The sequence below is a fragment of the Halomonas sp. PBN3 genome (assembly GCF_000475415.1).
Lineage (GTDB): Bacteria > Pseudomonadota > Gammaproteobacteria > Pseudomonadales > Halomonadaceae > Halomonas > Halomonas shengliensis.
Genome location: NZ_AXCA01000002.1, coordinates 1 through 55,123, shown reverse-complemented (window position 1 = coordinate 55,123; position 55,123 = coordinate 1). Strand labels below are relative to the sequence as shown.

General features: G+C 69.8%; 54 protein-coding genes and 2 pseudogenes (1 of these 56 cut by a window edge). 29 read left to right on the top strand and 27 right to left on the bottom strand.

Annotated features, from left to right (window positions below; genetic code table 11):
* The 8 genes from Q673_RS19575 to Q673_RS19540 form a co-directional block, all read left to right on the top strand.
* On the top strand, positions 1-557 hold the final stretch of the coding sequence (locus Q673_RS19575) for a V-type ATP synthase subunit B (RefSeq protein WP_023004306.1). It extends 844 nt beyond the left edge of the window; only the last 557 of its 1,401 coding nucleotides appear in the window; its start codon lies beyond the left edge, outside the window; its stop codon occupies positions 555-557.
* Positions 558-616: 59 nt separating this feature from the next.
* Positions 617-1,222, top strand: coding sequence for a V-type ATP synthase subunit D (locus Q673_RS19570; protein ID WP_023004305.1), 606 nt, complete (start codon positions 617-619; stop codon positions 1,220-1,222).
* Positions 1,219-3,000 carry a V-type ATP synthase subunit I gene (locus tag Q673_RS19565; protein WP_023004304.1) on the top strand — a complete coding sequence of 594 codons (1,782 nt, stop codon included), beginning with the start codon at positions 1,219-1,221 and terminating at the stop codon, positions 2,998-3,000. The genes Q673_RS19570 and Q673_RS19565 overlap by 4 nt, the downstream gene beginning before the upstream one ends.
* Entirely contained in the window at positions 2,988-3,437 is a 450-nt protein-coding gene (locus Q673_RS19560) for an ATP synthase subunit C (RefSeq protein ID WP_023004303.1), read from the top strand. The genes Q673_RS19565 and Q673_RS19560 overlap by 13 nt, the downstream gene beginning before the upstream one ends.
* Before the next feature lie 15 nt (positions 3,438-3,452).
* Complete coding sequence (locus Q673_RS19555) at positions 3,453-4,145, top strand: hypothetical protein (RefSeq protein WP_023004302.1); 693 nt, start codon at positions 3,453-3,455, stop codon at positions 4,143-4,145.
* Between the two features lie 2 nt (positions 4,146-4,147).
* On the top strand, positions 4,148-4,834 hold the full coding sequence (locus Q673_RS19550) for a hypothetical protein (protein ID WP_023004301.1): 687 nt from the start codon (positions 4,148-4,150) through the stop codon (positions 4,832-4,834).
* A gap of 36 nt (positions 4,835-4,870) precedes the next feature.
* Positions 4,871-6,730: a V-type ATP synthase subunit A gene (locus Q673_RS19545; protein ID WP_043523937.1), complete on the top strand. Its 1,860-nt coding sequence runs from the start codon at positions 4,871-4,873 to the stop codon at positions 6,728-6,730.
* Between the two features lie 89 nt (positions 6,731-6,819).
* A complete protein-coding gene (locus Q673_RS19540; RefSeq protein WP_023004299.1) occupies positions 6,820-8,577 on the top strand; it encodes a PHA/PHB synthase family protein in 1,758 nt (585 codons plus the stop codon).
* A gap of 86 nt (positions 8,578-8,663) precedes the next feature.
* Here the strand turns inward: Q673_RS19540 and Q673_RS19535 are convergent.
* From Q673_RS19535 to Q673_RS19525, 3 genes and pseudogenes are all read right to left on the bottom strand, one after another.
* A pseudogene (locus Q673_RS19535) lies at positions 8,664-11,784 on the bottom strand (efflux RND transporter permease subunit).
* Positions 11,781-13,184, bottom strand: coding sequence for an efflux RND transporter periplasmic adaptor subunit (locus Q673_RS19530; protein WP_031217471.1), 1,404 nt, complete (start codon positions 13,182-13,184; stop codon positions 11,781-11,783). Before Q673_RS19530 ends, Q673_RS19535 begins: the two are co-directional and overlap by 4 nt.
* Positions 13,181-13,798: a TetR/AcrR family transcriptional regulator gene (locus tag Q673_RS19525; protein ID WP_023004295.1), complete on the bottom strand. Its 618-nt coding sequence runs from the start codon at positions 13,796-13,798 to the stop codon at positions 13,181-13,183. The genes Q673_RS19530 and Q673_RS19525 overlap by 4 nt, the downstream gene beginning before the upstream one ends.
* Before the next feature lie 219 nt (positions 13,799-14,017).
* Here Q673_RS19525 and Q673_RS19520 point away from each other — a divergent pair, with 219 nt between their 5' ends.
* The 4 genes from Q673_RS19520 (at position 14,018) to Q673_RS19505 (ending at position 17,685) form a co-directional block, all read left to right on the top strand.
* A complete protein-coding gene (locus Q673_RS19520; protein WP_023004294.1) occupies positions 14,018-15,235 on the top strand; it encodes a trans-sulfuration enzyme family protein in 1,218 nt (405 codons plus the stop codon).
* Positions 15,236-15,366: 131 nt separating this feature from the next.
* Positions 15,367-16,362: a ubiquinone anaerobic biosynthesis protein UbiU gene (gene ubiU / locus Q673_RS19515; protein ID WP_023004293.1), complete on the top strand. Its 996-nt coding sequence runs from the start codon at positions 15,367-15,369 to the stop codon at positions 16,360-16,362.
* 10 nt (positions 16,363-16,372) lie between these two features.
* A complete protein-coding gene (locus Q673_RS19510) occupies positions 16,373-17,293 on the top strand; it encodes a U32 family peptidase (protein ID WP_023004292.1) in 921 nt (306 codons plus the stop codon).
* Positions 17,294-17,298: 5 nt separating this feature from the next.
* Positions 17,299-17,685, top strand: a complete 387-nt coding sequence (locus tag Q673_RS19505; RefSeq protein WP_023004291.1) for a hypothetical protein — start codon at positions 17,299-17,301, stop codon at positions 17,683-17,685.
* Between the two features lie 81 nt (positions 17,686-17,766).
* Here the strand turns inward: Q673_RS19505 and Q673_RS19500 are convergent, their stop codons facing one another.
* The 4 genes from Q673_RS19500 to trmB form a co-directional block, all read right to left on the bottom strand.
* Positions 17,767-18,519, bottom strand: a complete 753-nt coding sequence (locus Q673_RS19500) for a hypothetical protein (RefSeq protein ID WP_023004290.1) — start codon at positions 18,517-18,519, stop codon at positions 17,767-17,769.
* Positions 18,520-18,693: 174 nt separating this feature from the next.
* Positions 18,694-20,805, bottom strand: coding sequence for an adenosylcobalamin-dependent ribonucleoside-diphosphate reductase (locus Q673_RS19495; protein ID WP_023004289.1), 2,112 nt, complete (start codon positions 20,803-20,805; stop codon positions 18,694-18,696).
* A gap of 38 nt (positions 20,806-20,843) precedes the next feature.
* Complete coding sequence (ubiT, locus tag Q673_RS19490) at positions 20,844-21,338, bottom strand: ubiquinone anaerobic biosynthesis accessory factor UbiT (protein ID WP_023004288.1); 495 nt, start codon at positions 21,336-21,338, stop codon at positions 20,844-20,846.
* Between the two features lie 236 nt (positions 21,339-21,574).
* Positions 21,575-22,315, bottom strand: a complete 741-nt coding sequence (trmB, locus tag Q673_RS19485; protein WP_023004287.1) for a tRNA (guanosine(46)-N7)-methyltransferase TrmB — start codon at positions 22,313-22,315, stop codon at positions 21,575-21,577.
* A gap of 111 nt (positions 22,316-22,426) precedes the next feature.
* Between trmB and Q673_RS19480 the strand changes: the two genes are divergently transcribed.
* Entirely contained in the window at positions 22,427-22,801 is a 375-nt protein-coding gene (locus Q673_RS19480; protein ID WP_023004286.1) for a DUF423 domain-containing protein, read from the top strand.
* A gap of 6 nt (positions 22,802-22,807) precedes the next feature.
* Here the strand turns inward: Q673_RS19480 and Q673_RS19475 are convergent, their stop codons facing one another.
* A complete protein-coding gene (locus Q673_RS19475; protein ID WP_023004285.1) occupies positions 22,808-23,224 on the bottom strand; it encodes a PaaI family thioesterase in 417 nt (138 codons plus the stop codon).
* A 147-nt stretch (positions 23,225-23,371) separates the two neighbouring features.
* Positions 23,372-25,546, bottom strand: a complete 2,175-nt coding sequence (locus Q673_RS19470; protein WP_023004284.1) for a malate synthase G — start codon at positions 25,544-25,546, stop codon at positions 23,372-23,374.
* A 234-nt stretch (positions 25,547-25,780) separates the two neighbouring features.
* Between Q673_RS19470 and Q673_RS19465 the strand changes: the two genes are divergently transcribed.
* Together Q673_RS19465 and Q673_RS19460 are read left to right on the top strand one after the other, a co-directional pair.
* Positions 25,781-26,764, top strand: a complete 984-nt coding sequence (locus Q673_RS19465) for an alpha/beta hydrolase (protein WP_023004283.1) — start codon at positions 25,781-25,783, stop codon at positions 26,762-26,764.
* Entirely contained in the window at positions 26,761-27,258 is a 498-nt protein-coding gene (locus tag Q673_RS19460) for a hypothetical protein (RefSeq protein WP_023004282.1), read from the top strand. The genes Q673_RS19465 and Q673_RS19460 overlap by 4 nt, the downstream gene beginning before the upstream one ends.
* Positions 27,259-27,271: 13 nt before the next feature.
* Here Q673_RS19460 and Q673_RS19455 read toward each other — a convergent pair whose 3' ends face one another.
* Together Q673_RS19455 and Q673_RS19450 are read right to left on the bottom strand one after the other, a co-directional pair.
* The gene (locus tag Q673_RS19455) at positions 27,272-28,774 is read right to left on the bottom strand and encodes a YifB family Mg chelatase-like AAA ATPase (protein ID WP_023004281.1); all 1,503 of its coding nucleotides are present in this window, start codon (positions 28,772-28,774) and stop codon (positions 27,272-27,274) included.
* A gap of 67 nt (positions 28,775-28,841) precedes the next feature.
* Complete coding sequence (locus tag Q673_RS19450) at positions 28,842-29,186, bottom strand: accessory factor UbiK family protein (protein WP_023004280.1); 345 nt, start codon at positions 29,184-29,186, stop codon at positions 28,842-28,844.
* Positions 29,187-29,476: 290 nt separating this feature from the next.
* Here Q673_RS19450 and Q673_RS19445 point away from each other — a divergent pair, with 290 nt between their 5' ends.
* The 3 genes from Q673_RS19445 (at position 29,477) to glnK (ending at position 31,590) form a co-directional block, all read left to right on the top strand.
* Complete coding sequence (locus Q673_RS19445; protein ID WP_023004279.1) at positions 29,477-29,815, top strand: P-II family nitrogen regulator; 339 nt, start codon at positions 29,477-29,479, stop codon at positions 29,813-29,815.
* Positions 29,816-29,855: 40 nt separating this feature from the next.
* On the top strand, positions 29,856-31,106 hold the full coding sequence (locus Q673_RS19440) for an ammonium transporter (protein ID WP_023004278.1): 1,251 nt from the start codon (positions 29,856-29,858) through the stop codon (positions 31,104-31,106).
* A gap of 145 nt (positions 31,107-31,251) precedes the next feature.
* The gene (gene glnK / locus Q673_RS19435) at positions 31,252-31,590 is read left to right on the top strand and encodes a P-II family nitrogen regulator (protein ID WP_023004277.1); all 339 of its coding nucleotides are present in this window, start codon (positions 31,252-31,254) and stop codon (positions 31,588-31,590) included.
* A gap of 133 nt (positions 31,591-31,723) precedes the next feature.
* Here the strand turns inward: glnK and Q673_RS19430 are convergent, their stop codons facing one another.
* Positions 31,724-32,500 (bottom strand): ferredoxin--NADP reductase, encoded by a 777-nt coding sequence (locus Q673_RS19430; protein WP_023004276.1) that lies wholly within the window; start codon positions 32,498-32,500, stop codon positions 31,724-31,726.
* A 174-nt stretch (positions 32,501-32,674) separates the two neighbouring features.
* Between Q673_RS19430 and Q673_RS19425 the strand changes: the two genes are divergently transcribed.
* Positions 32,675-33,601: a LysR family transcriptional regulator gene (locus tag Q673_RS19425; protein WP_023004275.1), complete on the top strand. Its 927-nt coding sequence runs from the start codon at positions 32,675-32,677 to the stop codon at positions 33,599-33,601.
* 75 nt (positions 33,602-33,676) lie between these two features.
* Here Q673_RS19425 and Q673_RS19420 read toward each other — a convergent pair whose 3' ends face one another.
* A complete protein-coding gene (locus Q673_RS19420) occupies positions 33,677-34,105 on the bottom strand; it encodes a host attachment protein (RefSeq protein WP_023004274.1) in 429 nt (142 codons plus the stop codon).
* A 207-nt stretch (positions 34,106-34,312) separates the two neighbouring features.
* On the opposite strand from Q673_RS19420, the gene Q673_RS19415 reads away from it, so the two are divergent.
* The gene (locus Q673_RS19415; protein ID WP_023004273.1) at positions 34,313-34,795 is read left to right on the top strand and encodes a hypothetical protein; all 483 of its coding nucleotides are present in this window, start codon (positions 34,313-34,315) and stop codon (positions 34,793-34,795) included.
* 25 nt (positions 34,796-34,820) lie between these two features.
* Here the strand turns inward: Q673_RS19415 and Q673_RS19410 are convergent, their stop codons facing one another.
* Both Q673_RS19410 and hemE read right to left on the bottom strand, forming a co-directional pair.
* A complete protein-coding gene (locus Q673_RS19410; protein ID WP_023004272.1) occupies positions 34,821-35,219 on the bottom strand; it encodes a VanZ family protein in 399 nt (132 codons plus the stop codon).
* Positions 35,212-36,288, bottom strand: a complete 1,077-nt coding sequence (gene hemE / locus Q673_RS19405; protein WP_023004271.1) for a uroporphyrinogen decarboxylase — start codon at positions 36,286-36,288, stop codon at positions 35,212-35,214. The genes Q673_RS19410 and hemE overlap by 8 nt, the downstream gene beginning before the upstream one ends.
* A gap of 143 nt (positions 36,289-36,431) precedes the next feature.
* Here hemE and ribA point away from each other — a divergent pair, with 143 nt between their 5' ends.
* Positions 36,432-37,067, top strand: a complete 636-nt coding sequence (gene ribA, locus Q673_RS19400; RefSeq protein ID WP_023004270.1) for a GTP cyclohydrolase II — start codon at positions 36,432-36,434, stop codon at positions 37,065-37,067.
* A 1-nt stretch (position 37,068) separates the two neighbouring features.
* Here the strand turns inward: ribA and djlA are convergent, their stop codons facing one another.
* Genes djlA through Q673_RS19380 form a run of 4 tightly spaced genes read right to left on the bottom strand, consistent with a single transcriptional unit; the run spans position 37,069 to position 40,984 of the window.
* Positions 37,069-37,836, bottom strand: a complete 768-nt coding sequence (gene djlA / locus Q673_RS19395) for a co-chaperone DjlA (RefSeq protein ID WP_023004269.1) — start codon at positions 37,834-37,836, stop codon at positions 37,069-37,071.
* Positions 37,836-39,803 carry a 1-deoxy-D-xylulose-5-phosphate synthase gene (gene dxs / locus Q673_RS19390; RefSeq protein ID WP_023004268.1) on the bottom strand — a complete coding sequence of 656 codons (1,968 nt, stop codon included), beginning with the start codon at positions 39,801-39,803 and terminating at the stop codon, positions 37,836-37,838. The genes djlA and dxs overlap by 1 nt, the downstream gene beginning before the upstream one ends.
* Positions 39,804-39,819: 16 nt before the next feature.
* Positions 39,820-40,704 carry a farnesyl diphosphate synthase gene (locus tag Q673_RS19385; protein WP_023004267.1) on the bottom strand — a complete coding sequence of 295 codons (885 nt, stop codon included), beginning with the start codon at positions 40,702-40,704 and terminating at the stop codon, positions 39,820-39,822.
* Positions 40,694-40,984: an exodeoxyribonuclease VII small subunit gene (locus tag Q673_RS19380; RefSeq protein ID WP_023004266.1), complete on the bottom strand. Its 291-nt coding sequence runs from the start codon at positions 40,982-40,984 to the stop codon at positions 40,694-40,696. The genes Q673_RS19385 and Q673_RS19380 overlap by 11 nt, the downstream gene beginning before the upstream one ends.
* A gap of 243 nt (positions 40,985-41,227) precedes the next feature.
* Between Q673_RS19380 and serA the strand changes: the two genes are divergently transcribed.
* The 6 genes and pseudogenes from serA (at position 41,228) to Q673_RS19350 (ending at position 47,108) form a co-directional block, all read left to right on the top strand.
* Positions 41,228-42,478, top strand: a complete 1,251-nt coding sequence (gene serA / locus Q673_RS19375) for a phosphoglycerate dehydrogenase (protein WP_023004265.1) — start codon at positions 41,228-41,230, stop codon at positions 42,476-42,478.
* A gap of 118 nt (positions 42,479-42,596) precedes the next feature.
* Entirely contained in the window at positions 42,597-43,523 is a 927-nt protein-coding gene (locus Q673_RS19370) for a DMT family transporter (RefSeq protein WP_023004264.1), read from the top strand.
* 44 nt (positions 43,524-43,567) lie between these two features.
* Complete coding sequence (locus Q673_RS19365) at positions 43,568-44,356, top strand: enoyl-CoA hydratase (protein ID WP_023004263.1); 789 nt, start codon at positions 43,568-43,570, stop codon at positions 44,354-44,356.
* A 111-nt stretch (positions 44,357-44,467) separates the two neighbouring features.
* Positions 44,468-45,295, top strand: a complete 828-nt coding sequence (locus Q673_RS19360; protein WP_023004262.1) for an IclR family transcriptional regulator domain-containing protein — start codon at positions 44,468-44,470, stop codon at positions 45,293-45,295.
* 64 nt (positions 45,296-45,359) lie between these two features.
* Positions 45,360-46,400: pseudogene (gene pyrB / locus Q673_RS19355) on the top strand (aspartate carbamoyltransferase); the annotation flags it as partial.
* Between the two features lie 75 nt (positions 46,401-46,475).
* Positions 46,476-47,108 carry a hypothetical protein gene (locus tag Q673_RS19350; RefSeq protein WP_023004260.1) on the top strand — a complete coding sequence of 211 codons (633 nt, stop codon included), beginning with the start codon at positions 46,476-46,478 and terminating at the stop codon, positions 47,106-47,108.
* 3 nt (positions 47,109-47,111) lie between these two features.
* On the opposite strand, the gene ruvX is transcribed toward Q673_RS19350, so the two are convergent.
* The 8 genes from ruvX to Q673_RS19310 are packed head-to-tail and all read right to left on the bottom strand — an operon-like array spanning position 47,112 to position 52,615.
* Positions 47,112-47,570, bottom strand: coding sequence for a Holliday junction resolvase RuvX (gene ruvX, locus Q673_RS19345; RefSeq protein ID WP_023004259.1), 459 nt, complete (start codon positions 47,568-47,570; stop codon positions 47,112-47,114).
* Between the two features lie 31 nt (positions 47,571-47,601).
* The gene (locus tag Q673_RS19340) at positions 47,602-48,174 is read right to left on the bottom strand and encodes a YqgE/AlgH family protein (RefSeq protein WP_023004258.1); all 573 of its coding nucleotides are present in this window, start codon (positions 48,172-48,174) and stop codon (positions 47,602-47,604) included.
* Between the two features lie 16 nt (positions 48,175-48,190).
* Positions 48,191-49,105: an energy transducer TonB gene (locus Q673_RS19335; RefSeq protein ID WP_023004257.1), complete on the bottom strand. Its 915-nt coding sequence runs from the start codon at positions 49,103-49,105 to the stop codon at positions 48,191-48,193.
* A gap of 12 nt (positions 49,106-49,117) precedes the next feature.
* Positions 49,118-50,086: a glutathione synthase gene (gshB, locus tag Q673_RS19330; protein ID WP_023004255.1), complete on the bottom strand. Its 969-nt coding sequence runs from the start codon at positions 50,084-50,086 to the stop codon at positions 49,118-49,120.
* Between the two features lie 46 nt (positions 50,087-50,132).
* Entirely contained in the window at positions 50,133-50,846 is a 714-nt protein-coding gene (locus Q673_RS19325; RefSeq protein ID WP_023004253.1) for a CvfB family protein, read from the bottom strand.
* Between the two features lie 51 nt (positions 50,847-50,897).
* Positions 50,898-51,638: a 16S rRNA (uracil(1498)-N(3))-methyltransferase gene (locus tag Q673_RS19320; RefSeq protein WP_023004251.1), complete on the bottom strand. Its 741-nt coding sequence runs from the start codon at positions 51,636-51,638 to the stop codon at positions 50,898-50,900.
* Positions 51,639-51,648: 10 nt separating this feature from the next.
* Positions 51,649-52,161, bottom strand: a complete 513-nt coding sequence (gene secB, locus Q673_RS19315) for a protein-export chaperone SecB (RefSeq protein ID WP_023004249.1) — start codon at positions 52,159-52,161, stop codon at positions 51,649-51,651.
* A gap of 31 nt (positions 52,162-52,192) precedes the next feature.
* Entirely contained in the window at positions 52,193-52,615 is a 423-nt protein-coding gene (locus tag Q673_RS19310; RefSeq protein WP_023004246.1) for a rhodanese-like domain-containing protein, read from the bottom strand.
* Between the two features lie 267 nt (positions 52,616-52,882).
* Here Q673_RS19310 and gpmI point away from each other — a divergent pair, with 267 nt between their 5' ends.
* On the top strand, positions 52,883-54,448 hold the full coding sequence (gpmI, locus tag Q673_RS19305; RefSeq protein ID WP_023004244.1) for a 2,3-bisphosphoglycerate-independent phosphoglycerate mutase: 1,566 nt from the start codon (positions 52,883-52,885) through the stop codon (positions 54,446-54,448).
* 22 nt (positions 54,449-54,470) lie between these two features.
* Positions 54,471-55,123, top strand: a 653-nt coding sequence (locus Q673_RS19300) for a murein hydrolase activator EnvC family protein (protein WP_023004242.1), incomplete at its 3' end; no start/stop codon positions are given.

Sequence of the window (55,123 nt, the reverse complement as noted above, 5' to 3'; positions counted from 1 at the left end):
AGCTGGCGCGGCGCTACGAGAAGGCCTGCGACTTTCACGGCGCCGGCTCGGTGACGGTGCTCAGCGTCACCACCATGCCCGGCGATGACATCACCCACCCGGTGCCGGACAACACCGGCTACATCACCGAGGGCCAGTTCTATCTGCGCGACGGCCGGATCGACCCCTTCGGCTCTCTCTCCCGGCTCAAGCAGCACGTGATCGGCGAGAGCACCCGGGAGGACCACGGCGCGCTGATGAACACCATGATCCGCCTCTATGCCGGCGCCCAGGACGCCCAGCAGAAGCGCGCCATGGCCTTCGAACTCTCCGCCTTCGACGAGCGGCTGCTGCGCTTCGGCGAACTGTTCGAGACGCGCTTCATGGACGTATCGGTCTCCCTGCCCCTGGAACGCGCCCTGGACCTCGCCTGGGAGACCCTCGCCGAATGCTTCGAACCCCGGGAGCTGATCATGAAACAACACCTGATCGACAAGTACTTTCCCGTCAAGAAGCAGGAGCCCGCCGGAGGCACCGGAGCTACTACCTCGCAGGCCGATAGTGCGAGCGCTGGCTGAAGCGCCGGTCCAAGATCAGAACGCCGCAGGATAAGGCAATCAGGGGATAAGGAACCGAGGTGGCACGACTCTCTCTTAACAAGACGGCCCTGCACCGGGAACAGTCCCGGCTCAAGCAGTTTCAGCGCCTGCTGCCGTCCCTGGACCTCAAGCGCCGTCAGCTGATCGCCGAGCGTTTGCACGCCCGGGAGACGCTGCACGCCAGCGAGGCCGAGCTGGACGCCCTGGTGGCCGGGGTGCGCGACCGGCTGCCCATGGCCGGTGACGATACCCTGCAGTTTCAAGGCCTGGCCCGAGTGACGGCCGTGCGGCTGCGCGAGCACAACCTGCTCGGCGTGCACCTGCCGGTCCTCGAGAACGTCGACATCGACGTCGCCGACTATTCGGCGCTGACCACGCCCCACTGGCTGGATCGCTATCGCGAGGCCCTGCACGACGCCCTGGCGCTGACGGTGCGCCTGCAGGTGGAGCAGGAGCGGCTGCGGCGCCTGGAGCGAGCGGTCAAGCGGGTCACCCAGCGGGTCAACCTGTTCGACAAGGTATTGATTCCGCGCACCCGGGAGAACATTCGCCGCATCCGCATTCATCTCGCCGACGGCGAGCGCTCGGCGGTGGTACGCGCCAAGCTCGCCAAGCGCAAGCAGGCCCAGGGAGCGCAATTATGAGCATCGTGGCACTGCGCCGGGTGACGCTGCTGGGCCGTCGCGGCGACAAGCAGGACACGCTGCGCGACTTGCAGCGTCTCGGCGTCATGCACCTGATCGACCTGAGGACGGAAAAGCCGGATGCCCCCGCCGGGGGGACGGCCAGCGACACCCGCAAGGCGCTGGCCTATCTGCTCGACTGTCCGGTCAAGCGTCATCAGGTGCCCAGCGACCCCGACTTCGACCATCAGGCCATCGTCACGCGCGCCCTGGAGAACCAGCGCCAGACCCGGGACCTGGAGGACAGCATCGACTTTACCCGACGGCGTCTCAAGGATCTCGAGCCCTGGGGCGACTTCGAGTTCCCGCCTCTGGAGAGCCTCGCCAACCATCGGCTGTGGTTCTACGAGGTTCCCCACTACAAGGCGCGCCAGCTTGCGGAGGTCACCCTGCCCTGGCAGGAGGTGCATCGTGACAACCGCAACCGCTACATCGCGGTGATCGCTCGGGAGGAGCCCACGGTGGACGCCCTGCCGGTGCCGCGCACCCATACCGGCAGCGTGCCGCGCCGGCGTCTGCAGGAGGAGCTACAGCGCCTGGTGGTGCGCCTCGACGAGCGGGTCGCCGAGCGCGAGGCGCTGACCCGCTGGATCCACCTGCTGCATCGCCATCAGGCCCGGGTGGAGGACGCGGCGAGCCTGAGTGAAGCGCAGCGCCTCACCCGCGACAGCAAGGCGATCTTCGCCGTGCAGGGCTGGGTGCCCGAGCGGGCGATCGAGGACGTTCGAGCCCTCGCCGAGCGGCGCGGGCTCGCCCTGCTCGACGAGCCGGTGGCTCCCGAGGACCAGCCGCCGACCCTGCTCGACAACGACGAGCGCACCGCCGGCGGTGCGGAGATCGTGCGCTTCTACCAGATGCCCGGCTATCGCAACTGGGACCCCTCCCGGGTGATCTTCTTCTCCTTTGCGCTGTTCTTCGCCATGATCCTCGCCGACGCCGGCTACGCGCTGCTGCTGCTCGGCGCGGTGCTGTTCTTCTCGAAGCGTCTCACCCGCAGCCGCGCCGGCACGCGCGTGCGCAACCTGGGCTTCGCCCTGGCGGGCTGTGCCTTCGCCTACGGCGTGCTCGCCGGCAGCTATTTCGGCTGGAGCCCGCCAGCGGACGGCTGGCTCGCGCGACTCAGGCTGCTCGATGTCAACGACTTCGCCCAGATGATGCGGCTGGCGATCGGCATCGGCCTGGCGCACCTGATCGTTGCCAACGCCACCGTCGCCTGGCATCGGCGCGGGCAGGCCGCGATGCTGGCGCCGCTGGGCTGGATCGTCGTCCTGCTGGCCGGGGTGATGCTCTATTACGGTATCACCGGCGGCGGCGTCGCCCTCGCCCTGGGGCTTATCGCCGTCGCCCTCTTCTCCGACACCCGCCCGGTGCGCGGGCCGCTGGATCTGCTCCAACGCGCCGGTGGTGGCCTCTACGCCCTGACCGACGTGACCCGAGCCTTCGGCGACGTGCTGAGCTACCTGCGCCTGTTCGCCCTGGGGCTTGCCAGCGCCTCGCTGGCGGTCACCTTCAACCAGCTTGCCGCAGACGCGGCGGCGGCCTTTCCGGGCCTGGGTATCCTGCTCTACGCGCTGATCCTGATCGTCGGCCACGCGCTGAACTTCGTGCTGGCGGTGGTCAGCGGCGTGGTGCACGGGCTGCGGCTCAATCTTATCGAGTTCTATCACTGGGGCATCTCGGACGAGGGATACCCCTTCACGGCATTCGCGACAACGGAGACCACGCCATGGAGCAACTGATCATCGCCCTGGGCTGGGCGGGCCTGTACGGGCCCATGGCCCTGGGCGCCATCGGCAGCATCATCGGCTGCGCCATCGCCGGCCAGGCGGCCATCGGCGCCCTGCTCGAGACCGAGACCGGCCACGGGCGCTTCATCGGGCTCTCGGCGATGCCCTCCTCCCAGAGCATCTACGGCATCGTGGTAATGTTCAGCCTGCAACGCCCGGTCACCGAGGCCACCTCGGCGGGGCTGTTCTCCGTGGGCCTCCTCGCCGGGGTGGCGCTGCTGTTAAGCGCGGTCTATCAGGGCAGCTGCTGCGCCTCGGCGATCAACAGCGCCAAGAGCAAGCCGGAGATCTTCGGGCTCTCCATCGCGCCGGCGGCCATCGTCGAGGGGTTCGGGGTGTTCGCCTTCATCTTCGCCCTGGTGATCGGCGGCGACATCCCCCTGCAGTAACACGGAGACAAGGTGATGAGCGACCGGGAAACACCCCTTCAGGGCGCCTCCTTCGGCGTCGAGGCGCTGATCGAGCGGCTGCGCAGCGAGGGCGTGGAGCAGGGGCGGGAGGAGGCGCGGCGCATCGTCGCCGATGCGGAGAAGCGCGCCACCTGGATGGTCGAGCAGGCGGAGCGGGACGCCCAGGCGCTGCGCGAGCAGGCCCGGGAGGAGGCCGCGCGCCTGGAGACCTCTGCCAAGGAGGCGCTGCGGGTCGCGGCCCGGGACAGCGTGCTGGAGATGCAGACCACCCTGACCCACCGCTTTCGCGACCATCTGCGCCGGCTGGTGGGTCAGGCCCTGTCCCAGGAAGACCTGCTGCAGCGCCTGATCCTCGAGCTCGCCGCCCGCACCCGCAACGACACGCCGCTGGAGGCGGAGAGTGACGTGGAGGTAATGCTTCCCCGGGACGTACTGGGGCTGGAGGAGCTGCGGCGCCGCCCCGAAGAGCTCGAGGAGGGCACGCTCTCCTGGTTCGTGGTCGCCCAGGCCCGGGAGATGCTGCGCGAGGGGGTGCGCTTCTCCATCGGCGAGCAGGAAAGCGGCCTGCGCATCCGCCTGCACGAGCACGAGATGGAGCTCGACATCAGCGACGAGGCGGTGGCGGAGCTTCTATTGGCACATTTGCAGCCGCGCTTTCGCGCCATGCTCGAAGGCATCATCAAGTAGCCATGTTAGAGCGCCATCGGTACGTCGACCTGCTCGCCAGCCTGCCGGCACTGCCCGCCACGCCCTTCGGGCGCGAGCCCCTGCCGATCTCGGCGATCCGCCTGGCGCATCGTCTCGAGACCCTGAGCGATGCTCATCGCGACAGCCTGCGGTCGCTGGACACCCTGCTCGACTGGCAGCATCTGGGCCTGGACGTCTCCCCCGATACCCTTATCCGGCGCTATCGGCAGGCGGCGCCGCAATTGGCGGAGCACGGCGTGGGCGACCTCATCGAGGCCCTGCTCGAACAGCGCACCCTGGTGGCGGCCCTGCGCCGGCGGGACGATCCCGCCCCGGCCCTGGGCGAGAGCTGGGGATTCGGCCCGCATCTGGCGCATATCAGCGCCCATTGGCAGGCGCCGCTGTTCGGCGTGGGGCCAGTCTTCCCCTGGCTCGCCGAGGCCCGGGAGCATCTGCAGCACGATCGCCCCCGGGAGCTGGAACGGCTGCTGCTCGAGGAGAACTGGCGTCGGCTCGAGCGGGCGCGCCGCCATGATCGCTTCGACTTTCGCGAGGTCGTCATCTACTGGCTGCGCTGGCGCCTAATCGCCGCCTGGCAGCGCTACAACGCCGAGGCGGCAGAGCGTCGCCTACGGGCGGATATCGAGCGTGGGCTCGGCGACTACGGGACGCTTTTTTCAGGAGAGTGACGCGTTATGGCTACCACGACGGGAAAGAACGCCGCTATGTCGCAGGACGCCCCTGTTCCTCAAGGCGCTGGAGGGGAGTGCCGCGTCATCAACGTCCAGGACGATATCGTGGTCATCGAGACCACCGAGCGCTCCCAGGGACTGATGAAGAACGAGGTGGTCTATATCCGCCCCGCTCGCGGCGAGGAGGCGCGCGATATCCGCCTCAAGGGCGAGGTGCTGCGGGTGCAGGGCCAGCGGGCGGATGTCCAGGTCTTCGAGGATACCGGCGGCATCGCCGTGGGCGACGCGGTGGAGCAGACCGGCGAGATGCTTTCCGTCACCCTCGGCCCCGGCCTGCTCGGCCAGATCTACGACGGCCTGCAGAACCCCCTGGAGCAGATCGCCCTGCAGTCGGGTTTCTTTCTGCCCCGGGGGATGCACCTGGCGGCGCTGGACACGACCATCAAGTGGTCCTTCTCGCCCCGGGTGCGCATGGGCGCCAAACTACACGCCGGCGACACCCTCGGCACCGTGCAGGAGGGGCGTTTCACCCATCGCATCATGGTGCCCTTCGACCTCCGGGGCGAGCAGGAGGTCGGCTGGATTCAGGAGGGCAGCTTCGCCGTGGACGTGCCGGTGGCGCGGCTGGTGGATGAAACGGGCGCCGAGCGCCAGGTCACCCTGGCCCAGCGCTGGCCGGTGCGCACGCCGCTGCCGAAACGCCTGCTCGACAGCCACGCCAGCGAGCGGCTCTATCCCGACCGCCCCCTGGACACCAGCATTCGGGTGATCGACACCTTCTTCCCCATCGCCACCGGCGGCACCGCCTGCATTCCCGGCCCCTTCGGCGCCGGCAAGACGGTGCTGCAGAACCTCATCGCCCGCTACTCCACCGTGGATATCGTGATCATCGTCGCCTGTGGCGAGCGGGCCGGCGAGGTGGTGGAGACCATCACCGAGTTCCCGCGACTCAGCGACCCGACCACCGGCGGCTCGCTGATGGACCGCACCGTGATCATCTGCAACACCTCCTCGATGCCGGTGGCCGCCCGGGAAGCCTCCATCTACACCGGCATCACCCTCGGCGAATACTACCGCCAGATGGGGCTTGACGTGCTGCTGATCGCCGACTCCACCTCGCGCTGGGCCCAGGCGATGCGCGAGACCTCCGGACGCATGGAGGAGATTCCCGGCGAGGAGGCCTACCCCGCCTACCTGGACTCGGCGATTCGCAGCGTCTACGAGCGCGCCGGGGTGATTCGCAACAACGCCGGCGACAGCGGCAGCCTGACCCTGATCGGCACCGTCTCCCCTGCCGGCGGCAACTTCGAGGAGCCGGTGACCCAGGCGACCCTGAGCACCGTCAAGGCGTTTCTCGGCCTCTCCTCGGAGCGCGCCTACAAGCGCTTCTATCCGGCGGTGGACCCGCTGCTCTCCTGGTCGCGCTACCGCGCCGAACTCGAGCCCGCCATCGCCGAACGGCTGGGTGCCGAGTGGCCGGGGCGCATCGACGAACTGCTGCAGCTGCTGCACGACGGAGAGGATGTCAACCAGATGATGCAGGTCACCGGCGACGAGGGCATCACCATCGACGACTTCCTCACCTACCACAAGGCCGCCTTCCTCGATCTGGTCTATCTGCAGCAGGACGCCTTCGATGCGGTGGATGGCAGCACCTCCCCGGAACGTCAGCGGCGCAGCCTGGCACTGATCCATTCGCTGCTCGCCGCGGCGTACTCCTTCGACGACAAGGACGCCATTCGCGACTACTTCACCGCCCTCTCCAGCGCGATGAAGAACCTCAACTACGCACCGCTCGATTCGAGCGAGTATCGGCGCCACTACGCCGAGATTGAAGCACTGGCCCGGGGCGTGGGGCTCGACATCGGCACTCCATCTCAAGATTCGAACTAAGGTGGATTATCTGGCAGCATGGAGAAGACATCCGCTTGTGCAAGCGCTGCCTTGCTCCTGAGGCCGGCCAATAAGGAGTATGCATCGCCATGAATCAACCGCTTCGACCAACCTCACGGCCCTCCAGCCACTACGCCCCCGGCATGCTGGACCGCACCTTCAAGGCCCATATGGCCGCCTTGACCCAGGGCATCACCCCCGCCGGCGTGGCCACGGTGATCTACGAGTGGCTCGCCCATCTCGCCATGTCGCCCGGCAAGCAGCTGGCGCTGGCCGAGGAGGCGGGGTTCAAGCTTGAATACCTGTTGCGATATATCCGCCAGGCCAACATGGCCCCGGACACGCCGCCCTGTATCGCGCCAACGCTACAGGACACGCGTTTTGCCGGCGACGCCTGGTCTCGCTGGCCTTACCACGTGATCTACCAATCCTTTCTGCTGCAGCAGGAGTGGTGGGAGAGCGCCACGACCAATATCGACGGCCTGTCGCGAAGCACCGAGAACGTGGTCTCCTTCATCGGCCGGCAGATCCTCGATCGCTGGTCGCCCTCCAACTTCCCCTGGCTCAACCCCGAGGTGATCGATACCACCCTGGAGCAGGGCGGCATGAACTTCGTGCGCGGCTGGGAGAACTTCTGCGAGGATTGGGAGCGGCAGATGACCGGCCAACCCCCGGTGGGCAGCGAGGCGTTCAAGGTCGGCGAGAATCTCGCCACCACCCCGGGCAAGGTGGTCTACCGCAACCACCTGATCGAGCTGATCCAGTACACCCCGACCACCAACAAGGTCTTCGCGGAGCCGGTGCTTATCGTGCCGGCCTGGATCATGAAGTATTACATCCTCGACCTGACCCCGGAAAAATCCCTGGTGCGCTACTTGCTGGATCAGGGCCATACGGTGTTCATGATCTCCTGGCGCAATGTGGATTCGGAGGATCGCGAACTGAGCATGGGCAGCTACCGCCGCCTGGGGCCCGAAGCGGCGATAGACGTGGTCTCCTCGATCCTGCCGGAGCGCAAGATCCATGCGGTGGGCTACTGCCTGGGTGGCACGCTGCTGACGATTCAGGCCGCCACCATGGCTCGGGATGACGACAACCGACTGGCCTCGCTCACCCTGCTGGCCGCCCAGGTCGACTTCACCGAGGCCGGCGAGCTATCGCTGTTCATCAGCGAAAGCGAGGTCGACTACCTCGAGAGCATGATGCAGGAGCGCGGCTACCTGGACGGCTATCAGATGGCCGGCGCCTTCCAGCTGCTGCGCTCCAACGACCTGATCTGGTCGCGTATGGTACGCGAATACATGCTCGGCGAGCGTCAGCCCATGCACCCCCTGATGGCCTGGAACGCCGATGTGACGCGCATGCCCTATCTGATGCACTCGCAGTATCTGCGTCGGCTCTATCTCAACAACGACCTGGCATCCGGGCGCTATATCGTCGGTGACCGCCCCATCGCCATCACCGACATCGCGGTGCCGATCTTCTCCGTGGCCACCAGCAGCGACCACGTCGCGCCGTGGCGCTCGGTCTACAAGATCCATCTGCTCACCGACACCGATGAGGTCACCTTCCTGCTCACCAGCGGCGGCCACAATGCCGGCATCGTCAGCGAAATCGGGCACCCCAGACGCACCTATCAGGTCGAAACCCGCTACGAGAAGCAGAGCTACGTTGATCCGGACACCTGGCAGCAGATGACACCGACCCACCAGGGCTCCTGGTGGCCGGTCTGGCAGGAGTGGCTGGTGGAGCGCTCCTCCAAGGAGCAGGTGGACCCTCCGGCGATGGGCGGCGAGAGCTACGCACCCATCAGCGATGCCCCGGGCACCTATGTCCTGCAGCGATAACCTTTCCTTGTTATCCACCATGTCCACCACCGACCTATCCCTGCCAGTAGCCACGCAGGAGTAGGTCGGCTGGCAGCCCGCCGGCATCAGCCATCACTGCCGTGCTGCGTCCCCCGGGCCCAGCCCCAGTCGTCGAACAGCACGTAGAGCGCCGGGATCACCAGCAGTACCAGCAGGGTAGCGCTGAGCAGGCCGAACACCACGGCGATCACCAGCGGCTTGATGGCATCCGCCTGGCTGCTGGTCTCAGCCAGCAGCGGCGCGAGGCCGGCGATGGTGGTGGTGGAGGAGATCAGGATGGCGCGCAGCCGGTCGCGGCTGGCTTGCCCCGCGGCCGCTGCCGCATCCAGCCCCCCGTTCCCGGTGGGTCTTGATGAAATGGATCAGCAGGATGGCGTTGTTGACCACGATGCCGGCCAGCGACGCCGCGCCGATCAGCGAGGGCATCGAGAGGTAGTAGCCCATGATCACGTGCCCCCAGATGGCGCCGATAAAGGCCAGCGGTATCGAGAGCATGACGATCAGTGGCTCCACGTAACTGCGGAACTGGAAGGAGAGAATCACGAAGATCCCTACCAGGCCGATCAGCAGGCCGCGGGCGATGGAGCCGCCGGTCTCGGCGGAGCTGGCCACCTGCCCCTCGAAGGTGACCGTCACCTCGGGATGGCGCGCCTCGAAGTCGGCCAGCCAGCCGCTGCCGACGAGGTCGTCGACGATGGCCTGGCCACTGGCCTGGCGGGCGTCCACGTTGGCCTCCACGGTGACGGTGCGCCGCCCGTCGATGCGGGTGATGCGCGCCCAGTCGCGGCGTTCCGCCACCTCGGTCACCACCGAGAGCGGCACCCGGCTGCCGTCGGGGAGCAGCAGGGTCTGGTCAGCCAGGTCATCGAGACCGTCGCGGTCGGCCTCGGCCTGGCGCACCAGCACCTCGATCTCCTGCTCGCCGATGCGCTGGGTATCGGCGATCTCACCAAGCAGGCCGGCGCGCAGCTGGCTCGCCACCTCCTCGGCGCTGAGCCCCAGGCCGTGGGCACCCGAGGCCAGCGAGTAGGCGCGTTGGGGCTTGCCCAGGCGCTGATCATCCATGACGTTGTAGACCGCCGAATAGCCCTCGAGGCGCGTGGCAAGCTCCCGTGCCGCCGCCTTCATGGCTGCTAGGTCCTCGCCGGCCAGGCGCACCTCCACGGGCACCCCGGCGGGGCCGAATCCCGGCTCCTGGATGATCAGGCGCTGCACCCCCGCGATCTCGCCGATCGCTTCCCGCCACTCGGCGGTCAGCGCATCCAGGGTCATGGTGCGCCGCTCGGCGGTGAGCAGGTCGACACTGACCGTGGCCACATGGGGCCCCGCCTCCCGGGCGCTGAGGTTGTGATTGAAACGCACCTGGATGGCCTCGACCAGCGCCGCGCCCCCCGGCTGCCCGGGCGAATGGCGTTCATCGAGCTCGCGCATCGCCGTCTCGATGCGCTCGGCCACCGCCTCGGTGCGCTCGAGCGGTGTACCCTGGGGCATCAGGATGCGCGCCTCCAGCACGTCGCCGTCGATGTCGGGCATCGCCTCGCTGCCGACGTGGCCGCCGGCCATGAAGCCGACGGAGGCCAGCATCACGGCCAGCACCGCCCCCAGCACCAGATGGCGGAAGCGGATCGCCCGATCGGCCAGCCGCCCCACCCCCTCGCGGAAGCGCTCGAAGCCGCGGTCGAAGGTGGTGCGAAAACGGGAATCATGGCCCTGCTGCAGGTGCGCCACGCTGCCCTTGAGACTTCCCTTGAGATGGTGAGGCAGGATCCAGAACGCCTCGACAAGGCTCGCCGCCAGTGCGGCGATCAGCACCACCGGCAGCACCTCCAGCACCGCCCCCAGCTCGCCGGCCAGGAAGGAGAGCGGCACGAACACCGCTGCAGTGGTCAGGAACGACGACAGCACCCCGGGCAGTACCTGTCGAGTCCCCGCCACCACCGCCTCCAGTGGTGTGGCGTTCTCCCCGGCGTGGGCGGCGATGTTGTCGGTGATCACGATGGCGTCGTCCATGACGATGCCAATGGCCATCAGCAGCGCCACCAGGGTGATCATGTTCAGCGAGAGGCCGGCGAGCCCCATGACCAGGAAGGCCCCCATGAAGGCCGCGGGCAGCCCAAGCACCGCCCACAGCGCCAGGCGCGGGCGGAAGAACAGGCTCATCACCAGCACCACCAGTGCCAGCCCCATGACACCGTTGCCCACCAGCATCTGCAGGCGATCGCGCACGATGCTGGTCATGTCCTGGGTCAGGGTCAGCGTGATGCCATTATCGAAGCGGCGGCGCTCTTCCTCGATCAGCCCCTCGAGGCGCTCCTTCACTGTCAGGGAGTCGTCGCGCAGGCTCTTGCTGACCTCCAGCACCAGCGCCGGTTCGCCGTTGAAACGAAGCTTCTCCTCCTCGCGTTCACCGGCCTCGCTCAGGCGGGCAATGTCACCCAGGGTCAGCTCGCCGCCGGCCGGGTCGGAGATCACCACCAGGCGCGACAGCTCCTCCAGCGAGCGGCGCTGGTCGGTGAAGCGCAGCAGGAGTTCGCGCTCCGGGGTCTCCAGGGTGCCCAGCGGCAGGTCCAGGCTCTGAGCCGAGATCCGCCGCGCCAGCTCGCGGGCCGAGAGGCCGTGCTGGCCGAGCACCTCGCTGGGCACCTCCACCTGCCACTGGCGCTGGGACATGCCGTGGATCGCCACGTCCGCCACACCGGGCAGCGCCATGATGCGCTCTTCCAGGCGCAGGGCGTACTCCTCGAGCTGGCCGGCGGGCATGTCAGCCGACACCGCGACCGCCGCCACCGCGTCGCTGCGGTGCAGCTCACGCACCACCGGTGGGTCCGCCCGCGCCGGCAGCTCGGTGATGGCGGAGACCTCGGTGTCGATCTCGCCGAGAAAGCGCAGGGGATCCCCGCCGGCCTGCATGGTAGCGGTGGCGCTGGCCAGGTTGTCCTGGGCCACACAGACGAACTCGTCGAGGAACTCCACCCCCTTCACCGCCTCATGCAGGCGGCGGCAGATGGCATCCTCCACGTCGGCGGCGCTGGCCCCGCGGTAGACCGCCTCGACGCTCACCTCCACCGGGCGGTAGTCGGGGAAGGTCTCGCGCTTGAGCGACGGGGCGGTGAAGAGGCCGGCGGCGAGCAGCAGTACCAACAGCAGGTTGGCGGCGGTGGGGTGGGCGGCGAACCAGCGGATCATGGTCGCGCTTCCTCATGTCCCTGGCCCAGCGCCTGCTCGGCGACTCGCGCCTCCAGGGCCTCGTCGCGACGCGGGTCGAGGGCCATCCCGGCGATCGCCGCGGGCAGGTCATCGACCACCAACTGCTCGCCGGGCCTGAGGCCGTCCGTGATCACCGCCAGGTTGCCTTGCTCGAAGGCCACGCTCACCGCGCGCCGCTCGAGGCGTGCCTCGGCATCCACCAGCCACACCTCACCCTGATGCACCGCACTGGCCGGTATCACCAGGCGAGGCTCGGGGCTGGACGCGCTGAGCCGCGTGCGCACGTACATGTCGCGCTGCAGCGGCGGGTGATCCGGCGGCCGGGCATCGCGATAGGGGTGCTCGACCCGCACCACGGCACGCACGGTGCGGGTGGCGGGATCCAGGCCGCTGGCCACGCGTACCAGCTCCCCCGCCCAGCCCACACCCTCGGCGCCGGCCAGGAAGAGGTCGGCCTGCACCGCCGGGAAGTCCAGCCGCTCCGCCAGGTCCAGCCCCTCGGCCAGGACCGGTGCCGCGTCGCTGGCTCCCGCCGGCATGGCCGCGGCCAGCAGGCGGCGCATCATGGCGATGGGGATATGGGCCTCCACCTCGGCAGCGGCCAGGCTCTCGGCTTGGAAAAGCCGCTGCCCGGTGCCGACGAACTGGTGCAACTCCACCTCGACATCGGCCAGGCGCAGGTCGTAGGGAGCCTCGAAACGCGTATCGGCGAGGTCCTCCCGGGCCTGGGCCAGGCGCACCGCGGCCCGCTCGCGCTGCGCCTCGAGTACCTCGCGCCGCGTGGGCAGCAGTGCCAGGCTGTTCTCCAGCGAGGCGACCGCCTGACGCTGACCCAGGGTGCTGCGGCGCTGCTCGTCGCGTCGTGAGCTGGAGACTGAACCGCTGGCCGCCAGGCGCTCGATGCGTGTCAGCTCCTGCTCGGCCAGGGCAAGTGCCTGTTGCTCCAGCCCCAGCAGGCGACGGGTGTTCTTTTCCTCGGCCTCGAGCTGAGCCAGCTCGCCGGCCAGGCTGGCGAGCTCCGCCTCGGCCTCGGCGATGGCCAGCTCATAGCGGCTGGGATCCAGGGCCACCAGCAGGGTGCCCTCGGGCAGCAGGGTGCCGCTCTCCAGTTCCGGGTGACGCTCGACGACCCGCCCCGCCACGTTGGCTGTCGCCTGCCAGGTCTCGGCGGGGCGCGCCACGCCGTGGCCGCGCGCCTCCAGGCGCAGCTCCAGGGGACGAATCTCGACGAACCTGACCGGAGTGGCGGAGGCCGACGCCTCCTCCTCGCGCTCGGGGGACTGACGGTTGGCCACGAAGAAGACCAGCAGCGCCACACCCACGGCGACGCCGATCAGCACCGCCAAGCCCCGCCCCAGTCGCCGTGTCCAGGGTCTCATGCGTCACCTCCCGCATCCGCGCGAATGCCGTGTCGATAGAGATCGAAGGCCGCCGGCGCCCGGTCGACGATGCCTGCCACGTCGGCGGCGATCAGCGACTGCAGCATCAGTCCCTGAACGCAGCCGATGAACTGGGTTGCCGCCGTGTCCAGGTCGAGGCCAGAGCGCAGCTGCCCTCGACGCTCGGCCTCGACGAGCAGGCTCAGCAGTCGCCGCCGATAGCGCTCCAGCAGCTCGCGCACCAGGCGACTGGCAGCGGTAGGCCGTGGGTGCTGCAGCTGGCCCATCAGCAGCCGCGGCACCCCTGGGTGCTCGGCGATGAACATCACATGCGCCAGGAACATCGCCTCGAGCGCTTCCAGGGGATCCTCGATGCCCTCGGCGGCGGCAGCGACCCTCGCCATGACTCGCTCGGCGATCCAGGCCACCGATGCCTCCCAGATCGCCTCCTTGCTCGAAAAGTGGCGAAACAGCGCCCCCTGGGTGACCCCCATGCGACGGGCGATGCGCCCGGTGGTCAGGGTGGCGGGTTCCTCACGGCCGCAAAGCTCGATGACGGCTTCCACAGTGCGTTCCCGGCGCTCGTCGGCGGGGAGATGCTGGCGTTCGGACATGCTCGAGCCTCTAAAGATAGTAATTGATCACTATCTTAGGCGTGAACCCGCCTTCCTGCCAGGCGTGATGGCTATACCTCTGACCACGATCAAGTTAGCCGAGAAAGCGACTGAATATACGAACCACAAGCAGCCGGATGAAAAAATAAGCCATTGAAAACAAATGAATAGATTGCAAAAAGAGGCTAGCGTGAAGGAAAGTCCGTTCGGAGGTCCACTATGTCCCAATCGCCACACTTCGGTCCCGCCACTCGTGCCATCCATGGCCAGCGGCAGCGGGACACCTTCGGCAGCCCGCATATGCCGATCTACGACACCACCACCTTCACCTTTCCGGATACCTCCGCCCTGCTCGAGGTGACCGAAGGGCGGCGGCAGGCCCCCCTCTATACCCGATACGGCCATAACCCGACGCTCTACGCCCTGGAGGAGACGTTGGCGGCACTGGAAGAGGCCGAAGCCGCCTGGGCATTCACTTCCGGCATGGGAGCCATCAGCACCCTGCTCCTCGCTCATGGTCGTCGGGGTATCGCCTGCCTGGGGGAGGTCTATGGTGGCACTCTGAGCCTGCTCGAACAGCAGCTGCCGGCGCTGGGTATCAATACCCATCTACTCGATGGTTATGAACCCGAGATACTGGAGCAACTTCTGGCATCCGGCGTCGGGCTGGTCTATCTCGAGACCCCCACCAACCCGACGCTACGCCTGATCGATATCGCGGCGGTGGCCGAGCAGGCCCATCACCACGGCGCCCTGGTGGCGGTGGACGGCACCTTCGCCACGCCGATCAACCAGCGGCCGCTGGCGCTGGGCGCCGACCTGGTGGTCCACAGCGCGACCAAGTATCTGGGCGGGCACAGCGACCTCACCGCCGACACCGTGATGGGAAGTGCCGAGGTTCTGGCGCCGCTGTGGCACTGGCGCCAGAACCTAGGCACGGCGCTGTCGCCCCAGGCGGCTTCCCTGCTCTCGCGTAGCCTGCGCACCCTGCCCCTGCGTATGCAGCGCCACAACGCCTCGGCACATGCCATTGCCGAAGCATTGCAGTCGCATCCCGCACTTGAGCGAGTACTTTACCCCGGTCTGGCCTCGCACCCCGGCCACGACCTGGCCTGCCGACAGATGTCGGGCTTCGGCGGCATGCTGACGCTCGAGCTGTCTGGCGGTCGAGAGGCGGCGGCCAGGGTTGCCGACCGCCTCTCCCTCTTCGCCCTGACACCCAGCCTCGGCGGCGTCGAGAGCCTGGTCTCACAGCCCTGCGCCACATCCCATGCCGACCTGACGCCGGAGGAGCGGGCACGACGCGGCATCGGCGACGGCATGCTGCGGCTGTCGGTAGGCCTGGAGGAGGTCGAGGACCTGCTCGCGGACCTGCATCAGGCGCTGGATGCAAAGGAGGCGGGCCGCCGAGGGGCCTCTGGCACCCCACCGCCATGAACCGGTTGGGCAAGCGCTCCCTTGCCAGGAGCCGCTTGCGGCGAGGATTCCGGCCCGCAATGACCCGAGTCAAAAGGCCGCGAAGGGTAGTCGACTAGCATGGTCGGGATTCCCACCACAGGAGGCTCACCATGGAGCTCGTCTGCCCCGCCGGCAACCTGCCCGCCCTGAAACGTGCCGTGGATGAAGGGGCCGATGCCGTCTACTTCGGCTTCCAGAATACGACCAACGCCCGCCAGTTCGCCGGGCTCAACTTCACCGACAAGCGTGCCCGGGAGGGCATCGACTACGCCCACGCCCGCGGCAAGCGGGTGTTCTGCGCCATCAACACCTATCCGCAGCCGGATGGCTGGGCGATGTGGACCCGCGCCGTGGACCAGGCCGCGGATCTCGGCGTCGATGCCCTGATCATGGCCGACATGGGGCTGCTCGATTACGCCGCCCGCCGCCACCCCGACCTCGCCCGCCATCTCTCGGTACAGGGCTCGGCCACCAGCCACGAGGCGCTGCGCTTCTATCACGACCAGTTCGGCATCAAGCGCGCCGTGCTGCCCCGGGTGCTCTCCATCACCCAGGTGCGCGACCTGGCCAAGCAGAGCCCCGTGGAGCTCGAGGTCTTCGCCTTCGGCAGCCTGTGCATCATGGCCGAGGGGCGCTGCTACCTGTCGTCGTATCTCACCGGTGAATCGCCCAACACCCGCGGCGTCTGCTCGCCGGCGGCCCATGTGCGCTGGGAGGAGACCCCGGAGGGCCTGGAGTCACGCCTCAACGGCGTGCTGATCGACCGCTACGGTGAGGGCGAGAACGCCGGCTACCCCACCCTGTGCAAGGGGCGCTTCGAGGTGGGCGGCGAGACCTACCACGCCATCGAGGAGCCCACCAGCCTGAACACCCTGGAGCTGCTGCCGGAGCTCAAGGAACTGGGCATCGCGGCCGTCAAGATCGAGGGTCGCCAGCGCAGCCCGGCCTATGTATCAAAGGTCGCCGGCATCTGGCGCCAGGCCCTGGATCGCCTGGAGCGCGCCCCGGGCCGCTTCCACACCGAACCCGCCTGGATGACCGGCCTCGGCGAGGTCTCCGAAGGCAGCACCACCACCCTGGGCGCCTACGAGCGCCGCTGGAAATAGGAGAGAGCCCATGTCCGCTACCCCCACGCTCCAGCTGTCGCTCGGCCCGGTGCTCTTCTACTGGACCCGCGAACACTACGCCAACTTCTATCGCGAGGCCGCCGACTGGCCGGTGGAGATCGTCCACCTGGGCGAGTCGGTCTGCTCACGGCGGCGGGACATGAAGCTCGACGACTGGCTGGGTATCGGCCGCGAGCTTTCCCAGAGCGGCAAGCAGGTGGTGCTCTCGAGCCAGACCCTGATCGAGTCCGAGGCCGACCTGCGCGACCTGCGCAAGCTGTGCGACAACGGCGAGTTCCTGGTGGAGGCCAACGACCAGAGCGCCCTGCAGCGCCTATCGGCGGCGGGGCGCCCCTTCGTGGCCGGTGCCGCGCTCAACCTCTACAACCCGGCCACGCTCGCGGTGCTGACCCGGGCCGGCATGCGGCGCTGGCAGGCGCCGGTGGAGATGTCGAAGGACGACCTGGCCCGGCTGCTTGAGGACTGCCGCGAGCAGGGGCTCGACGCCCCCTGCGAGGTGTTCGCCTACGGGCACCTGCCGCTGGCCTGGTCATCGCGCTGCTTCACCGCACGGCGCTACCAGAAGCCCAAGGATCGCTGCCAGTTCGTCTGCCAGAAGCACCCGGAGGGGCTGGCCCTGCGCTCCCAGGAGGACCAGCAGGTCTTCACCCTGAACGGCATCCAGACCCTCTCCGGCGCCTGCCAGGACCTACGCCACGAGCTGCCGGCCATGGCCGGGATGGGTGTCGGCGTGGCGCGACTCAGCCCGCGTCCCGAGGGCATGGGGGAGGTGGTCGCGGCCTTCGATGCCGCCCGCCGCGGCGAGCTGCCCGCCGCCGACCCACTCAGCCTGGTCGACGCCGAGATCTGCGACGGCTACTGGCACGGCCGCCCCGGCATGGACCACAGCCGGGCCGCCGGCCTGGGGTGAACGCCATGGCGATCCCCCTGGTGCCCGCGCCGGCGACGATCCGCCTGCCCATCGCCAGCTTCGAAGCCCGGAATGACCACGCCTTCCCGGGCCGGCGCGCGGCGGTGGTCTACCTGCAGGGCTGTCCGCTGGCCTGCGGCTACTGCGAGACGGCGAGCAGCATGGGGCCGGCGCGGCGCGCCGCCCCGGGGGAGTGGGACGCCATCGAGGGGCTGCTGGCCGCCCTGGCCGACTGCGGGGTGCGCCGCTATGCCATCCAGCTCGCCCGCCTGGAGCGCTGCCTGGACCCGGCCTACCGCGACGCCGTCGAGGACGCCCCACCCCGGGAGGCGCTGGAGACCCTGGTGCGCCGGCTGCGCCCCCACTTCGCGACCATCGAGCTGCGCGGCTGAGCCCCCGAACGCCATCGCCCCGGGCCACTCTCGTGACCCGGGGCGATGCGTTGGCGGCCCTGGCGTGTTAGCGCCCGACGCTTAACCGCACTTTGACCAGCCGCAGCCGGAGTAGCAGGTGGGGCAGCCGTCCATCATGATCAGCTCGCCGTTGCACTCGGGGCAGTGGCCCACCACGGTGGGGCCGTCACCCTTGGCATGGGCGGCCTCCTCGGCCTTGCGTTCGGCCTGCTCGATCTCCTCGGGGGTGGGCGGCGTCCACAGGTGGCCGCTGGCCTGGCGCTGGGCGTAGCGCGCCACCAGCTCCTCCACCGGCACCTGGTTGCCGTCCTGGTCGAGGAAGCCGCGGCGATAGAGGATCTGCTGGATCGACCAGGCGATGGCCGCCACCTCGGAGTCATGGAACACCGGCTTGCCCCAGCGGTTCATGCCGCAGCGCACCAGGCCCTTGTCCCAGGCCACCTTGCGCAGGTCGGCCACCGCCTGGGTGACGTAGCCGCCGCGGGCTGCCAGCGACAGGCTGCGCATGGTGGCGGTGATCCACTGGTGCTCGCTGGAGAGCTGGCCGGAGGGGAAGAAGAACTCCACCGGACGCTCGATCACCACGCGCTTGCCGTTGAGCACGCCCTCCACGGGCATGAAGGAGACCAGCAGGTAGACCTTCTTGCGCCCCTCGGCGCCGACGTAGGAGATCTTCTCCGACACGGCCTCCAGGGTGCCCTCAGGGCGCGACGGGATGCGCACCGTGAGCGGGTTCTCCTCGGGCAGCGGCGGCTCTTCCACCGCCTTCTTGACGCTGTAGGAAACGATCTTGGAATTGATCTCGACGGCCATCAGGAGGCTCCTCCGGAAAGTTGTGCGGTGACGCTCGAGTGACGGCCATAGACGACCGTCACGAGCGAAGGCGAGGCAAGGCGCAGGATTTCGAGGAAGCGGAGTTTACGAGCCGTAAATGAGCATTCCGAGAAAGACTGCAACGCCGCCTCGGCGAGCGCAGTAGGTCGTGGCTTACCACTTGCCATAAGTGCCTTCCTTCAGCGCATCATAGAGGTTCGCCGCGTTGTGCTCCTCGCCGTCGTAGATGACCTTCTCGTCACCCTTGAGCTCCACGCTCTCGCCGTTCTCCAGCTCGAACACGTAGGTGGTGTTCTTGAGGTCGTCCTCGCGCACCAGCACGCCCTGGAAGGCCTCCGGGTTGAAGCGGAAGGTGGTGCAGCCCTTTAGCTTGCTGGCGTAGGCGTCCAGGTAGAGGTCCTTGAACTCCTCGAAGGGGAACTCGGTGGGCACGTTCACCGTCTTGGAGATCGCCGAGTCGACCCAGGCCTGGGCGGCGGCCTGCACCGCCACGTGCTGCTTGGGGCTCACCGCGTCGGCGGTGATGAAGTAGTCCGGCAGGTCGCTCTCCACGGCATCGGCGGCGATGAAGTGGCGATAGGCCGCCAACTCGAAGGAGACCACCTCGACCTGCTCCTTGGTCTTCTTGCCCGACTGGATCACGTTACGGAAGTAGCGGTGCGAGAAGGAGGGCTCGATGCCGTTGGAGGCGTTGTTGCCCAGCGACAGCGAGATGGTCCCGGTCGGTGCGATGGAGCTGTGGTGGGTGAAGCGCGCGCCATGCTCGGCGAGCTGTGCAACCAGCTCCGGCTCCACCTCGGCGACCTTCTGCATGTAGCGGCTGTAGCGCGCATGCAGGATACGGCCCGGCACCTTGTCGCCGATCTCGTAGCCGTCCTTCTTGAGCTCCGGGCGCTCGCGCAGCATCTTCGGGGTGATCTCGTAGTCCTCGGCCAGCGCCGGGGCCATGCCCTTCTCGCGGGAGAGCTCCAGCGCCTGCTTCCAGCCCTCGATGGCCAGGTTGCGGCTGACCTCCTCGGTGAAGGCCAGCGACTCCGGCGAACCGTAGGGGATCTTGAGCATGGTCAGGGTGGAGCCCAGGCCCAAGAAGCCCATGCCGTGGCGGCGCTTGGCCTCGATCTCGCGGCGCTGGCCCTCCAGGGGCAGGCCGCTGATCTCCACCACGTTGTCGAGCATGCGGGTGAAGATCGCCACCACCTGGCGGTAGCGCTCCCAGTCGAAGCGCGGCTTCTTGCCGAAGGGGTCGATGACGAAGCGGGTCAGGTTCACCGAGCCCAGCAGGCAGGCGCCCTCGGGGGGCAGCGGCTGCTCGCCGCAGGGGTTGGTGGCGCGGATGTCCTCGCAGAACCAGTTGTTGTTCATCCGATTGACCTGGTCGATCAGGATGAAGCCCGGCTCGGCGTAGTCGTAGGTGGAGCGCATGATCGTGTCCCACAGCTCGCGGGCCTTGATCACCTCGACGATGCGGCAGGCCACGCGGCCCTCGGCATCGACGGTGTAGCCCTCCTCCACCACCGGCCAGTCGCGGTAGATCAGCTCGCTCTGCTCGACGTCATCCTTCTCCCCGGGGTGCAGCGGGAAGGCCAGCGGCCAGTCGGTGTCGTTCTTGACCGCCTCCATGAACTCGTCGGTGATCAGCAGGCTGAGGTTGAACTGGCGCAGGCGGCCCGCCTCGCGCTTGGCCTCGATGAACTGGCGCACGTCGGGGTGGCCGACGTCGAAGGTGCCCATCTGGGCGCCGCGGCGGCCGCCGGCGGAGGCCACCGTGAAGCACATCTTGTCGTAGATATCCATGAACGCCAGCGGGCCGTTGGTGCCGGCCCCGGCGCCAAACACGAAGGCGCCCTTGTGGCGCAGGGTGGAGAAGTCGTAGCCGATGCCGCAGCCCGCCTTGAGGGTCATGCCGGCGTCCACCACGGAATCGAGGATATCGTGCATGGAGTCGCGGATGGTGCGCGACACCGTGCAGTTGATCAGGCTCACCGCCGGCTTGTAGGCCTCGGCGCCGGCGTTGGACATGATGCGCCCGGCGGGGATGGCGCCGTTCTCCAGCGCCCAGCGGAACTTCGGCAGCCATGCGTCGGCCTGCTTGCCTTCCACCGCGGCCAGCGCCCGGGCCACGCGGTCCCAGGTGGCGGCCACGTCCTGGTCCACGGGCTTGCCGTGACGGTCCTTGAGGCGGTACTTGGCGTCCCAGATGTCGCGGGACGGCCCCTGCAGGGGCACCTCGTTGGATGACTTCACTGCCTTGGTGGAAGTGCTCATTCGGATGGCTCCGGAAGAAATGCGTTAATCGAAAAAAGTCAGCTCGTTCGGTTGGCTAGCCGCTCCAGGCGGACCAGCAGTTCGCCGAAGGGGCCCTGGACCAGCCCCTCCTCGCGACCGTCGAGCAGGTTCTTGACCATCAGCCCCAGTTCGGTGTCGCCCTCGATCAGCAGCCGGCGCTGGAAGAACAGCGCGTCGGGATCCTCGCGGCGGGTGGCCAGGCAGAGGAACTCCCGCCAGCCGCCGCGAATGGTGGCCTCGCCGGGCTCGCTGCACACCGCCAGGCGCTCCCCCTCCAGGGTGAGGGTCAGCGCCATGCCGAGATCCTCGATGGCCAGGGTGATGCGGCGCCCCTCCAGGGCGTCGAACTCGCCCTCGGCCAGGGGGTCGGCGAAGGTGCGGTTGAGCAGCGGTTCCACCAGGCGGCGCTTGAGGCCGACCGGCACGCGCGGATCGAGGGCGCGAATCAGGCGGGCGGGCGCGGCAGGACGCGGCAGGGACGATAACGGTACGGGCAACAACGGCAGGGACATGACAGCTCTCCTGAGGGTAACCATGCGGCCAGGGCCGCCGAACCGTTCATCCTAGGGCGGTGCTCCCGGGGCTGCACTGACATGCATCATGTCGGTGCCTGGCCCTATGTTCACCCGCGGCTCGCCTACCATATATAGACCATTTCCCGCCGGCAAGCCCCATATCTGGTGCAAGCCGGCGGTAAACATGACCCTTTTTCATTTGACAGCGGAGAGGCCGTGAAGCGGTCGCGATCTCAGTCGAGGCGGCGGTAGATCAGGTCCCAGACGCCGTGGCCGAGCCTCTCGCCGCGGGCCTCAAACTTGGTCAGCGGACGGAACGCCGGGCGCGGCACATAGGGGGCGGTCTCGGGACCGGCGGTGTTGGCGTACCCGGGGGCGGCGTCCATCACCTCGGCCATCCACTCGGCGTAGGCCTCCCAGTCGGTGGCCAGGTGGAAGGTGCCGCCGACCTTGAGCCGCGTGCGCACCAGCTCGACGAAGGCGGGCTGCACGATGCGCCGCTTGTGGTGCTTCTTCTTGGGCCAGGGGTCGGGGAAGAAGAGCTGCACGCCGTCGAGGCTCGCCTCGGGCAGGCACTCCTCGAGCACCCGCAGGGCGTCCTCGCGGTAGACGCGTAGGTTGGTGAGGCCGCGCTTGTCGGCCTCGTCGAGCAGCTTGCCGACGCCCGGGGCATGCACCTCGATGCCGATGAAGTCGGTGTCGGGGTGGGTCTCGGCCTGCTCCACCAGCGAGGCGCCCATGCCGAAGCCGATCTCCACCACCCGCGAGGCCTCGCGGCCGAACAGGGCGACGAGGTCCTGGCGACCGTCGGCCAGGCTCAGCCCCAGGCGCGGCCACACCTCCTCGAGCCCACGGGTCTGGGCCTGGGTCATGCGCCCGGCGCGCAGCACGTAGCTCTTGATGCCGCGGCGGTGGAGCGGGGCGTCCGGGCCCTCGGGGCCGGTGGGCTTGTCGTCGTGTCGCGAGTCGGTCATGGCGCGGGCAGCTCTTTCTTGGCGTGGATCAACCGGGGGCGCGTATTGTAGCCGCTAAGGCCGGCCCGGGGTACGGTAGCGACCGATTCCCGCAGACATGAGGAGATCGAGATGCAGGACAGGGGATGGTGGCTGGGGGCGGCGCTCTCCGGCGCCCTGGTGGTGATCGCCGGCGCCTTCGGCGCCCACGCCCTGGAGGGGCAGCTGGCCCCGCGGCTGGCGGCGGCCTTCGAGACCGGGGTGCGCTACCAGGCGTGGCACACCCTGGCGCTGCTGGCGGTGCTGGCCTGGCGGGCAGCGCACCCGCTGGCCGGCCAGCGGCTGGCCATGGCGCTGTGGGCGGCCGGCATCGTGCTCTTCGCAGGCTCGCTCTACGCCATGGCGCTAACCGGCACCACGCGGCTGGGGATGGTCACCCCCGTGGGCGGGGTACTGATGATCGGCGGCTGGCTGGCCCTGGCCGCGGCCATCCTGCGCGCCCGCTGAGGCGTCTCAGTCGTCGCGGTCGGGCAGGGCATAGGTGGCCGTGACCAGGGCCACCGGCTCCTCCTGCCCGGCGGAGAACAGCTGCACCTCGCCCACCGCCAGGCGGCGGCCCAGCTTGAGGATGCGGGCAGTGGCGACGATGTCGCGGTCGCCGCGAGGGCGGCGCAGGAAGCGGCAGTGCAGGTCGCTGGTGACCGCCATGGGCTCGGGGCCGATCTCGCCGAGGATCGCCACGTAGAGGCAGACGTCGGCAAGGCCCATCAGGGTGGGGCCCGAGACGCTGGCACCGGGACGCAGGTGCTCGTCGTCGATGGCCAGGCTCATGGTGGCCCTCAGATGGTCGACGGCCTCGATGGTGCCGAAGCGCTGGGGAAACACCTCGTCGAGGAAGTCCTCGATGGCGGCGGCGGTCATCACGGGCATGGCGAGCCTCCCTGCTGTGGCGAAGGAAAGCCCACACCTTAGCCGATCGGCCCCGACGCCGACAGTGCCCGAAGGTCGAGCCTGCCAACGAAGGCGCCCCCGCGGTTATACCGCGGGGGCGCGCTCCGACGCCTTTCGTCGTTTTCCTTACTTCGCCTTGTGCACGGCGCGCCAGTGGTGCAGCAGCGGCTCGGTGTAGCCGGCGGGCTGCACGCGGCCCTTGAAGATCAGGTCGCTGGCGGCCTGGAAGGCGCTGGAGCCCTCGAAGTCGGCACTCATCGGCGTGTAGGCCGGGTCATCGGCGTTCTGCTGGTCGACTACCTTGGCCATGCGCTGCAGGGTCTCCTGGACGCGGGCGGCGTCGACCACGCCATGGTGCAGCCAGTTGGCGATATGCTGGCTGGAGATCCGCAGGGTGGCGCGGTCCTCCATCAGGCCCACATCGTGGATGTCCGGCACCTTGGAGCAGCCTACGCCATGCTCGACCCAGCGCACCACGTAGCCGAGGATGCCCTGGCAGTTGTTGTCGAGCTCCTGCTGGATCTCGTCGTCGCTCCAGTCGGCGCTCTCGGCCACCGGCACGGTGAGCAGGTCATCCAGGAGGTCCGGCTCGCCCTGCCCCTCCAGCTCGCGCTGGATGGCGGCGACGTCCACCTGGTGGTAGTGCAGGGCGTGCAGGGTGGCGGCGGTGGGCGAGGGCACCCAGGCGGTGTTGGCACCCGCCTTGGGGTGGCCGATCTTCTGCTCGAGCATGGCGGCCATCAGGTCCGGCATGGCCCACATGCCCTTGCCGATCTGGGCGCGGCCGCGCAGGCCGCAGGCCAGGCCGACCTGGACGTTGTTCTTCTCGTAGGCCTGGATCCAGGCGGCGCCCTTCATGTCGCCCTTGCGGATCATCGGGCCCGCTTCCATGGCGGTGTGCATCTCGTCGCCGGTGCGGTCGAGGAAGCCGGTGTTGATGAAGACCACGCGGGAGGCGGCCTCGGCGATACACGCCTTGAGGTTGACCGTGGTGCGGCGCTCCTCGTCCATGATGCCCATCTTGAGGGTGTCGCGGGCCATGCCCAGCAGGTCCTCGACGCGGCCGAACAGCTCGTTGGAGAAGGCGACCTCCTTCGGCCCGTGCATCTTGGGCTTGACGATGTACATGGAGCCTTCGCGGGAGTTGCGTGGCTCGCCCTCGCCCTTCTTCAGGTCGTGCAGGGCGATCAGGCTGGTGACGATGCCGTCGAGGATGCCCTCGGGCAGCTCGTTGCCCTCGGCGTCGAGCACCGCCGGGGTGGTCATCAGGTGGCCGACGTTGCGCACGAACATCAGCGAGCGGCCCGGCAGGGTGACGCTGCCACCGTCGCTTTTCTGCCAGGTACGGTCGGCATTGAGGCGACGGGTGAAGGTCTTGCCGCCCTTCTCCACCTCCTCGGTCAGGTCGCCCTTCATCAGGCCCAGCCAGCTGGCGTAGACGCCCACCTTGTCCTCGGCATCCACCGCGGCCACGGAGTCCTCGCAGTCCATGATGGTGGTCACCGCCGCCTCGACCACCACGTCCTTGACGCCGGCCGGGTCGGTCTTGCCGATCGGGTGGCTCGGGTCGATCTGGATCTCCAGGTGCAGGCCGTGGTTGACGAGCAGGATCGCCTCGGGGCTCTCGGCGGGGCCGTTGAAGCCCACCAGCTTGCCGGCGTCCTTGAGGCCGGTCTCGCGGCCACCCTCCAGGGTGACCACCAGGTGGCCGTCACGCAGCGCATACTTGACGGCGTCGCGGTGGGAGCCGGTAGCCAGCGGCGCGGCGCGGTCCAGCACGCCACGGGCATAGGCGATGACCTTCTCGCCGCGCTTGGGGTTGAAGCTCGTGCCCTTCTCGGCGCCGTCCTCCTCGGAGATGACATCGGTACCGTAGAGGGCGTCGTAGAGGCTGCCCCAGCGGGCGTTGGCGGCGTTTAGCGCGTAGCGGGCGTTGTTGACCGGCACCACCAGCTGGGGGCCGGCCTGGACGGCGATCTCGCGATCCACATTGGCGGTGGTGACCGTCACCGTCTCCGGCGCCTCGGCCAGGTAGCCGATCTCCTCGAGGAAGGCGCGGTAGGCGGGCATGTCGCGCACCGGGCCCGGGTTCTCGCGGTGCCAGGTGTCGAGCTGCTCCTGCAGGCGGTCGCGCTCGGCGAGCAGTTCGCGGTTCTTCGGGGTCAGATCATGGAAGAGGGCGTCGACGCCGGCCCAGAAGGCCTCGGCCTCGATGCCGGTGCCCGGCAGCGCCTGTTCGGTGATGAAACGGTCCAGCTCGGCGGCCACCTGCAGGCGGTGACGCGTGACACGTTGGGTCATGGTGGATCTCCTCGAACGGGGCAGGCGGCGGGTGCACACCGGGCTGCCGACAACAGGGGTTGGGTGACTGCGCAGGGCCAAGTTTGTGGAAAATCGTTCCACATGTAAAGCGGGAAAGGCCGTGCCGAGACCGGGACTCGACCAAAAGCGTAGACGACCGCCGGGATCCCGCACGTCGAGCATGGTGCCGGGTCGCGCTTGGGGCTAGCATGAGGCAGCAGCGCGGAGGATGCGATGAGCGACTTCACCCCCCTACAGGCCCTGGGCCCCTTCCGGCGGATCGACCCCGCCGAGGAGCTCCCCGCCGGCGACCACCTGGAGCGCTACCTGGGCCACTACGGCCTGGCGCCCCTGCTCGCCGAGCACGTGGGGCTGCACCTGGGCTTCCTGGAGGCCGGCGACTTCCGCCTGTGGGCCTCGGTGTGGAGCCCCGCCGCGCCCATCGGCACCGCCTTCGTGGTGCACGGCTATTTCGACCACCTGGGTCTCTACCGCCACCTGCTCGAGCACCTGCTGGAGCGAGGCTGGCGGGTGGTGCTCTGGGACCTGCCCGGCCACGGCCTCTCCAGCGGGCCGCGCGCCTCCATCGACGACTTCGACGACTACGCCGGCTGCCTGCACGCCCTGCAGCGCCACCTCGAGGAGGAGGAACTGGCCCCGCACCCCTGGCTGGGCATCGGCCAGAGCACCGGGGCGGCGATACTGGCCACCGACGCCCTGACCCGCGGCGAGGAGGGCCGCTGGGCCGGACTGGCGCTGCTGGCGCCGCTGGTGCGCCCCTGGGGCTGGCGCCAGTCGAGCTGGCTGCACCTGCTGGCGGGCCCCTTCCTGCGCTCCATCCCGCGCAAGTTCCGCGACAACTCCACGGATGCCGAATTCGCCGCCTTCCTGCGTGAGCGCGACCCGCTGCAGGCCGACCGCGTGGCGGTGGACTGGGTCAGCGCCATGCGCCGCTGGATGCCCCGGTTGCTGGCGCTGCCTCCCAACCCCGTGCCGACCCTGATCCTGCAGGGTGAACAGGACCTGACGGTGGACTGGGAGTGGAACCTGGAGGTGCTGCGCGAGAAGTTCCCCCATGCCGAGGTGCACCTCCACCCCGAGGCGCGCCACCATCTGGTCAACGAGGCGGAACCCATCCGCCAGGCGCTGTTCGACAGCCTGGACCGCTTCATCGATGCCCTGGCGCCCCGCGCCGCCGTGGAGAAGACCTCACCATGAAGCACCCACTCCCCCGCCTCACGGGCCTGCTGGCCCTCACCTCGCTGGTCCTGCTCGCCGGCTGCGCCGGCAGCCCGGAACGTCCCGACCCCGTGCGCCAGGCGCTCTTCAACCTGGGCGAGCGCGCCGCCGAGCGGGTGATGGCGGCCCCCACCCTGCCGCGGCCGGCAGGCGACCAGGTGCTGCTGCTGGCTGACCCCGAAGTCAACGCCGGGCTCGGCATCGGCGAGGCGCGTTTCCGCGAGAGCCTGGTGCGCGCCCTGCTGGCGGTGGGCGACGGCCCCCAGGTGCTCGACTGGGGCGATGGCCTGAGCGCGGGGGGCGACAACCAGTGGCGGCTGGAGAGCCGCCTGGTCGCCGCCGGCCCGCGTCTGTCGCTCTCCGACCGCGAGCTTTTGCCCTACCGCCTGACGCTGACCCTTCGCCGCCCCGGTAAGGAGCAGGCCCTGTGGGAGGAGAGCCTGCAGGGCGCCCTGGACGCCACGGCACTCTAGTCCTCCTCACCCCTCACCCCTTGAGCAGTCGATCGAGCTGGCGATAGCCCACCGCCTCGATCAGCTGCTCGCGCTCGGGGCGCACCGCCCCGGCGAGATCGGCCAGGGTCAGCGCCACCCGCAGCACCCTGTGGTAGGCCCGCGCCGAGAGCTTGAGCCGCTCCAGCACCTGGGCCAGCCAGGCACGATCCGCCGCCGAGAGACCGCAGGCCGCCTCCAGCTCGCGCCCGGCCAGGTGTGCGTTGAGCGCCCCTCGCGCCAGCTGGCGCTCGCGTGCGGCCAGCACCCGCTCGCGCACCGCCGCGGAGCTTTCCCCGGGCTGGCTGGCGGTGAGCTGCTCCGGCGGCAGCGCCGGCACCTCCACCTGCAGGTCGATGCGGTCGAGCAGCGGCCCGGAGAGCCTGGCCTGGTAACGCTGGATCTGCGCCGCGGTGCAGTGGCAGGCCTGGCGCGGGTCGCCCAGGTGGCCACAGGGGCAGGGGTTCATGGCGGCGACCAGCATGAAGCGCGCCGGATAGCGGCGCTCGTGGCTGGCCCGGGCGATATGGATGCGCCCGGACTCCATGGGCTCGCGCATCACCTCCAGCACATGGCGCGGGAACTCCGGCAGCTCGTCGAGGAACAGCACCCCGTGGTGGGCCAGGGAGATCTCGCCGGGGCGCGGCCGCGCGCCGCCGCCCACCAGCGCCACCGCGCTGGCGGTATGGTGCGGGGCGCGGAAGGGACGCCGCCCCCACTCGGCTCGCAACGGCAGGCCGCTGACCGAGCGCACCGCCGCCACCTCCAGCGCCTCGTCGTCGGTGAGCGGCGGCAGGATGCCGGGCAGGCGGCTGGCCAGCATGGTCTTGCCGGTGCCGGGCGGACCGGCGAAGAGCAGGTTGTGGGCGCCGGCGGCGGCCACCTCCAGCGCCCTGCGGGCCTGGAACTGGCCGCGCACCTCGGCGAGGTCGGGCAACGGCTGGGTGGCCTCGGGCGGGCGCGTCAGGCGGTAGGGGACGATGGGGGCCTGGCCCAGCAGGTGGGCGACCACCTCCAGCAGGTGGTCGGCGGGCAGCACCTCGAGCTCCCCGGCCAGGGCCGCCTCGTCGGCGTTGGCCCGCGGCACGATCAGCCGACGACCGGCGCGCCGCGCAGCCAGGGCCAGCGGCAGCACCCCCTCCACGGGGCGCAGGGCACCGTCCAGCGCCAGCTCGCCGACGCTCTCGGTCGCCTCCAGGCAACCAGGCGGCAGTTGGCCGGAGGCGAGCAGCAGCCCCAGGGCGATGGGCAGGTCGAAGCGCCCGCCCTCCTTGGGCAGGTCGGCGGGCGCCAGGTTGAGGGTGATGCGCCGCAGTGGATACTCGAAGCCGGCGTTGACCAGGGCGCTGCGCACCCGCTCACGGCTCTCCTTCACCGCCGTTTCCGGCAGCCCGACCAGCGTCATGCTGGGCAGGCCGTTGGAGAGGTGTACTTCCACCTGCACCTCGGGTGCCTCCAAGCCGAGCCCGGCCCGGGTATGCACGATCGCCAGCGTCATGGGCGTTCCCTCGCGGATGGACTGCTCTCAGGCTAGTCCAGGGCGCGGCGGGTCGCCCGGCGCGACCTCAAGAGGCGGCGTCGCCGCCCTGGCGCTGGGCGCCCTCCTGCGCATCGTCCGTCGCCGGGGCATCGGCGCCCTCGGCCGCCGCGGCGCTGCCGCCGGCCTGGGCCTCCACCAGTGCCTCGAGGGCGGCGACCTGCTTCTCCAGCGACTCCACCCGAGAGCGGGTGCGCTGCAGCACGTCCATGAGGATGTCGAAGTCCTCTCGCGAGACCAGCTCCAGGCGGTCGAAGGCGCCCTTCACCACCTGCTGGACGCCCTTCTGGATCTCCTCCGGGGCCTGGGAGGCCCCCTGCAGGCGCTCCCCGATCTGCTGGGCCAGGCGGCCGATCCTGTCGTGGGTCACCATGACGCATCTCCTGTTGGTCGATGAATGCCTACAGGATACGCGGGGCGTGGCCACGACGCATGCCCTCCTGCTCACCGCGCCTGCCCCGTCAGGGCGCATCGGCGCCCTGGTCGACGCACCAGGACGGTGCATCGCGCCGCCCTCGCCATGCGAACGCCCCCATGCCCTCCGGCGACAAGCGCCGTAACTCATTGATCAGTAGAAAGGTTATTTCCCGCTGGCACGCCCTGCGCATCGGCCAGTGCAGCCGCCCCATCGGGTTGCCTCCCATCCCCACGAGGAGACAGGACATGAAGCTGATCACCGCCATCATCAAGCCCTTCAAGCTGGACGACGTCCGCGAGGCGCTGGCCGACAACGGCGTGCAGGGCATCACCGTCACCGAGGTCAAGGGCTTCGGCCGCCAGAAGGGCCATACCGAGCTCTACCGCGGCGCCGAGTACGTCGTCGACTTCCTGCCCAAGGTCAAGATCGAGATCGCCGTGGACGACGGCCGCCTGGAAAGCGTGCTCGACGCCATCTGCGAGGCCGCCGGCAGCGGCAAGATCGGCGACGGCAAGGTCTTCGTCACGCCGCTGGAGGACGTGATCCGTATCCGCACCGGCGAGCGCGGCGCCGATGCCGTCTGAGCCATGACCGACTGCCGCTTCCCCGACTGGAGAATCCACCATGAGTGAACTGACCGAACTGAGCTATGCGCTCGATACCTTCTACTTCCTGATCTGCGGCGTGCTGGTGATGTGGATGGCCGCCGGCTTCGCCATGCTCGAGGCGGGCCTGGTGCGCGCCAAGAACACCGCCGAGATCCTCACCAAGAACGTGGCGCTGTTCGCCATCGCCTGCACCATGTACCTGCTGGTGGGCTACTACCTGATGTACTCGAGCCCCGAGGGCGGCATCCTGCCCAACCTCGGCGTGCTGCTGGGCAGCGAGAACGGCATCGACGCCGTGCTGGCTGGCGGCGACGACGCCCCTTACTACGCCATGCGCGCCGACTACTTCTTCCAGGTGGTGTTCGTGGCGACCGCCATGTCCATCGTCTCCGGGGCGGTGGCCGAGCGCATGAAGCTGTGGGCCTTCCTCGCCTTCGCGGTGGTGATGACCGGCCTGATCTACCCGGTCTCCGGCTACTGGACCTGGGGCGGCGGCTGGCTCTCCGCGGCTGGCTTCTCCGACTACGCCGGCTCCGGCATCGTGCACATGGCCGGTGCGGCCGCGGCCCTGGCCGGCGTGCTGGTCCTTGGCCCGCGCAAGGGCAAGTACGGCAAGGACGGCAGCATCTACGCCATCCCCGGCGCCAACCTGCCGCTGGCCACCCTCGGCACCTTCATCCTGTGGATGGGCTGGTTCGGCTTCAACGGCGGCTCCGAGCTGAAGGTCTCCGACGTCGCCTCCGCCAACAACATGGCCCAGGTGCTGGTCAACACCAACGCCGCCGCCGCCGGCGGGGTGATCGCCGCCCTGGTGGTCGCCAAGCTGTGGTTCCGCAAGGCCGACCTGACCATGACCCTCAACGGCGCCCTGGCCGGCCTGGTGGCGATCACCGCCGACCCGCTCTCGCCCTCGGCACTGAGTGCGGCACTGATCGGCGCCGTGGGCGGGGCCATCGTGGTGGCCGCCATCGTCGCCCTGGACAAGCTGAAGATCGACGACCCGGTGGGCGCCATCTCGGTGCACGGCGTGGTCGGCATCTGGGGCCTGCTGGCGGTGCCGCTGAACAACGGCGACGCCACCTTCGGCGCCCAGCTCCTCGGCATCGTCGGCATCTTCGCCTGGGTCTTCCTGGCCAGCCTGATCGTCTGGGGCATCCTCAAGGCGGTGATGGGCGTCCGCGTCAGCGAGGAGGAGGAGTACGAGGGCGTCGACCTGACCGAATGCGGCATGGAGGCCTACCCCGAGTTCAGCGTCGCCAAGAAATGAAGGCAACGCGTAACGAGTGAGCTGGCGTGCTCCACTTGGCTCCCGCAAGGGGGCCTTTTTTCTTCCCCGCCGGCGGGGTGTATCCTAGGGACAATCCGCCTATCGCCGGCGGCATGCCCGCCCCAGAATCGACGAGGAACCGACCATGAAACTGGTGACCGCCATCATCAAGCCCTTCAAGCTCGACGACGTCAGGGAGTCCCTCTCGGAGATCGGCGTGCAGGGTATCACCGTGACCGAGGTGAAGGGCTTCGGCCGTCAGAAGGGCCACACCGAGCTCTACCGTGGTGCCGAGTATGTAGTGGACTTCCTGCCCAAGGTGAAGCTCGAGGTCGCCGTGGACGACGAGATGGCCGAGAAGGTGATCGATGCCATCACCAGCGTGGCCAACACCGGCAAGATCGGCGACGGCAAGATCTTCGTCACCCCGCTGGAGCAGGTGATCCGCATCCGCACCGGCGAGACCGGCAAGGATGCCGTCTGAAAGCTGGAAGCTGGAAGCTGGAAGCCAGTTAGCGTGATGCCAGCTCTTCCCTACTGAACCCCCCGTGGTCTAGACCACGGGGGTTTTCTCTTCCAGCTTCCAGCCGCGAAGCGGCGCTCTTCAAGCTTCCAGCTTATTTCTCGACGAACGCCCGCTCGATCACGTAATCACCCGGCTCGCCCATGCGCGGCGAGATCTTGAAGCCCAGCTCGTCGAGCAGCTCGCTGGTGCTCTCCAGCATCGCCGGGCTGCCGCAGATCATGGCGCGATCCTGCTTGGGGTCCAGCGCCGGCAGGCCGGTATCCTCGGCCAGCTTGCCGCTGCGGATATGGTCGGTGAGGCGCCCCATGGTGTGGAATTCCTCGCGGGTCACCGTGGGGTAGTAGACCAGCTTCTCGCTGATCTCCTCGCCCAGGTACTCGTGGGCCGGCAGCTCCTTCTGGATGAAGTCGGCGTAGGCCAGCTCGCTGACGTTGCGCACGCCGTGCACCAGCACCACCTTCTCGAAGCGCTCGTAGACCTCGGGGTCCTGGATCAGGCTCATGAAGGGCGCCAGGCCCGTGCCGGTGGAGAGCAGGTAGAGGTTGCGCCCCGGCAGCAGGTCGTCGGTGACCAGGGTGCCGGTGGGCTTGCGGCTGACCATGATCTGGTCACCCACCTGAAGGTGCTGCAGCCGCGAGGTGAGGGGGCCGTCCTGCACCTTGATGCTGAAGAACTCCAGGTGATCCTCGTAGTTGGGGCTGGCGATGGAGTAGGCACGCATCAGCGGCTTGCCCCCCACCTCCAGGCCGATCATCACGAATTGGCCGTTCTTGAAGCGCAGGCTGCGCTCGCGAGTGGTGCGGAAGCTGAACAGGGTGTCGTTCCAGTGGTGGACGCTGAGCACCTCTTCCAGGGCGAACTTGCTCATGCCGGCTCCTCTGAGTGCGAAAGATCTCCTGGCGGAGAGACCTATATGCTTTAAAAGAATAAAATGGGCTTGTAGATTTGCATTGAATTCTAAGCCAGGAGGCGTTATCTGTTAAATGGATTGTATGGATAACCTTTATCCATAACCTTGATATAAGTCACTGGAGAGCCGCCCATGCGCTTCACCCTGCGCCAGCTGGAAGTCTTCGTGGCGGTGGCCCAGCACGAGAGCGTGTCGCGGGCCGCCCGCGCCCTGGCGCTCTCCCAGTCCGCCGCCAGCAGCGCCCTGGCCGAGCTAGAGCGCCAGTTCGATTGCCAGCTGCTGGATCGCCACGGCAAGCGACTGCGCCTCAACGCCCTGGGCTTCCAGCTGCTGCCCAAGGCGGTGGCGCTGCTCGACCGCGCCGAGGAGGTGGAGGAGCTGCTCCACGGTCAGCAGGGCATCGGCGTGCTGGACGTCGGCGCCACCCTGACCATCGGCAACTACCTGGCCACCCTGCTGATCAGTGACTTCATGCAGCGCTACCCGGGCAGCCGGGTGCGCCTGGCGGTGCGCAATACCCGCGCCATCGTCGAGAGCGTCCGCCACCACCGCCTCGACCTGGGGCTGATCGAGGGGCAGTGCGAGGAGGAGGACGTGGTCACCCAGCCCTGGGTGGAGGATGAGCTGGTGGTGTTCTGCTCGCCGCGCCACCCCCTGGCCGGCGCCGGCGAGGTGGAGCTAGGCCGCCTGCTGCGCGAGGCGTGGATCATGCGCGAGGAGGGCTCCGGCACGCGCCTGACCCTGGAGCAGGCGGCACGCCACCGGCGCGGGCGCTTCAACGTGCTGCTGGAGCTGGAGCACACCGAGGGCATCAAGCGGGCGGTGGAGTCGGGGCTGGGCATCGGTTGCGTCTCGAAGCTTGCCCTGCGCGACGCCTTCCGCCGCGGCAGCCTGGTGCCCATCGCCACCCCGGAGCTGGACCTGAGCCGCCAGTTCACCTTCATCTGGCACCGCCACAAGTACCTCGCCACCGGCATGCGCGAGTTCCTCAAGCTGTGCCGGCAGATGACCGAGGGGGTCACCCGCAGCGACCAGATCGACCTGCCGCCGGTGCCCTGAGCCCGACGGTCAGCGGACGACAGCGGGCCCGGCCATCATGACCGGGCCCGCGAGGAGAACGAAGCGACGGCGCGCTCAGCGCATATCGCTGACCGCCTCCTGGATCTCCTCGAGGCTCGCCTTGGTGAGGTCCTTGGTCAGGGAGTGGATCACCAGCTTCGCGGTGGGGCCGTCGAGCTTGTCGCGCAGCTGGCCGAGGAAGCGTGCCGGCGCCACCAGGATCAGCTTCTCCATGCTGTTGTCGGTGCGCGCCCGGTAGAGGCGCTCGGCCACCTCCTTGGCGAACACCTGTTCCTCGTGGGCCCGCGCCGTGCTCTCGCCGCCGGCCGAGCGCGCCGAGGTCGAGGTCGACTCGTGCACGTCGGCCCCGCGATCCGTCACCAGGTCGCCCTCGTGCAGCCGGCTCGCCGCGTGCACCAGGCTGTCCTGCTCGACCAGCTTGAGCGCGTCGCGGGTGAAGATCCTCGCCCGCGCCGCATCCGCCACCACGATATAGGTTGTCATAGCCACTCCTTGATACCGGTGGGTCGACGGTCGACGCCGCGCCGGCCGCCTCTGGATCAACCATGGCAAGCACCATGACGGCGGTCAACCACCCGATGCGGGCACACGCCAGGAACTGCAGCCGGGACGCAACTGGGGTAGCATTCGGGTAAGCCGGCAGGGAGGTCGGCCGTCTCATCACCACGATGTGTCTCCGGGAGGACCCCGATGCGTCAGTTCCTGTTTCCCCGCCGCCCCCTCGCCCGCGGCACCCTGCTCACCTGCCACCTGCTGCTGCAGCTCGGCCTCGCCGCCGGCGCGGCGCTGTGGCTGGCCCCGCGTACGCCCTGGCTCTCCGCCACGACCTGGCAGGCGGCCTGGCCCGACCTCGCCCTGGGGGCAGGCCTCTGGCTGCTGGCGGCGGTGATGCTACGGCTGGTCGCCGAGCTGTGGCTGCTGCCTCACCACCTCGCTGGCCAGCTCGGCGCCGGGCCGGTGATCACCCGCTCCTGGGAGCGACGCCCCGCCGTGCACGACCACGAGGCCGCCTGGACCAGCGAGGCACGCCCGCTGGGCGGCGAGGACGAGGTGGTCGGCCGTGCCCGGGTGACCCGACCCGCCGAGCCGCTGCGTCAGCGTGGCCGGGAGCCCTCGCTGGACCTGGCGGCTCACGCTGGCGAGGCAGCGACACCCCGCGAGCCACGCCTCTAGCGTCGAGCCGCGGATTGCGAAGCCGCTAGCCCCGAAGGGCCTGGGCGCCGAGGAGGAGACGGCGCAGGCCGGCCAGCAGCAGCACGGCGGCCCCGGCGCCGAGGCCGTTGGCCAGGATATCGGCCCAGTCGCCGCCGCTACGTCCCGGCACCAACAGCTGGGCGAACTCGATCACGCCGCCGTAGCCGGCGGCGATCAGCAGGGCCAGCGGCAGCCGGATGCCTGCCAGGCCGACCAGCCCGGCGAGGCCGGCGTAGCCCACGAAGTGGCTGAGCTTGTCCCAGGGCAGGTGGCTGGGCATCTCCTCGCCCGGGGTCAGGCTGCCCAGGGCGATGACCAGCGCCGCCACGACGGCCAGCGCCGCCCACAGGCGGCGCCGGTCGTGCAGGCGGCGAAGGCCCCCTCGCCAGCCCGCTTCAGCCATGGAGGATGTTGCGGTGGTAGGCGGGGCTCAGGTCGTGCAGCGCCTCCATGAAGGCGGTGACCCGGTCCGGGTCGGTGAACTGGCTGATGCCGTGACCCAGGTTGAAGACGTGGCCCGGCCCCTCGCCGTAGCTCTCCAGGATACGCGCCACCTCGGCGCGGATCGCCTCGGGGCGGGCGAACAGCACGTTGGGGTCGAGGTTGCCCTGCAGCGCCACCTTGTGGCCCACCCGGGCACGCGCATCGGCGAGCTCGGTGGTCCAGTCCAGGCCCACGGCGTCGGATCCGGCCAGGGCGATGTCCTCGAGCCACTGGCCGCCGTTCTTGGTGAACAGGATCACCGGCACGCGGCGCCCCTCGTGCTCGCGGATCAGCCCGGCGACGATCTGCTCCATGTAGCGCAGCGAGAACTCCAGGTAGGCAGGCGTGGAGAGCGCCCCGCCCCAGGTGTCGAAGATCTGCACCGCCTGGGCGCCGGCGCGGATCTGGGCATTGAGGTAGTCGGTCACCGCCGTGGCCAGGGTGTCGAGCAGGTCATGCATCACGCTGGGCGTGTCGTAGAGCATGGTCTTGACGTGGCGGAAGTCCTTGCTGGAGCTGCCCTCCACCATGTAGGTGGCGAGCGTCCAGGGGCTGCCGGAGAAGCCGATTAGCGGCACCCGGCCGCCCAGCTCGCGGCGGATGGTGGAGACCGCGCGCATCACGTAGCCGAGGTCGCGCTCGGCGTCCGGAGCGGCGAGTGCCGCCACCTCCTCGGCGGTGCGCACCGGCTTGCGGAACTTGGGCCCCTCGCCGGTCTCGAAATAGAGCCCCAGCCCCATGGCATCGGGGATGGTGAGGATATCCGAGAACAGGATCGCGGCGTCCAGCGGGTAGCGCTCCAGCGGCTGCAGGGTCACCTCGCAGGCCAGGTCGTGGTTGCGACACAGGTCCATGAAGTTGCCGGCCTCGGCGCGGGTGGCGCGGTACTCCGGCAGGTAGCGTCCGGCCTGGCGCATCATCCACACCGGGGTGCGGTCCACCGGCTGGCGCGCCAGGGCGCGCAGAAAACGATCGTTCTTGAGTTCCATGCGGCGGTCATCCACGGGAAATGTGCCCGGCATTGTACCCGATCACGACGGGCGGCGGCTGCGCCCGTGAGCCGCCGGCGGCTTCCTGCTAGAATGTCGGCCCATCCTGCGGCACCGCCCGCGGCCTGCTACCGAGGTACCCCGTGACGATTCGCTTCATCGCCGCCTCCCGACTGCCCACCCCCTGGGCCACCTTCACCATGCACGGCTTCGAGGACGAGGCCACCGGCAAGGACCATATCGCCCTGACCCTGGGCGACGTGGCCGACGGCGAGCCGGTGCTGGGGCGGGTGCACTCGGAGTGCCTGACCGGCGACGCCCTCTTCTCGATGCGCTGCGACTGCGGCTACCAGCTGCAGGAGGCGCTCAAGCGCATCGCCGAGGAGGGGCGCGGGGTGCTGCTCTACCTGCGCCAGGAGGGACGCGGTATCGGCCTGCTCAACAAGATCCGCGCCTACCACCTGCAGGACCAGGGCGCCGACACCGTGGAGGCCAACGAGCGGCTGGGCTTCGCCGCCGACCTGCGCCGCTACGACCTCTGCGTGCCGATGCTCGAGCACCTGGGCATCGCCGCACTGCGCCTGATGACCAACAACCCGCGCAAGGTCGACGCCCTGACCCAGGCCGGCGTCACGGTCGTGAAACGGGTGCCGCTGACCACCGGCCTCAACCCCCACAACGAGCAGTATCTCTCCACCAAGGCAGGCAAGCTCGGCCACATGATGGCGCTGGGCGACTTCACCCAGGCCAGCGACGTGGACATCGAGCGCAAGGAGTGACTTAGGCCGCCCGTGCCTTGCGGATGCGCTCGTAGGCGTTGCCGATCTCGCTGGTACGCTCCCGGGCGACCTCGCGCATGCTCTCGGGCAGCCCCTTGGCGGCCAGCTTGTCGGGGTGGTTCTGGCTCATCAGCCGTCGGTAGGCGCGCTTGACCTCGGCATCGCTGGCGTCCTGCTCGACCCCCAGCACCCGATAGGCATCGGCCAGGGAGAGCCCCCCGGAGGCACCCCCCGCAGCCTGCCCGGCGCCGCCGTGCAGCATCGCCTCGACCTGGGCGATCTCCGCCTCGGAGCAGCCCAGGCCGCGTACCACCCGCATCAGCATCTCGCGCTCGGCGGGATGCAGCTGGCCGTCGGCGGCGATCGCCGCCAGCTGCACCTGCAGGAACACCTGGCGCAGGGCGGGCTGGGGGCCCAGCAGCGGGCGCAGCCTGGCCAGCTCCGCGTCCAGGTCGAAGTCCGGCGCCTTGCCGCGGTTGAAGTCGGCGCGGGCCTGGGCGCGCTGGGCCTCGTTGAGGCGCAGGCGGTCCCACAGCACGCGCGAGGCGGCAAGCTCGTCCTCGCTGACCCGGCCATCCGCCTTGCACAGGCAGCCCATCACCGCGAAGGTCGATTCAAGGAACTGCGCCTGGGAGGCGGCCAGCTTGCCCACCAGGCTGCGACGCAGGCGGGTGACCAGCCAGTAGCCGAGCCCGCCGCCGACGAGCCCGCCCAGGGGCCCGCCGATCAGCCAGCCGAGACCCGCCCCGATCAGCACCACGATCCACATCAGCGCGTCTCCTCCGCCGCGGCGTCGCCGGCCAGGCGCCGACGGATGGCGGCCTCGATGCCGTCGGCGTCCAGGCCGCACTCGGCCAGCAGCTCGGCGGGCTTGCCGTGCTCCACGAAGGCGTCGGGCAGGCCCAGGTGGAGCAGCGGCGCGGTCACGCCCTCGGCGGCCAGCAGCTCACCCACCGCGCCGCCGGCACCGCCGGCCACCACGTTCTCCTCCAGGGTCACCAGCAGGTCGTGGTCGGCGGCGGCGGCCAGCACGGCGTCGCGATCCAGGGGCTTCACCGAGCGCATGTTGAGGTGGCTGGCATCCAGCCGCTCCGCCACCTCGGCCGCCGGCGTGTTGAGGCTGCCGAAGGCGAGCAGGGCGATGCGCCGTCCGGCCCGGGCGCCGCTTTCGCGGCGCGGCTCGGCCTTGCCGATGGGCAGCGGCTCGAGGTGGGCGGGGATCTCGGCCCCGGGGCCGGTGCCGCGCGGGTATCGCACCGCGGCGGGGCCGGGGTGGTGGTAGGCGGCGCTGAGCATGGCGCGACACTCCGCCTCGTCGGCCGGGGCCAGTACCACCAGGCCGGGCACGCAGCGCAGGTAACTGAGGTCCAGGGCACCGTGGTGGGTGGGGCCATCCTCGCCCACCAGTCCGGCGCGGTCGATGGCGAAGGTGACGTCAAGCTCCTGCACCGCCACGTCGTGGATCAGCTGGTCGTAGCCGCGCTGCAGGAAGGTGGAGTAGATCGCCACCACCGGCTTCATGGACTCGCAGGCCATGCCGGCGGCGAGGGTCACGGCATGCTGTTCGGCGATGGCCACGTCGAAGTAGCGCTCGGGGTACTGCTGCGAGAAGCGCACCAGGTCGGAGCCCTCGCGCATCGCCGGGGTGATGCCGATCAGGCGCGCGTCGGCGGCGGCCATGTCGCACAGCCAGTCGCCGAAGACGTTGCAGTACTTCTTCTTCGGCGCGGCGGACGGCTTCACCGGCGGAGGAGTCGGCCTGAGCGGCGGCGGGGTCTCGCCATGCTTCTCCGGCTCGTTCTTTTCCAGCTTGGTGATGGCGTGGTAGCCGATGGGGTCCGCCTCGGCGGGCAGGAAGCCCTTGCCCTTGCAGGTCTTGACGTGGAGGAACTGCGGTCCCTCCAGGTCACGCATGTTGCGCAGGGTCTGCACCAGCAGCGGCAGGTCGTGGCCATCGATGGGGCCGATGTAGTTGAAGCCCATCTCCTCGAAGAGGGTAGCCGGGCTGACCATGCCCTTCATGTGCTCCTCGGTGCGCCGCGCCAGCTCCAGCGCCCCGGGCAGGTGGGAGAGCACCTTCTTGCCGCCCTCGCGCATGGTGGTATAGGGCTTGCTGGTCAGGATCCGCGCCAGGTAGCTGGCGATGCCGCCGACGTTCTCGGAGATCGACATCTCGTTGTCGTTGAGCACCACCAGCAGGTTGGCGTCGACGTGGCCGGCGTGGGCCAGGGCCTCGAAGGCCATGCCCGCGGTCAGGGCGCCGTCGCCGATCACCGCGCAGACGCGACGCCGCTCGCCGCGGCTGCGGGCGGCCAGCGCCATGCCCAGCGCCGCCGAGATGGAGGTGCTGGAGTGGCCGACCCCGAAGGTGTCGTACGCCGACTCGGCGCGCCGCGGGAAGGCGGCCAGGCCGCCGTAGTGGCGGATGTTGGGCATCGCCTCGCGGCGCCCGGTGAGGATCTTGTGGGGGTAGGCCTGGTGGCCCACATCCCACACCAGGCGATCATGGGGCGTCTCCAGCGCCTGGTGCAGGGCCACGGTGAGTTCCACGACGCCGAGGCCGGCTCCGAAGTGCCCCCCGGAGACGCCCACGCTGTAGAGCAGGTAGGCGCGCAGCTCGTCGGCCACCTGGGCCAGCTGCGCGGTGGACATGGCGCGCAGCGCGGCCGGGGTATCCAGGGTGTCGAGCAGCGGCGTGGCCGGACGCTCGACGGGAATGTCATCGAACAGCTTCATGAGGGCATCTGTCGTGTCAGTGGTCACGCTCGATCATGTATCGGGCCAGCGCCGCCAGCGGCTGCCCGGCCTCGCCCAGCGGCGCCAGGGCGGCGACGGCCTCCTCCACCAATCCCGCGGCCCGCTGCCTGGCGCCCGCCAGCCCCAGCAGGGAGGGGTAGGTGAGCTTGTCGCGGGCGGCGTCGGCCCCCGAGGCCTTGCCCAGGGTGGCGGTATCGCCGATCACGTCGAGTACGTCGTCATGGATCTGGAAGGCCAGGCCGATGGCCCGGGCATAGGCCTCCAGGGCCGCCAGCCGCGGGTCCTCCTCGGCCACCGCGGCGAGCCCGCCGAGGCGCACCGCGGCACGGATCAGCGCCCCGGTCTTGTGGGCATGCATGGTGGCCAGCGCCTCGACGTCGGGATGGCCACCCACGGCGGCGAGGTCCAGCGCCTGGCCGGCCACCATGCCATCGCGCCCCGCCGCCTCGGCCAGGGTGACGATCATCGCCGCCAGGCGCGGATGGGCGCTGGCGGCGATCACCTCGAAGGCCAGCGACTGCAGGGCGTCGCCGGCCAGTATCGCGGTGGCCTCGTCATAGGCGCGGTGCACGGTAGGCTGGCCGCGGCGCAGGTCGTCGTCGTCCATGGCCGGCAGGTCATCGTGGACCAGCGAGTAGGCGTGGATCAGCTCGATGGCCACGGCCGGCGCGTCGAGGTGGGCATCGTCGGCCCCCAGGGCGCGACCGGCGGCATACACCAGCAGCGGGCGCAGGCGCTTGCCGCCCACCAGCACGCCGTGGCGCATGGCGGCCTCGAGGCGCGGTGCGGGGGCCTCGCGCGCGCCAAACAGCCCCTCCAGGCGAGCATCGGCGCGGGCGCGATCCGCGGCCAGGGCGGCCGCCAGGGCGTCAGCGTTCACCGTCGTCCTCCGTCGGCGGCGCGAAGGGCTCGAGCTCGATGCCGCCTTTGGCGCCCTCGGTCAGGGTACGCACCTTGAGCTCCGCCTCGTCGAGGCGCCGCTGGGCGTCGCGGGTCAGCCTGACCCCCTCCTCGAAGGCGGCCAGCGACGCCTCCAGCGACAGCTCACCGGACTCCAGCCGCGCCACCAGGCCCTCGAGCCGCTCGACGGTGGCGGCGAAGTCCCGCGGCGCGGCGTCGTCGGCCGGGACCGACCGGGACCGCTCGTTGCGCTCTGCCATGCTGCGTCTCACCGCCCCCTGATCGTCATGGAAAGGTCATGCAAAGGGCGACAGTATACACGCTCCCCCCCGGGGGTCGTCTGCCCCGTCGGTCAGGCCCCGTGGCGGCATCAACTTGCACCCGGCTCATGGGAGCAGCGCAGCATTTTCATCCTTATTCATCTGGCCGCTGTGCTAAGATAGCGCCCTCTCACCTGTTCATGACACTGCATGCGGCACGCGCCGGAAGGGGTTGATTCGACCATGGCCAAGACGTCCCTGGACAAGAGCAAGATCAAGATCCTGCTACTCGAGGGCATCCACCAGACCGCGGTGGACAATCTGCGCAACGCCGGGTACTCGAACATCGAGCACCTGCCCACCTCGCTGGATGAAGCCGCGCTGATCGAGAAGATCCGCGACGTCCACTTCATCGGCATCCGCTCGCGCACCCAGCTCACCGAGCGCGTCTTCGCCGCCGCCGAGAAGCTGGTGGCCGTGGGCTGCTTCTGCATCGGCACCAACCAGGTCGACCTCGACGCCGCCCTTGCCCGCGGCATCCCGGTGTTCAACGCCCCCTACTCCAACACCCGCTCGGTGGCCGAGCTGGTGCTGGCCGAGGCGATCATGCTGCTGCGCGGCATCCCCGAGAAGAACGCCCGCGCCCACCAGGGCGGCTGGCTGAAGAGCGCCAAGAACTCCCACGAGGCGCGCGGCAAGACCCTGGGGATCGTCGGCTACGGCAGCATCGGCTCGCAGCTCTCGGTACTGGCCGAGTCACTGGGCTTCGACGTCATCTACTACGACGTGATTGCCAAGCTGGGCATGGGCAACGCCCGCCAGGTGGGCAGCCTCGACGAGCTGCTGGGCAAGGCGGACGTGGTCAGCCTGCATGTGCCGGAGCTCCCCTCCACCCGCTGGATGATCGGCGCCGAACAGATCGCGCGCATGAAGCCGGGCGCCATCCTGATCAATGCCTCCCGTGGCAGCGTGGTGGTGATCGAGCCGCTGGCCGAGGCGATCCGCGAGGGGCGCCTCAACGGTGCCGCGGTGGACGTCTTCCCGGTGGAGCCCAAGGGCAACGACGAGGAGTTCGAGAGCCCGCTGCGCGGCCTGGAGAACGTCATCCTCACCCCGCACATCGGCGGCTCGACCCTGGAGGCCCAGGAGAACATCGGCATCGAGGTCTCCGAGAAGCTCGCCACCTACTCCGACAACGGCACCACCGTCACCTCGGTCAACTTCCCCGAGGTGGCGCTGCCTTCCCACCCGGGCAAGCACCGCCTGCTGCACATCCACGAGAACGTGCCGGGGGTGATGTCCGAGATCAACCGGGTACTCTCCGAGAACGGCATCAACATCGCCGGCCAGTACCTGCAGACCAACGAGAAGGTCGGCTACGTGGTGATCGACGTCGACAAGGCCTATGGCCCCCAGGCGCTGGACGCCCTGCGCCATGTCGCCCACACCCTCAAGGTACGGGTGCTCTACTCCGAGGGCAGCCAGGACATCTGATTCCGCCTGTCCTCGCCGATTCGCCGCCGCGTCATCGACGCGGCGGTTTTTATTGTGCTAATGATTGTCCATCGAACCATGCCCCGGGACATCTGGGACATCTCACAGGAAGCCTGCCGTGCCGACCGCACTCGCCTATCTGATCGTGGTACTGGTGTGGGCCTCCACGCCGCTGGCCATCAAGTGGAGCGCCGAGGCCGGCGCGCCGATCGGCAGCGTGATGCTGCGCATGCTGATCGCCTTCCTGCTGGGGCTGGTGATCCTGCTGGCCCTGAAACGCCGCCTGCGCCGCGACCGTCGGGCGCTTTGCAGCTACGCCGCTGCCGTGCCCGGGGTATTCGGCGCCATGGCCCTGAGCTACCACGCCTCCCAGAGCCTGCCCTCGGGCATGCTGTCGGTGATGTTCGGCATGGCCCCGCTGATCTCGGGGTTGATCCTGCAGGCGCTGCCCGGTGCCACCCGGCTGCGTCGCTGGCACTGGCTGGGCTGCGCGCTGGGTGTCGTCGGGCTGGCCGTGGTGTTTGCCGACAGCCTGACGCTGGGTGGTGAGGTGCTTGGCGCGCTGCTGCTGATGCTGGGCGCGGTGACGCTGTTCAGCGCCAGCGGCATCGCCGTACAGCGCGTGGCCGCCGGCGTCGGCCCGTTGGAGCAGACCCTGGGCGCCCTGGCCCTGAGCCTGCCCTGCTTCCTGGCGCTGTGGCTGGCCAGCGGCGAGCCACCTAGCCTGCCACTCTCCGAGCGCGGCCTGTGGGCGGTGCTCTACCTGGCGCTGTTCGGCTCCCTGGTGGGCTTTCTCTGCTACTTCCTGATCCTCTCGCGGCTGCCCGCCGCCACGGTGTCGCTGGTCACCCTGATCACGCCGGTACTGGCGCTGGGGCTCGGCATGCTGCTCAATCAGGAACAGCCTTCGCCCTCGATGCTGGCGGGAGCCGGCCTGATCCTGGTGGCTCTCGGTGCCTACCTGTTCGGCGACCGCCTCACCCGCCTCAAGGCCATCGACGGGTCCTCGACGGCCCCCAAGGTCGCAGTGCGGGAACCGGAATGATCGCGCTAGGCTGTGGCATCGGCACAACAGCGAGGAGCCACCCCATGAGCGAGACCCCCCCGGCGCTGCGTCGCCACGACGCCGACGGCGTCACCACCCTGACCCTCAACCGCCCGGCGAGCTTCAACGCCCTCTCCGAGGAGATGCTCGAGGCGCTGGACGCCGAGCTCGCGAGCCTGGCCGATGACGGCGGGGTGCGCTGCGTGGTGCTCGCCGCCGAGGGACGCGCCTTCTGCGCCGGCCATGACCTCAAGCAGATGCGCGCTCACGATGACGACCGCGACTACTTCCAGGCGCTCTTCGCCCGCTGTGCCGGCGTGATGCAGGCCATCGTCGAACTGCCGGTGCCGGTGATCGCCCGGGTCCAGGGCATCGCCACCGCCGCCGGCTGCCAGCTGGTGGCCAGCTGCGACCTGGCGGTGGCCGCCCGCTCGGCGCGCTTCGCCGTCTCCGGCATCAACGCCGGGCTCTTCTGCTCGACCCCGGCGGTGGCGCTGTCGCGCAACGTGGCCCGCAAGCGCGCCATGGAGATGCTGCTCACCGGCGAGTTCATCGATGCCGAGACCGCCCGCGACTGGGCGCTGGTCAACCGGGTCGCCGACGACGAGGCCCTCGACGAGGCGGTGGCCGAGCTCGCCGCCAGTATCTGCGCCAAGAGCGCGGTGGCAGTGCGCACCGGCAAGGCGATGTTCCAGCGCCAGCTGCGCATGCCGCTGGACGAGGCCTACGCCTTCGCCGGCGAGGTGATGGCGGGCAACATGCTGGCCGAAGACGTCGCCGAGGGCATCGACGCCTTCATCGAGAAGCGCCGCCCCGTGTGGAAGGACCGCTGAGGGGCCGCCGCGCCCCGCAAGAGCCGTAATGGAAGCCATTTCCGCAGACGCGACAGGCGCGCCGCGACAGGGTATCCTGTGGTGTCGAACCAAGGCAGAAGGAGTCACAGGGTGAGCGAAGTCAAGCGCAGGACGGCAGGACGCCCCGCCGGGTCCGGCAAGGCCACCGGCGGCCACAGCCAGTCGCTGGTGCGCGGCCTCAACCTGCTGGAGCGCCTGGCCGGTCACCCCGGCGGCCTGGCCCTCTCCGAGCTCGCCGAGCAGGCCGACCTGGCCCCCTCCACCACCCACCGCCTGCTGCAGGCGCTGCAGAGCCAGGGCTTCGTCACCCAGGACGGCGAGCTCGGCGTCTGGAAGGTCGACGTCAAGACCTTCCGCATCGGCAACAGCTTCCTGGAGGCCCGCGACTTCGTGGGCACCAGCCGTCCCTTCCTGCGCCGCCTCACCGCCGAGACCGGCGAGACCGCCAACCTCGGCATCCGCGACGGCGGCACCGCGGTGTTCCTGGCCCAGAGCGAGTCGCCGCAGATGATGCGCATGATCACCCGCCTCGGCTCCCGGGCGCCCCTGCACGCCTCGGGCGTGGGCAAGGCGCTGATGGCCTGGCTGCCCGAGGACGAGCTCGAGCGCGTCCTCGCCGAGCGGGGCCTGGCGCGGGTCACCGAGAACACCCTGCATACCCCAGAGTCGCTGCGCGAGGGGCTCGCCGAGATCCGCCGCCAGGGCTTCGCCTGCGACCGTGAGGAGCACGCCATCGGCCTGCACTGCGTGGCCGCCTGCATCCACGACGAGCACGGCATCCCGCTCGCCGCCATCTCGGTCTCCGGCCCGGTGGCACGCATCCCCGAGGCGCGCCTGCTGGAGCTTGGCGCGCTGGTGCGCGACACCGCCGCCGAGATCACCGCCCGGCTGGGGGGGCGCATCCCGGAGGCGTGGTAACGCCGCCGGGTCGTGAAGCCACCGCCACGGCGGAGTACACTAGCGGCCGTCCCTTCGCTCCCACGAGGCCGCGCCGATGCATCACCACCTGCTCTCCGTCGATTCCCTGTCCCGCGACGCTATCGATCACCTGATGCGGGTGGCCGCCCGCATGGAGCCCATCGCCCAGCGGCGCCAGGTCACCCGGGTGCTGGAGGGTGCGGTGCTCGGCAACCTCTTCTTCGAGGCCAGCACCCGCACCCGGGTCAGCTTCAACGCGGCCTTCTGCCGGCTGGGCGGCAGCGTCTGCGACACCACCGGCTTCACCTTCTCCTCCATGGCCAAGGGCGAGTCGCTCTACGACACCAGCCGGGTGATGAGCGGCTACTGCGACGCCATCGTGATGCGCCATCCGGAGCTCGGCTCGGTGGCGGAGTTCGCCGCCGCCACCCACGTGCCGGTGATCAACGGCGGCGACGGCCCCGGCGAGCACCCCAGCCAGGCGCTGCTCGACTTCTACACCATCGACAAGGAGTTCACCCGGCTGGGCAAGGGGCTGGCCGGCGCCCATGTGCTGATGACCGGCGACCTCAAGTACGGGCGCACGGTGCACTCGCTGATCAAGCTGCTGTCGCTCTACGATCCCATGCGCATCACCCTGGTGGCGCCGCCGGGGCTGGAGATGCCCGGCCACCTGGTCGACCTGGTCGCCTCCCGCGGACACCGGGTGGAGCAGCGCGACAGCCTGGCCCGGGACTACGCCGACGTCGACGTGGTCTACACCACCCGCATCCAGAAGGAGCGCTTCACCGCCGAGATGAGCGAGGGCTTCAGCCTCTCCCGGGACTTCACCGTGGACCGCGCCTTCCTGGATCGGCGCTGCGGCCGCGACACCATCGTCATGCACCCGCTGCCCCGCGACAGCCGCCCCGAGGCCAACGACCTCGACGTCGACCTCAACGGCGACCCGCGCCTGGCGATCTTCCGCCAGACCGACAACGGCATCCCGGTGCGCATGGCGATCTTCGCCACCCTGCTGGAGGTCGACGGCCTGATCGAGCAGGACCTGCGTCCGGTGCGCTGGTTCGTGCCGCCGCGCCTGGGCGTTGACGACCCGGCGCTCTAGGCAACGCGCACTTTGGCCGCCCTTGCCTATGCTGGTGGAGTGATCCCTTCCCCTGGCGGCATGAGGCACCACGACATGACCCTGCAACGCGCCTATCGGCTCCTGGCCCTGTTCTACACCGCGCTGCTGCTGATCGGGGCGATCGCCCTGCTGGCCGGCGGCGGCACCCTGCTCTCGCTGGCCCAGCTGGGCCTCGGCGTCCTGGCGGTGATGGGGCTGTGGGGCTACATCCTCCAGCGCGGCGTGATGAGCCCGCGCCTGTGGCAGCCGCTGGCGGGGGCGCTGGCCGGCGCCGCCGTGGTGCAGCTGTGGGCGGTGCTCAGCATGTCGCTGTCCGGCGAGGCGCTGACCTGGATGCTGGCCAGCGCCATCTTCTCGGCACTGCTGGTGGTGATCCTCTACCGCTACGGCGATCGCGACCAGGCGCTGTGGGCCACCCCCGAGGAGCTGGAGGCCGCCCACCGCCTGGAGGCGCTGCTGGAGAAGGGGGAGGGCACGCTGACCGCCGAGGCGCGTGACGGCGAGCGCGAATCGCGGGTGACGGTGACCCGCAGCGGCGACGAGTACCGCGCCAGCGTGACGCGGCGCCGCGCCGCCGAGCGCGAGTCCTTCGAGGAGCGCTTCCGCCACCCCGCCACCCTGGTGTTCTTCCTGGAGAAGTTCGCCGGCGTCTCGGTGGCCGACTTCCGTCCGCCGGACGCCGCCTGAGGCTCAGGAGCCCGGCGAACTAGCCCCTGGCAACCCCTCCCGGGCGGCGAACCAGCGCTCGACGATCAGCACCGCGCTGATGCCGTCGACCCCCTCGTCGCGCCAGCTGCCGCGCTGGCCGCGCGCCCGGGCGATCGCCTTGGCCTCGCCGGTGGAGCCACGCTCGTCGAACATCTCGCAGGGCACCCCGTAGCGGCCGAACAGGCGCTTGCCGAACTTGCGGGCGCGGGTGCTCATCTCCTGCTCCTCGCCGTCGGCGGTCAGCGGCAGCCCCACCACGAAGAGGTCGGGGCGCCACTCCTCCACCAGCCGCGCCACCCGTTCCCAGTCGGGGATCCCCTCGCGGGCCGGCAGCGGCTCGAGCTCCCGGGCGCTGCCCAAGAGCTCGTTGCCCACCGCCACGCCGATGCGCCGGGTACCGAAGTCGAAGCCCAGGATCAGTCGCTCGCCTGGCCGGGCCATCAGCGGCCTCCGCTCGAGCGGCGCGCCCGGCTCACGAGTGCCCCGCCTCGCGGGTCATCAGGTTGAGGTCGACGCCGAGCAGCCCGGCGGCGGCGCCCAGGCGCTGCTCCGGCGGTACCTCGAAGAGGATGTCGCCGCGCCCCTCCACGGTGAGCCAGGCGTTGTCGAGCAGCTCGGCCTCGAGCTGGCCCGACTCCCAGCCGGCGCAGCCCAGGCACACCAGGAAGTGCTCGGGGCCGCGCCCCGCGGCGAGCGCCTGGAGCATGTCCATGGAGGTGGTCAGGGCGATCTCGTCGGTGACCTGGATGCTGGAGTCCCAGTCGTCGCTGGCGCCGCGGTGCAGGATGAAGCCGCGATCCTTGTGCACCGGGCCGCCGAAGTAGACCGGGGCGTTGCGGTGCGGGCTCTCCTCGCCGCCCAGCTCCAGCTGCTCGAAGAGCGCCTCCAGGGTCAGCTCCAGGGGGCGGTTGACGATCACCCCCATGGTGCCCTTCTCGTCATGGTCGCACAGGTAGGCGAGGCTGCCGGTGAAGTTGGGGTCTTCCAGGTGCGGCATCGCCAGCAGGAAGTGGTCTTTGAGGCCGAAGTTTTCCACGGATTGCATGAGACTCCCCGGCGTTCTAGCGCACGCCGTAATGATTGCCTTCACCGAACCGCCAGACCCGGGTGATGGAGAGCGAGTCCAGGTTGCCCATGCCCGCATCGAAAGGACGATAGGGGGCGGCACCGTGGACGGTGTCCAGCGCGGCCTGGTCGAGTTCGGGATGTCCCGAGGATTGTATCACCTCCGCCTGGCGCAGCTCGCCCTCGCGGCCGACCACCACGCGGATGCGCAGCTGGCCGTGAAGATGACGCGGCGCGGGGTGGACGCGGTTGCCGTAGGCCTCGACGCGGCGGGTCCAGTCGTCGATGTAGCGCGCCTCGGCGGCACGCTCGGCGGCCTGGCGGGGGGCGCCGGTCTCGCCGGGCGACTCGGGGGCGAGACCCTGCTCGCGGATGCTGCGGGTGGCGTCGGCGAGCAGGTCGCGCCCCGAGGCGGAGGGTGCCGCCACGCTGGGCTCGCCGCTGGCGTCCGCCGCCTGGGGGGCCTCCCGCGGGGTGGGCGGCGCCTCGTCGGCGACCTGGTTCGCCGCCGGCGGGGCGCGCTCGTCGGGACGCGCCTCGGGCGCGACCCGCTCGGCCGCCTCCGGCTCGGCGGGCGTGGCGGGGTCGACGTCCGTCGCTCCCTGCTGCGAGGCGGCGGGGGCCTCCACCGGGGCGGAGCGCGACTCCGCCGGGGCCTCCTCCTGCTGGCTGCCGGCGGCCTGCTGGGCCGCCTCGGCGATGGCGTCGGCGTCCACCGGCGCCTGGCTCTCGCGGGTCACCAGCACCACGTCGAGGCTCGAGCGCTCCGGCGGCGGGGCGGCGAACTGCCAGCTCGCCACGCTGCCGATCACCGCCAGGTGCAGCAGCAGCGCCAGCGAGGCGGCCAGCCAGCGCCGGTAGGGCCGGGTGACCGGGGCGTACTGGACCGGGTCGCTGACCTGCGGGGTCATGGTGAGCGCGCCTCAGCCTCGCCGCGTCGCGAGCCGGCGCTGGATGGCATCCATCAGCAGGCCGGCGATATCGGTGCCACGCTGGTCATCGATCTCACGCACGCAGGTAGGGCTGGTCACGTTGATCTCGGTGATGTAGTCACCGATCACGTCGAGGCCGACGAACATCAGCCCCTTCTCGCGGACCACCGGCTGCACCTGGCGGATCAGCCAGTGGTCGCGCTCGGTGAGCTCGCGGCTGACCCCGGTGCCGCCGGCGGCCAGGTTGCCGCGGGTCTCGCCCGCCAGGGGCACCCGGGCGAGGCCGTAGGGCACCGGCTCGCCCTCTACCAGCAGGATGCGGGTGTCGCCGTCGCGGATCTCGGGCAGGTAGCGCTGGGCCATGATCTGGCGCCGGCCGCGCTCGGTGAGGGTCTCGATGATGGCGCCCAGGTTGCGCCCGTCGGGCTGCACGTGGAAGATCCCGCTGCCGCCCATGCCATCCAGCGGCTTGAGGATGACGTCGCCCTGCTCGGCGTGGAAGGCGCGCAGCTCGGCCTCGCTGCAGGAGACCAGGGTCGGCGCGCAGCACTGGGGAAACTGCTGGGCGAAGAGCTTCTCGTTGCACTCCAGCAGCGCCCGGGTGGGATTGACCACCAGCACGCCCTCGCGCTCGGCGAAGCCCAGCAGGTGCACGGCGTTGAGGAAGTGGGTATCCACCGGCGGGTCCTGGCGCATCAGGATCACGTCGAGTTCGGCCAGGGGGCGCGGCTCGGGCTCGCCCAGGTCGTACCAGTGCGCGGGGTCGCGGTGCACCGTCAGCTCGCACAGGCGACCGAAGGCGCGGCCGTCGCGCAGGAAGAGGTCGCCGGGCTCCAGGTAGTGGAGCGTCCAGCCGCGGTCCTGGGCGGCCCACAGCATGGCCAGGGAGGTGTCCTTCTTGTAGGCGATGTCCGCGATGGGGTCCATCACCACGCCGATCTTCAGGGCGCGTTCGTTCATGGGTTCGGGGTTCCGGTCGAGAGAGTGAATGGGCTCAGTATGCCGGCTAGTCGCCGCTAGGCGCCAGCCGGATGCCGGTGGGCGAGAGGGTGATCAGCCGCCGCTTGTAGAGCCGGCCGATGGCCTGCTTGAAGGCGTTCTTGCTCACCCCCAGGCGTGCCTTGATCTCGGCGGCATCGCTCTTGTCGCCCAGCGGCAGGTAGCCGCCGCTCTCGCGCAGCGCCTTGAGCACCGCCTCGCCCACCACGTCCAGGCGCGCCTCGCCCGGGGGCAGCAGCGAGAGGTCCAGGCGGCCATCGTCACGCAGGCGCTTGATGTAGCCGGTGACCCGCTGGCCGCGGCGCATCGGGCGGGTCAGGTCATCGCGGTAGAGCACGCCCCAGAAGCGGTGGTTCACCACCGCCTTGAGGCCGAGGTCGGTCTGGTCGGCGATCACCAGGGTCACCTCGTCGCCGGCGGCGAGCCCCTCGGCCGCGTCGGCGACGAAGCGCTCGAGCTTCTGGCTGGCCACCGGGCGCCCCTGCTGGTCCTGATAGATCCTCACCAGCACCCGCTTGCCGACGCTGGGCCGGAAGCGCTGCTCGCCGAAGGGCAGCAGCAGGTCGCGGGGCTGCCCCCAGTCGAGGAAGGCCCCGGTGTCGTTGACGGTGACCACCTCCAGGTAGGCGACCTCGCCCACCTCGCAGCGCGGCGCACGGTAGCGACGCCCGGAGGCACGGGTGGCGGGGGTGGTGGAGCGGGGAGCACGGCGATCGGTCATGGCGGAGTTCCGTATGGAGAAAAGAAGGCGACGCCCGCGGGCGACGAGGCGTCAGGCGCCGCCCAGGTCACCGAAACGGTACTGCAGCAGGCTGAGCGCCACCACCGGGGCGGTCTCGGTGCGCAGGATGCGCGGCCCCAGGGAGAGCGGCGCGAAGCCAGCCTCGCAGGCCGCGGCGACCTCGCCCTCGGCCAGGCCACCCTCGGGGCCGATCAACAGGGCGACGTCGGCCGGCGTCGCTCGCCCCTCGAGGGCGCCGTCGGTGGCGGGATGCAGCACCAGGCGCAGCGCCTCGTCGCGGACGGCCAGCCATTCGGCCAGGGCCCGGGGCGGATGCACCGGCGGCACCACGGCGCGGCCGCACTGCTCGCAGGCGCTGGCCGCCACCGCCTGCCAGTGGGCGAGCTTCTTCGCCTCCCGCTCGCCCTTGAGGCGCACATCGCCATGCTCGGTGTAGAGCGGCGTGATGGCGGCCACACCGAGCTCCACCGCCTTCTGGATGGCGTAGTCCATGCGATCCCCCTTGGAGATCGCCTGGCCCAGGTGCACCGCCAGGGGTGATTCGGCGGCGCCGGGCGCCACGGCCTCGATGCGCGCCACCACCCGCTTGCGCGAGGCCTCCACCAGCACCGCCTCGGCCTCGTGGCCGGCACCGTCGAAGAGCCTGAGCGGGGCGCCCTCGGCCAGGCGCAGCACCCGCGCCACGTGGCGGGCCGGCCCCTCGGGCAGAACGACGTCGCCGCCGACACGAAGGTCGGCGGCGACGTGGATACGCGGCGACTTGATAGCCACGGCGGCGACCTTACTGGGTCGTCTCGGCGCCCTGGGCCTGCTCGGCCTCGCGCTTCTTCTTGCGCGCGTAGATCGCCTCGAAGTTCACCGGCGCCAGCATCAGCGGCGGGAAGCCACCACGGTTGACCAGGCTGTCGATGCACTCCCGCGCATAGGGGAAAAGCACGTTGGGGCAGAAGGCGCCCAGGGTGTGGTCGAGTTGGTCACCCTCGATGCCGGCGATGCGGAACAGGCCGGCCTGCTCGAGCTCGGCCAGGAAGGAGGTGGTGCCCTCCTCGCTGTGGGTCACCTGGGCGGTGACCTTGATCACCACCTCGTAGAGGTCGTCACCCACCTTCTCGCTGGCGGTATCCAGGTTGAGCCCCACCTTGGGCTTGAACGGCTGCTGGAACACCGAGGGCGAGTTGGGCGCCTCGAAGGAGATGTCCTTGACGTAGATGCGCTGCAGGGCGAACTGCAGCTGCGGCTTGTCCTGCTGGCCACCGGCCTGGGCGCCGGCGCTCTGGTTGTTCTCTTCCGCCATGGGAAAGGTCCTTTAATTCGAGAAACGAAGACTACTTCTTGACTACGGGCAGGCCGTCGGCCTGCCATTGCATCATGCCGCCCTTGAGCTTGAGGACCCGAGGGTAGCCCGCCTTGGAGAGCTTGGCCACGGCGGCGCCGGCGGCCTGGCCATGCTTGCAGACCACGATGATCGGCTTGTCCTTGACCTTCTCGAGCTCGCTCATGCGCTCGTCGAGGCGGCTCTGGGGGATGTTGCGCGCGCCGGCGATGTGGCCGGCTTTGAAGTCACCCGCCTCGCGGATATCCACCACCACCGCGTCCTCGCGGTTGATCAGCTGGGTCGCCTCGCCGGCCGTCACCCCGCCGGCGGCACTGTTGCGCACCTCGTAGAGGACCCAGGCGGTCAACACCAGGAGGAAGGCGCCCACCAGCAGCGGGTGGTTCTGCACGAATTCAAACAGCTGATCGATCATGGGAGCGAAAACTCTCGTCTCGGGCACGAAATAAGGGCACGCGACATCGCGCGACGGCCGCCCAGTATACACGAGCCGGGCGCCGACGAATCGGGCTCGGCGTGGCACGCTCCGGGGCGCGCCATGACGCACGCGACCGCTTGCGATATGATGCCGCAAGACGTCTCCTGCCGCGACCCCGAACGCCCCGCGTCGAGATCCTCCCGGAGGTGGCCGGCCCGCCTCCCGGGCTCGGGTCGCGCCCCACACGCTTCGAGGACCCTCGCCATGACCGCCAAGACCCCGCGCCCCGTCGCCCTGATCATCCTCGATGGCTACGGCCACAACCCCGACCCGGCCCACAACGCCGTGGAGGCCGCCGCCACCCCGGTGATGGACCGCCTGTGGGCCGAGCGTCCCCACACCCTGATCCACACCGACGGCCGCCACGTCGGCCTGCCCGACGGCCAGATGGGCAACTCCGAGGTGGGCCACATGAACCTCGGCGCCGGGCGGATCGTCTACCAGGACTTCACCCGCATCACCAAGGCGATCGAGGAGGGCCAGCTGGACACCATCGAGGCGCTCACCGCGCCCATCGATGCCGCGGTGGCCGCGGGCCGCGCGGTGCACCTGCTGGGCCTGCTCTCCCCGGGCGGCGTGCACAGCCACGAGGATCATGTCCTGGCCATGGCCGAGCTGGCGGCACGGCGCGGCGCCGCGCGGATCTTCGTCCACGCCTTCCTAGATGGCCGCGACATGCCGCCCCAAAGCGCCATGGCCTCCCTCGAGCGCACCAATGCCCGCCTCGCCGAGCTGGTGGGCGCCGACCACGGCTTCGTCGCCTCGCTCATCGGCCGCTACTTCGCCATGGATCGCGACAACCGCTGGGACCGCGTCGAGAAGGCCTACCGGCTGCTCACCGAGGGCGAGGGCGAGCACGTCGTCGCCGACGCCGAGGCGGGCCTGCGTGCCGCCTACGAGCGCGGCGAGACCGACGAGTTCGTGGCCGCCACCAGCGTGCGCCCGGCAGGCAGGCCGGTCACCCTGGAGGACGGCGACGCCGCCCTGTTCATGAACTTCCGTGCCGACCGCGCCCGGGAGCTGACCCGCGCCTTCGTCGACGACGCCTTCGACGGCTTCACCCGCCGCCAGCGCCCGCGCCTGGCCGCCGAGGGGCTGGTCACGCTGACCCGCTACGCCGCCGACATCCCAGCCCCGGTCGCCTTCCCCCCGACAGAGCTCCACAACACCCTGGGCGAGGTGGTGGCCAACCGCGGCCTGACCCAGCTGCGTATCGCCGAGACCGAGAAGTACCCCCACGTCACCTTCTTCTTCTCCGGCGGCCAGGAGGCGGAGTACGCGGGCGAGGAGCGCATCCTGGTGCCCTCACCGCGGGACGTGAAGACCTACGACGAGAAGCCCGAGATGAGCGCCCACGAGGTGACCGACCGCCTGGTGGAAGCCATCGACGCCGGCCGCTTCGACCTGATCGTGTGCAACTACGCCAACGGCGACATGGTCGGCCACACCGGCGACTTCGCCGCCGCCGTCAAGGCGATCGAGACCGTCGACGGCTGCGTGGGCAGGGTGGTGGAGGCGATCGAGCGCGCCGGCGGCGCCTGCCTGGTCACCGCCGATCACGGCAACGCCGAGCAGATGGTCAATCCCGAGACCGGCGCTCCCCAGACCGCCCACACCACCTTCGAGGTGCCGCTGATCTACGTCGGCGAACGCCCCGCGCGCCTGGTGGTTGACGGCAGCCTGTGCGACATCGCCCCGACCCTGCTGGCGATGATGGACCAGCCGATCCCCGAGGAGATGAGCGGCCGCGCCCTGATCGAGTTTGCGTGACGCCGCTCCCGAGGGGCCACGGATGACCCCGCTCGCCCTCCTGCTCGCGCTGCTGCTGGCGCTGGGCATGGCCGGGCCGCTGGCCGCCCAGCCCAACGAGGAGGCGGTCAAGGAGCACCTCGATGCCATCGGCGAGGCGATCGACGAGGCCGCGGGCAGCCTGGCCGCGACCCGCGAGGCCCGCGACGAGGCGGCGCGCCGGCTCGAGGCGATCGAGACCTCGCTCGCCGAGACCCACCGCCGCCTCGACGCCCTCCAGGCCGAGCGCCAGGCGCTGGGCGAGGAGGTCGCCGCCCTGCAGGCGCAGCGCGATACCCTGGAGGCGGAGCGCGCCGGGCAGCACGAGGCGATCCACCGCCAGCTCGACGCCCTCTATCGCCTGGGGCGCTCGCCCCAGCTCAAGCTGCTGCTCAACCAGGACGATCCGGCCCGCCTCGACCGCCTGCAGCACTACCTCAACCACCTGGCCCGCGCCCGCCGCGCGCGGCTCGACGAACTGGCGCGCCTGGACGCCGCCCTCGCCGAGACCCGCGACGCGCTGGAGCGTCGCGGCACGCGCCTGGACGCCCTGGCCGGCGAGCTGGCCGAACGCAGCGCGGCGCTGGCCGAGCAGATGGAGGAGCGGTCGGCGCTGCTGGCGAGGCTGGACAGCCGTCAGCGTGGCGAGGCGGCCCG

What these genes read in the sequence shown, in the direction of transcription:
- Q673_RS19565 (WP_023004304.1), top strand. Translation starts at nt 1,219, where the DNA reads ATGAGCATCGTGGCACTGCGCCGGGTGACGCTGCTGGGCCGTCGCGGC.
- Q673_RS19560 (WP_023004303.1), top strand. Translation starts at nt 2,988, where the DNA reads ATGGAGCAACTGATCATCGCCCTGGGCTGGGCGGGCCTGTACGGGCCC.
- Q673_RS19555 (WP_023004302.1), top strand. Translation starts at nt 3,453, where the DNA reads ATGAGCGACCGGGAAACACCCCTTCAGGGCGCCTCCTTCGGCGTCGAG.
- Q673_RS19550 (WP_023004301.1), top strand. Translation starts at nt 4,148, where the DNA reads ATGTTAGAGCGCCATCGGTACGTCGACCTGCTCGCCAGCCTGCCGGCA.
- Q673_RS19545 (WP_043523937.1), top strand. Translation starts at nt 4,871, where the DNA reads ATGTCGCAGGACGCCCCTGTTCCTCAAGGCGCTGGAGGGGAGTGCCGC.
- Q673_RS19540 (WP_023004299.1), top strand. Translation starts at nt 6,820, where the DNA reads ATGAATCAACCGCTTCGACCAACCTCACGGCCCTCCAGCCACTACGCC.
- Q673_RS19530 (WP_031217471.1), bottom strand. Translation starts at nt 13,184, where the DNA reads ATGAGACCCTGGACACGGCGACTGGGGCGGGGCTTGGCGGTGCTGATC.
- Q673_RS19525 (WP_023004295.1), bottom strand. Translation starts at nt 13,798, where the DNA reads ATGTCCGAACGCCAGCATCTCCCCGCCGACGAGCGCCGGGAACGCACT.
- Q673_RS19520 (WP_023004294.1), top strand. Translation starts at nt 14,018, where the DNA reads ATGTCCCAATCGCCACACTTCGGTCCCGCCACTCGTGCCATCCATGGC.
- ubiU (WP_023004293.1), top strand. Translation starts at nt 15,367, where the DNA reads ATGGAGCTCGTCTGCCCCGCCGGCAACCTGCCCGCCCTGAAACGTGCC.
- Q673_RS19510 (WP_023004292.1), top strand. Translation starts at nt 16,373, where the DNA reads ATGTCCGCTACCCCCACGCTCCAGCTGTCGCTCGGCCCGGTGCTCTTC.
- Q673_RS19505 (WP_023004291.1), top strand. Translation starts at nt 17,299, where the DNA reads ATGGCGATCCCCCTGGTGCCCGCGCCGGCGACGATCCGCCTGCCCATC.
- Q673_RS19500 (WP_023004290.1), bottom strand. Translation starts at nt 18,519, where the DNA reads ATGGCCGTCGAGATCAATTCCAAGATCGTTTCCTACAGCGTCAAGAAG.
- Q673_RS19495 (WP_023004289.1), bottom strand. Translation starts at nt 20,805, where the DNA reads ATGAGCACTTCCACCAAGGCAGTGAAGTCATCCAACGAGGTGCCCCTG.
- ubiT (WP_023004288.1), bottom strand. Translation starts at nt 21,338, where the DNA reads ATGTCCCTGCCGTTGTTGCCCGTACCGTTATCGTCCCTGCCGCGTCCT.
- trmB (WP_023004287.1), bottom strand. Translation starts at nt 22,315, where the DNA reads ATGACCGACTCGCGACACGACGACAAGCCCACCGGCCCCGAGGGCCCG.
- Q673_RS19480 (WP_023004286.1), top strand. Translation starts at nt 22,427, where the DNA reads ATGCAGGACAGGGGATGGTGGCTGGGGGCGGCGCTCTCCGGCGCCCTG.
- Q673_RS19475 (WP_023004285.1), bottom strand. Translation starts at nt 23,224, where the DNA reads ATGCCCGTGATGACCGCCGCCGCCATCGAGGACTTCCTCGACGAGGTG.
- Q673_RS19470 (WP_023004284.1), bottom strand. Translation starts at nt 25,546, where the DNA reads ATGACCCAACGTGTCACGCGTCACCGCCTGCAGGTGGCCGCCGAGCTG.
- Q673_RS19465 (WP_023004283.1), top strand. Translation starts at nt 25,781, where the DNA reads ATGAGCGACTTCACCCCCCTACAGGCCCTGGGCCCCTTCCGGCGGATC.
- Q673_RS19460 (WP_023004282.1), top strand. Translation starts at nt 26,761, where the DNA reads ATGAAGCACCCACTCCCCCGCCTCACGGGCCTGCTGGCCCTCACCTCG.
- Q673_RS19455 (WP_023004281.1), bottom strand. Translation starts at nt 28,774, where the DNA reads ATGACGCTGGCGATCGTGCATACCCGGGCCGGGCTCGGCTTGGAGGCA.
- Q673_RS19450 (WP_023004280.1), bottom strand. Translation starts at nt 29,186, where the DNA reads ATGGTGACCCACGACAGGATCGGCCGCCTGGCCCAGCAGATCGGGGAG.
- Q673_RS19445 (WP_023004279.1), top strand. Translation starts at nt 29,477, where the DNA reads ATGAAGCTGATCACCGCCATCATCAAGCCCTTCAAGCTGGACGACGTC.
- Q673_RS19440 (WP_023004278.1), top strand. Translation starts at nt 29,856, where the DNA reads ATGAGTGAACTGACCGAACTGAGCTATGCGCTCGATACCTTCTACTTC.
- glnK (WP_023004277.1), top strand. Translation starts at nt 31,252, where the DNA reads ATGAAACTGGTGACCGCCATCATCAAGCCCTTCAAGCTCGACGACGTC.
- Q673_RS19430 (WP_023004276.1), bottom strand. Translation starts at nt 32,500, where the DNA reads ATGAGCAAGTTCGCCCTGGAAGAGGTGCTCAGCGTCCACCACTGGAAC.
- Q673_RS19425 (WP_023004275.1), top strand. Translation starts at nt 32,675, where the DNA reads ATGCGCTTCACCCTGCGCCAGCTGGAAGTCTTCGTGGCGGTGGCCCAG.
- Q673_RS19420 (WP_023004274.1), bottom strand. Translation starts at nt 34,105, where the DNA reads ATGACAACCTATATCGTGGTGGCGGATGCGGCGCGGGCGAGGATCTTC.
- Q673_RS19415 (WP_023004273.1), top strand. Translation starts at nt 34,313, where the DNA reads ATGCGTCAGTTCCTGTTTCCCCGCCGCCCCCTCGCCCGCGGCACCCTG.
- Q673_RS19410 (WP_023004272.1), bottom strand. Translation starts at nt 35,219, where the DNA reads ATGGCTGAAGCGGGCTGGCGAGGGGGCCTTCGCCGCCTGCACGACCGG.
- hemE (WP_023004271.1), bottom strand. Translation starts at nt 36,288, where the DNA reads ATGGAACTCAAGAACGATCGTTTTCTGCGCGCCCTGGCGCGCCAGCCG.
- djlA (WP_023004269.1), bottom strand. Translation starts at nt 37,836, where the DNA reads ATGTGGATCGTGGTGCTGATCGGGGCGGGTCTCGGCTGGCTGATCGGC.
- dxs (WP_023004268.1), bottom strand. Translation starts at nt 39,803, where the DNA reads ATGAAGCTGTTCGATGACATTCCCGTCGAGCGTCCGGCCACGCCGCTG.
- Q673_RS19380 (WP_023004266.1), bottom strand. Translation starts at nt 40,984, where the DNA reads ATGGCAGAGCGCAACGAGCGGTCCCGGTCGGTCCCGGCCGACGACGCC.
- serA (WP_023004265.1), top strand. Translation starts at nt 41,228, where the DNA reads ATGGCCAAGACGTCCCTGGACAAGAGCAAGATCAAGATCCTGCTACTC.
- Q673_RS19365 (WP_023004263.1), top strand. Translation starts at nt 43,568, where the DNA reads ATGAGCGAGACCCCCCCGGCGCTGCGTCGCCACGACGCCGACGGCGTC.
- Q673_RS19350 (WP_023004260.1), top strand. Translation starts at nt 46,476, where the DNA reads ATGACCCTGCAACGCGCCTATCGGCTCCTGGCCCTGTTCTACACCGCG.
- ruvX (WP_023004259.1), bottom strand. Translation starts at nt 47,570, where the DNA reads ATGGCCCGGCCAGGCGAGCGACTGATCCTGGGCTTCGACTTCGGTACC.
- Q673_RS19340 (WP_023004258.1), bottom strand. Translation starts at nt 48,174, where the DNA reads ATGCAATCCGTGGAAAACTTCGGCCTCAAAGACCACTTCCTGCTGGCG.
- Q673_RS19335 (WP_023004257.1), bottom strand. Translation starts at nt 49,105, where the DNA reads ATGACCCCGCAGGTCAGCGACCCGGTCCAGTACGCCCCGGTCACCCGG.
- gshB (WP_023004255.1), bottom strand. Translation starts at nt 50,086, where the DNA reads ATGAACGAACGCGCCCTGAAGATCGGCGTGGTGATGGACCCCATCGCG.
- Q673_RS19325 (WP_023004253.1), bottom strand. Translation starts at nt 50,846, where the DNA reads ATGACCGATCGCCGTGCTCCCCGCTCCACCACCCCCGCCACCCGTGCC.
- secB (WP_023004249.1), bottom strand. Translation starts at nt 52,161, where the DNA reads ATGGCGGAAGAGAACAACCAGAGCGCCGGCGCCCAGGCCGGTGGCCAG.
- Q673_RS19310 (WP_023004246.1), bottom strand. Translation starts at nt 52,615, where the DNA reads ATGATCGATCAGCTGTTTGAATTCGTGCAGAACCACCCGCTGCTGGTG.
- gpmI (WP_023004244.1), top strand. Translation starts at nt 52,883, where the DNA reads ATGACCGCCAAGACCCCGCGCCCCGTCGCCCTGATCATCCTCGATGGC.